This is a genomic window from Mycobacterium sp., from assembly GCF_052144515.1.
Lineage (GTDB): Bacteria > Actinomycetota > Actinomycetes > Mycobacteriales > Mycobacteriaceae > Mycobacterium.
In genome coordinates, this window is the sequence record NZ_JBKQQD010000517.1 from 1 (window position 1) to 40,597 (window position 40,597).

At 65.3% G+C, this 40,597-nt stretch carries 42 protein-coding genes and 3 pseudogenes; 21 read left to right on the top strand and 24 right to left on the bottom strand.

What is annotated here, in order from left to right; translation table 11 throughout:
* A pseudogene (locus ACLP9N_RS34830) lies at positions 1 to 128 on the bottom strand (TetR family transcriptional regulator); the annotation flags it as partial.
* A 44-nt stretch (positions 129 to 172) separates the two neighbouring features.
* On the opposite strand from ACLP9N_RS34830, the gene ACLP9N_RS34835 reads away from it, so the two are divergent.
* Positions 173 to 1,309 (top strand): phosphotransferase family protein, encoded by a 1,137-nt coding sequence (locus ACLP9N_RS34835; RefSeq protein WP_442411660.1) that lies wholly within the window; start codon positions 173 to 175, stop codon positions 1,307 to 1,309.
* Positions 1,309 to 2,424, top strand: a complete 1,116-nt coding sequence (locus ACLP9N_RS34840) for a hypothetical protein (RefSeq protein ID WP_442411661.1) — start codon at positions 1,309 to 1,311, stop codon at positions 2,422 to 2,424. The genes ACLP9N_RS34835 and ACLP9N_RS34840 overlap by 1 nt, the downstream gene beginning before the upstream one ends.
* Here ACLP9N_RS34840 and ACLP9N_RS34845 read toward each other — a convergent pair.
* Positions 2,421 to 3,437, bottom strand: a pseudogene (locus ACLP9N_RS34845) (TIGR03617 family F420-dependent LLM class oxidoreductase); the annotation flags it as partial. The gene ACLP9N_RS34840 and the pseudogene ACLP9N_RS34845 sit on opposite strands and share 4 nt — an antisense overlap.
* Positions 3,438 to 3,481: 44 nt before the next feature.
* Here ACLP9N_RS34845 and ACLP9N_RS34850 point away from each other — a divergent pair.
* The gene (locus ACLP9N_RS34850; RefSeq protein WP_442411662.1) at positions 3,482 to 4,828 is read left to right on the top strand and encodes a flavin monoamine oxidase family protein; all 1,347 of its coding nucleotides are present in this window, start codon (positions 3,482 to 3,484) and stop codon (positions 4,826 to 4,828) included.
* Here the strand turns inward: ACLP9N_RS34850 and ACLP9N_RS34855 are convergent.
* Positions 4,823 to 5,806, bottom strand: a complete 984-nt coding sequence (locus tag ACLP9N_RS34855) for an alpha/beta fold hydrolase (RefSeq protein ID WP_442411663.1) — start codon at positions 5,804 to 5,806, stop codon at positions 4,823 to 4,825. The two genes, ACLP9N_RS34850 and ACLP9N_RS34855, sit on opposite strands and share 6 nt — an antisense overlap.
* Before the next feature lie 169 nt (positions 5,807 to 5,975).
* Between ACLP9N_RS34855 and ACLP9N_RS34860 the strand changes: the two genes are divergently transcribed.
* Positions 5,976 to 7,337, top strand: a complete 1,362-nt coding sequence (locus ACLP9N_RS34860) for a flavin monoamine oxidase family protein (RefSeq protein WP_442411699.1) — start codon at positions 5,976 to 5,978, stop codon at positions 7,335 to 7,337.
* A 3-nt stretch (positions 7,338 to 7,340) separates the two neighbouring features.
* Here the strand turns inward: ACLP9N_RS34860 and ACLP9N_RS34865 are convergent, their stop codons facing one another.
* Positions 7,341 to 8,132, bottom strand: coding sequence for a hypothetical protein (locus ACLP9N_RS34865; RefSeq protein ID WP_442411664.1), 792 nt, complete (start codon positions 8,130 to 8,132; stop codon positions 7,341 to 7,343).
* A gap of 150 nt (positions 8,133 to 8,282) precedes the next feature.
* Between ACLP9N_RS34865 and ACLP9N_RS34870 the strand changes: the two genes are divergently transcribed.
* The gene (locus tag ACLP9N_RS34870; protein WP_442411665.1) at positions 8,283 to 8,711 is read left to right on the top strand and encodes a hypothetical protein; all 429 of its coding nucleotides are present in this window, start codon (positions 8,283 to 8,285) and stop codon (positions 8,709 to 8,711) included.
* 7 nt (positions 8,712 to 8,718) lie between these two features.
* Complete coding sequence (locus ACLP9N_RS34875; RefSeq protein ID WP_442411666.1) at positions 8,719 to 9,420, top strand: TetR/AcrR family transcriptional regulator; 702 nt, start codon at positions 8,719 to 8,721, stop codon at positions 9,418 to 9,420.
* Positions 9,421 to 9,422: 2 nt separating this feature from the next.
* Here ACLP9N_RS34875 and ACLP9N_RS34880 read toward each other — a convergent pair whose 3' ends face one another.
* The 3 genes from ACLP9N_RS34880 to ACLP9N_RS34890 form a co-directional block, all read right to left on the bottom strand.
* Positions 9,423 to 9,866: an SRPBCC family protein gene (locus ACLP9N_RS34880; RefSeq protein ID WP_442411667.1), complete on the bottom strand. Its 444-nt coding sequence runs from the start codon at positions 9,864 to 9,866 to the stop codon at positions 9,423 to 9,425.
* A 65-nt stretch (positions 9,867 to 9,931) separates the two neighbouring features.
* Positions 9,932 to 11,116 carry a glycosyltransferase gene (locus tag ACLP9N_RS34885; RefSeq protein WP_442411668.1) on the bottom strand — a complete coding sequence of 395 codons (1,185 nt, stop codon included), beginning with the start codon at positions 11,114 to 11,116 and terminating at the stop codon, positions 9,932 to 9,934.
* Positions 11,117 to 11,221: 105 nt separating this feature from the next.
* Positions 11,222 to 11,980 carry an STAS domain-containing protein gene (locus tag ACLP9N_RS34890; RefSeq protein WP_442411669.1) on the bottom strand — a complete coding sequence of 253 codons (759 nt, stop codon included), beginning with the start codon at positions 11,978 to 11,980 and terminating at the stop codon, positions 11,222 to 11,224.
* Between the two features lie 450 nt (positions 11,981 to 12,430).
* Between ACLP9N_RS34890 and ACLP9N_RS34895 the strand changes: the two genes are divergently transcribed.
* From ACLP9N_RS34895 to ACLP9N_RS34920, 6 genes and pseudogenes are all read left to right on the top strand, one after another.
* A complete protein-coding gene (locus ACLP9N_RS34895) occupies positions 12,431 to 12,688 on the top strand; it encodes a DUF7218 family protein (RefSeq protein ID WP_442411700.1) in 258 nt (85 codons plus the stop codon).
* A gap of 16 nt (positions 12,689 to 12,704) precedes the next feature.
* A complete protein-coding gene (locus ACLP9N_RS34900; protein ID WP_442411670.1) occupies positions 12,705 to 13,433 on the top strand; it encodes a glycosyltransferase in 729 nt (242 codons plus the stop codon).
* Between the two features lie 83 nt (positions 13,434 to 13,516).
* Positions 13,517 to 14,239: a PIG-L deacetylase family protein gene (locus ACLP9N_RS34905; protein ID WP_442411671.1), complete on the top strand. Its 723-nt coding sequence runs from the start codon at positions 13,517 to 13,519 to the stop codon at positions 14,237 to 14,239.
* Entirely contained in the window at positions 14,236 to 14,862 is a 627-nt protein-coding gene (locus ACLP9N_RS34910) for an SAM-dependent methyltransferase (protein ID WP_442411672.1), read from the top strand. The genes ACLP9N_RS34905 and ACLP9N_RS34910 overlap by 4 nt, the downstream gene beginning before the upstream one ends.
* Positions 14,862 to 15,634 (top strand): annotated as a pseudogene (locus ACLP9N_RS34915) (endonuclease/exonuclease/phosphatase family protein). The gene ACLP9N_RS34910 and the pseudogene ACLP9N_RS34915 overlap by 1 nt, the downstream one beginning before the upstream one ends.
* 184 nt (positions 15,635 to 15,818) lie before the next feature.
* Entirely contained in the window at positions 15,819 to 16,130 is a 312-nt protein-coding gene (locus ACLP9N_RS34920) for a hypothetical protein (protein WP_442411673.1), read from the top strand.
* A 23-nt stretch (positions 16,131 to 16,153) separates the two neighbouring features.
* Here the strand turns inward: ACLP9N_RS34920 and ACLP9N_RS34925 are convergent, their stop codons facing one another.
* A complete protein-coding gene (locus ACLP9N_RS34925) occupies positions 16,154 to 16,477 on the bottom strand; it encodes a DUF3349 domain-containing protein (protein ID WP_442411674.1) in 324 nt (107 codons plus the stop codon).
* 316 nt (positions 16,478 to 16,793) lie between these two features.
* A complete protein-coding gene (locus ACLP9N_RS34930; RefSeq protein WP_442411675.1) occupies positions 16,794 to 17,321 on the bottom strand; it encodes a hemerythrin domain-containing protein in 528 nt (175 codons plus the stop codon).
* Between the two features lie 130 nt (positions 17,322 to 17,451).
* Between ACLP9N_RS34930 and ACLP9N_RS34935 the strand changes: the two genes are divergently transcribed.
* Positions 17,452 to 17,700, top strand: a complete 249-nt coding sequence (locus ACLP9N_RS34935; RefSeq protein ID WP_442411676.1) for a hypothetical protein — start codon at positions 17,452 to 17,454, stop codon at positions 17,698 to 17,700.
* Positions 17,701 to 17,805: 105 nt separating this feature from the next.
* Positions 17,806 to 18,795, top strand: coding sequence for a sensor domain-containing protein (locus ACLP9N_RS34940; protein WP_442411677.1), 990 nt, complete (start codon positions 17,806 to 17,808; stop codon positions 18,793 to 18,795).
* Between the two features lie 14 nt (positions 18,796 to 18,809).
* On the opposite strand, the gene ACLP9N_RS34945 is transcribed toward ACLP9N_RS34940, so the two are convergent.
* The 5 genes from ACLP9N_RS34945 to ACLP9N_RS34965 all read right to left on the bottom strand — a co-directional run bounded on the left by ACLP9N_RS34945 (position 18,810) and on the right by ACLP9N_RS34965 (position 22,100).
* Positions 18,810 to 19,568 (bottom strand): SDR family oxidoreductase, encoded by a 759-nt coding sequence (locus ACLP9N_RS34945; RefSeq protein ID WP_442411701.1) that lies wholly within the window; start codon positions 19,566 to 19,568, stop codon positions 18,810 to 18,812.
* Positions 19,569 to 19,642: 74 nt separating this feature from the next.
* Positions 19,643 to 19,930, bottom strand: coding sequence for a cytochrome C oxidase subunit IV family protein (locus ACLP9N_RS34950; protein ID WP_442411678.1), 288 nt, complete (start codon positions 19,928 to 19,930; stop codon positions 19,643 to 19,645).
* 3 nt (positions 19,931 to 19,933) lie between these two features.
* Positions 19,934 to 20,512 (bottom strand): cytochrome c oxidase subunit 3 family protein, encoded by a 579-nt coding sequence (locus ACLP9N_RS34955; RefSeq protein ID WP_442411679.1) that lies wholly within the window; start codon positions 20,510 to 20,512, stop codon positions 19,934 to 19,936.
* On the bottom strand, positions 20,512 to 21,324 hold the full coding sequence (locus ACLP9N_RS34960) for a hypothetical protein (protein ID WP_442411680.1): 813 nt from the start codon (positions 21,322 to 21,324) through the stop codon (positions 20,512 to 20,514). Before ACLP9N_RS34960 ends, ACLP9N_RS34955 begins: the two co-directional genes overlap by 1 nt.
* On the bottom strand, positions 21,321 to 22,100 hold the full coding sequence (locus ACLP9N_RS34965; protein ID WP_442411681.1) for a hypothetical protein: 780 nt from the start codon (positions 22,098 to 22,100) through the stop codon (positions 21,321 to 21,323). The genes ACLP9N_RS34960 and ACLP9N_RS34965 overlap by 4 nt, the downstream gene beginning before the upstream one ends.
* Positions 22,101 to 22,226: 126 nt before the next feature.
* On the opposite strand from ACLP9N_RS34965, the gene ACLP9N_RS34970 reads away from it, so the two are divergent.
* The 4 genes from ACLP9N_RS34970 to ACLP9N_RS34985 all read left to right on the top strand — a co-directional run bounded on the left by ACLP9N_RS34970 (position 22,227) and on the right by ACLP9N_RS34985 (position 24,639).
* The gene (locus tag ACLP9N_RS34970) at positions 22,227 to 22,823 is read left to right on the top strand and encodes a TetR/AcrR family transcriptional regulator (RefSeq protein ID WP_442411682.1); all 597 of its coding nucleotides are present in this window, start codon (positions 22,227 to 22,229) and stop codon (positions 22,821 to 22,823) included.
* Between the two features lie 339 nt (positions 22,824 to 23,162).
* The gene (locus tag ACLP9N_RS34975) at positions 23,163 to 23,549 is read left to right on the top strand and encodes an acyl-CoA reductase (protein WP_442411683.1); all 387 of its coding nucleotides are present in this window, start codon (positions 23,163 to 23,165) and stop codon (positions 23,547 to 23,549) included.
* Entirely contained in the window at positions 23,546 to 24,298 is a 753-nt protein-coding gene (locus tag ACLP9N_RS34980; protein WP_442411684.1) for a TetR family transcriptional regulator, read from the top strand. The genes ACLP9N_RS34975 and ACLP9N_RS34980 overlap by 4 nt, the downstream gene beginning before the upstream one ends.
* Entirely contained in the window at positions 24,298 to 24,639 is a 342-nt protein-coding gene (locus ACLP9N_RS34985) for a hypothetical protein (RefSeq protein ID WP_442411685.1), read from the top strand. The genes ACLP9N_RS34980 and ACLP9N_RS34985 overlap by 1 nt, the downstream gene beginning before the upstream one ends.
* A 14-nt stretch (positions 24,640 to 24,653) precedes the next feature.
* On the opposite strand, the gene ACLP9N_RS34990 is transcribed toward ACLP9N_RS34985, so the two are convergent.
* The 4 genes from ACLP9N_RS34990 to ACLP9N_RS35005 all read right to left on the bottom strand — a co-directional run bounded on the left by ACLP9N_RS34990 (position 24,654) and on the right by ACLP9N_RS35005 (position 30,251).
* On the bottom strand, positions 24,654 to 25,049 hold the full coding sequence (locus tag ACLP9N_RS34990; RefSeq protein WP_442411686.1) for a tautomerase family protein: 396 nt from the start codon (positions 25,047 to 25,049) through the stop codon (positions 24,654 to 24,656).
* An 18-nt stretch (positions 25,050 to 25,067) separates the two neighbouring features.
* Positions 25,068 to 26,681, bottom strand: a complete 1,614-nt coding sequence (gene mdlC / locus ACLP9N_RS34995) for a benzoylformate decarboxylase (protein WP_442411687.1) — start codon at positions 26,679 to 26,681, stop codon at positions 25,068 to 25,070.
* Between the two features lie 155 nt (positions 26,682 to 26,836).
* Positions 26,837 to 28,984: a glycogen debranching protein GlgX gene (gene glgX / locus ACLP9N_RS35000; protein ID WP_442411688.1), complete on the bottom strand. Its 2,148-nt coding sequence runs from the start codon at positions 28,982 to 28,984 to the stop codon at positions 26,837 to 26,839.
* Between the two features lie 85 nt (positions 28,985 to 29,069).
* Complete coding sequence (locus ACLP9N_RS35005; RefSeq protein WP_442411689.1) at positions 29,070 to 30,251, bottom strand: zinc-dependent alcohol dehydrogenase; 1,182 nt, start codon at positions 30,249 to 30,251, stop codon at positions 29,070 to 29,072.
* 88 nt (positions 30,252 to 30,339) lie between these two features.
* Between ACLP9N_RS35005 and ACLP9N_RS35010 the strand changes: the two genes are divergently transcribed.
* Positions 30,340 to 31,005: an FAD-dependent oxidoreductase gene (locus tag ACLP9N_RS35010; protein ID WP_442411690.1), complete on the top strand. Its 666-nt coding sequence runs from the start codon at positions 30,340 to 30,342 to the stop codon at positions 31,003 to 31,005.
* Positions 31,006 to 31,020: 15 nt separating this feature from the next.
* Here ACLP9N_RS35010 and ACLP9N_RS35015 read toward each other — a convergent pair whose 3' ends face one another.
* Positions 31,021 to 31,398, bottom strand: coding sequence for a MerR family transcriptional regulator (locus ACLP9N_RS35015; RefSeq protein ID WP_442411691.1), 378 nt, complete (start codon positions 31,396 to 31,398; stop codon positions 31,021 to 31,023).
* A gap of 143 nt (positions 31,399 to 31,541) precedes the next feature.
* Between ACLP9N_RS35015 and ACLP9N_RS35020 the strand changes: the two genes are divergently transcribed.
* Positions 31,542 to 31,985: an Hsp20/alpha crystallin family protein gene (locus tag ACLP9N_RS35020; protein ID WP_442411692.1), complete on the top strand. Its 444-nt coding sequence runs from the start codon at positions 31,542 to 31,544 to the stop codon at positions 31,983 to 31,985.
* 262 nt (positions 31,986 to 32,247) lie between these two features.
* Positions 32,248 to 32,946, top strand: a complete 699-nt coding sequence (locus tag ACLP9N_RS35025; RefSeq protein ID WP_442411693.1) for a PAS and ANTAR domain-containing protein — start codon at positions 32,248 to 32,250, stop codon at positions 32,944 to 32,946.
* Between the two features lie 72 nt (positions 32,947 to 33,018).
* Here ACLP9N_RS35025 and ACLP9N_RS35030 read toward each other — a convergent pair whose 3' ends face one another.
* From ACLP9N_RS35030 to ACLP9N_RS35050, 5 genes are all read right to left on the bottom strand, one after another.
* Complete coding sequence (locus tag ACLP9N_RS35030; protein ID WP_442411694.1) at positions 33,019 to 33,243, bottom strand: deoxyribodipyrimidine photolyase; 225 nt, start codon at positions 33,241 to 33,243, stop codon at positions 33,019 to 33,021.
* Positions 33,244 to 33,412: 169 nt separating this feature from the next.
* The gene (locus tag ACLP9N_RS35035; RefSeq protein WP_442411695.1) at positions 33,413 to 34,210 is read right to left on the bottom strand and encodes a PhzF family phenazine biosynthesis protein; all 798 of its coding nucleotides are present in this window, start codon (positions 34,208 to 34,210) and stop codon (positions 33,413 to 33,415) included.
* A gap of 119 nt (positions 34,211 to 34,329) precedes the next feature.
* Positions 34,330 to 36,507 (bottom strand): glutamine synthetase III family protein, encoded by a 2,178-nt coding sequence (locus ACLP9N_RS35040; protein ID WP_442411696.1) that lies wholly within the window; start codon positions 36,505 to 36,507, stop codon positions 34,330 to 34,332.
* Positions 36,508 to 36,757: 250 nt separating this feature from the next.
* Positions 36,758 to 37,072: a DUF732 domain-containing protein gene (locus ACLP9N_RS35045; RefSeq protein ID WP_442411697.1), complete on the bottom strand. Its 315-nt coding sequence runs from the start codon at positions 37,070 to 37,072 to the stop codon at positions 36,758 to 36,760.
* A gap of 348 nt (positions 37,073 to 37,420) precedes the next feature.
* The coding region (locus ACLP9N_RS35050; RefSeq protein ID WP_442411698.1) for a LuxR C-terminal-related transcriptional regulator at positions 37,421 to 40,597 on the bottom strand (3,177 nt) is incomplete at its 5' end.

Below are 40,597 nucleotides of genomic sequence, written 5' to 3' on the forward strand. Positions count from 1 at the left end.
CTGAGGTTCGAATAGCCGATCTCCACAAGCAGTTCCGCGGTCGCCGACAAGATGGCCGAGTCGATCCGCGGATCCCGGGGCCGCCCGGCGCCGGGGGCCTTGTCAAGGGTGGGTGGGTCTGCTTTCATAACGCTACCTACCGTATCGTAATTGCCTCGAGAAGGAGGCACGTGTGGCCGATGAACCAACGCTCGACAACGTCGAGCGACTTCAGCGCTCCAGCCGCGACGTCACCACCTTGCCGGCGGTCATGTCGAAATGGCTGTCAACCCTGCTGCCCGGTGGGGCGCTACCACAGGTAACCGTCGAGAGCGGTGTCGACTCGACCGGCATGTCGTCGGAAACCATCATCTTGACCGCCCGCTGGCAGGAGGGCGGGCGGCCGGTCGAACAAAAACTGGTCGCCCGGGTGGCGCCCACCGCCGAGGACGTGCAGGTCTTCCCGACGTACCGGCTCGACCACCAATTCGAAGTGATACGAAAGGTCGCCGAACTCACCGACGTCCCCGTCCCGCGAGTGCGCTGGATCGAGACCACCGGCGACGTGCTCGGCACACCCTTCTTTGTGATGGATTACGTCGACGGCGTGGTGCCCCCCGACGTCATGCCCTACACCTTCGGCGGCAACTGGTTCGCCGATGCGCCGGTCGAACAACAGCGAAAACTGCAGGATGCCACCGCCGGGGTGCTGGCGAAGCTGCACTCAATTCCGGATGCGGAGAAGACGTTTGACTTCCTCACCGAGGGCCAGACCGGTGACACCGCGCTGCGCAGGCACTTCAATTGGGTGAAGTCCTGGTATGACTTCGCGGTGCCCGACATCGGCCCCTCGCCGCTGATCGAGCGGACTTTCGCGTGGCTGCAAGACAACTGGCCGGCTGAGGTGGACGCGCGCGAGCCGGTGCTGCTCTGGGGCGACGCCCGGGTGGGCAACGTGCTGTACCGCGACTTCGCACCGGTGGCGGTGCTCGACTGGGAGATGGTGACGCTAGGACCACGCGAGCTTGACGTCGCCTGGATGATCTACGCGCACATGGTCTTTCAGGAGCTGACCGGCCTGGCGGGGCTACCGGGACTACCCGAGGTGATGCGTGAGGAGGACGTCCGCGCCACCTACCAACGACTCGCCGGAGCCGAAATCGGCGACCTGCGATGGTTTTACGTCTACTCGGGCGTGATGTGGGCCTGCGTGTTCATGCGTACCGGCGCGCGCCGGGTGCACTTCGGCGAGGTGGAAGAGCCCGACGATGTCGAATCGCTGTTCTACCACGCGGGATTGATGAAACGTCTCATCGGAGAGGACAACTAATGCTCGGACCGCTTGACGAGTTCCCGGTACATCAGCTTCCCCAGCCGATTGCGTGGCCGGGTTCGTCGGACCGCAATTTCTACGACCGCTCCTACTTCAACGCTCACGACCGCACCGGAAACATCTTCGTGATCAGCGGTATCGGCTATTACCCCAACCTCGGCGTCAAGGACGCCTTCGTGCTCATCCGGCGCGCGGACACCCAGAGCGCGGTGCACCTGTCCGACGCCATCGACCAGGACCGGCTGAACCAGAACGTCAACGGCTACCGAATCGAGGTCATCGAGCCCCTGCACAAACTGCGGCTGATCCTCGACGAAACCGAGGGCGTCGCGGCCGATCTCACCTGGGAGGGCCTGTTCGACGTCGTCCAGGAACAGCCCCATGTCCTGCGCTCCGGCAACCGGGTGACGCTTAACGCGCAGCGCTTCGCCCAGCTCGGCAGCTGGAGCGGCCGGATTGCCGTCGACGGCGAAGAGATCGCCGTCGACCCGGCAACCTGGCTCGGCAGCCGCGACCGCTCCTGGGGCATCCGGCCGATCGGCGAGCCCGAACCCGCCGGCCGGCCCGCCGACCCGCCGTTCGAGGGCATGTGGTGGCTCTATGTGCCGATGGCGTTCAAGGACTTCGCCATCGTCCTGATCATCCAGGAGGAGCCCAACGGGTTTCGCTCGCTCAACGACTGCACCCGGGTGTGGCGCGACGGCCGGGTCGAGCAGCTGGGCTGGCCGCGAGTCAAGATCCACTACCGGTCCGGCACCCGCATCTCCACCGGCGCCACGATCGACGCAACCGCCCCCGACGGCACACCGGTGCACTTCGACGTGGAGTCCAAGCTGCCGGTGCCCATCCATGTCGGCGGCGGCTACGGCGGCGATTCGGATTGGCTGCACGGCATGTGGAAGGGCGAGAAGTTTGTCGAACGGCTGACCTATGACATGACCGACCCGGCGGTCATCGGGCGGTCCGGCTTCGGCGTCATCGACCACGTAGGCCGCGCGCTGTGCCGCGACGGCGACGCGGATCCGGTGGAGGGCTGGGGTCTTTACGAGCACGGCGCGCTGGGCCGCCACGATCCGTCGGGGTTCGCCGACTGGCTAACGGTTGCGCCCTAAGCGGTTCGATGCAGCTCGTCGATGATCGCGGCCAGCGTACCTAACCCGATCGGCGCCGCCTGGTACAGGCACACGGTGTCGGAGATGCCGTCTACTCGATCACGGATGTGGGCCGCGATATCCGCCGGGGTACCGCAGGCCGCGATGGTGTGCATCATCTCGTCGTCGATCAGCGCGGCCATCTCCTGCCACCGGCCCTGCTTGGACATCGCATTGAGTTCGGGCTGCAGATCCTCCCAGCCGTGCGCGGCCAGCACCGGCCGGTAGGCCGGGGTCGACCCGTAGAAGGCCAGCAGGCGCCGAGTGCCCGCGTCGGCCTGTTCCCGCTCGGCGTCGGTTTCGCCCGCCGACACGATGATTTCGGGCATGATGGCGAACTCGTCGGCCTGCCGGCCGCTGGCCTGCAGGCCTTCGCGCACCGCGGGCATGGTGTTGTGGTGCAGGAACCGCTTCGAGCCGAACGGCATCACCAGCAGACCGTCGGCGTGTTCGGCGGTGGCCCGGGTCAGCTTCGGCCCCAGGGCCCCGACGTAGATCGGTGGCGGACCGTACGGGTTGGGGCCGGGGTTGAAGGTCGGTGTCATCACCGTGTGTCGGTAGTACTCGCCGCGAAAATTCAGCCGGACGCCGGTATCACCGGAATTCCAGACCTCGAAAATCGCGCGCAGGGCAGCGATCAGCTCGGTCATGCGGGCGACCGGATTGTCGAATTGGGCACCGAACCGCTTCTCGATCTGCACGCGGACCTGAGTGCCCAGGCCGAGGATGAATCGGCCGCCGCTCAGCAGCTGATGATCATTGGCCTGATGCGCCAGGTGTATCGGGTTGCGCGGGAACGCAATCGCCACATTCGTCATCAGACCCAGCCCGCCCACCGTGGCGGCCAGGGTCAGCGGAGCGAAGACGTCGTGCGGTCCTTCGAAGGTGGCAACGCCGCTGGCGCCGGCGTCGCGCAACTCACGCGCACGCTCGGCGGCATCGGTGAGCCCGTAGAGGGCGGTGAAGACTTTAACGCGGTTAGCCTACGTAATCCGCGCAATGCGGTTGACTAGAGGACGTGACAGACCCGTCCTGGATTGTCGACGTCGTGGTGGTCGGCGCGGGCTTCGCCGGGCTGGCCGCGGCCCGCGAGCTGACCCGACAGGGTCACGACGTACTGGTGTTGGAGGGCCGCGACCGCGTGGGTGGGCGATCATTCACCGGCAGCGTCGCGGGCCTGCCCGCGGACATGGGCGGCACTTTCGTCGGCCCGACCCAAGACGCCGTCCTGGCGCTGGCGGCCGAACTCGGCATCCCGACCACCCCGACCTACAACGACGGCAAAAACCTGATCCAGTGGCGCGGCTGGGCGCGCCCCTACCGCGGCAGCATTCCCAGGCTCTCGCTGACCAGCCTGCTCGACGTCGGCCGGTTGCGCTGGCAATTCGAACGCATCGCCCGCAGCGTTCCGGTGGCCGCCCCCTGGGATGCGAAGCACGCGCGAAAGCTCGACGACCTCTCGCTCGGCGGCTGGCTGCGGTCGATACGCGCCACCGCCTCGTCGCGCGACTTGATGGCCATCATGGCCCGGGTGACGTGGGGATGCGAACCCGACGAGGTCTCGATGCTGCACGCCGTCCGTTACGCACGCGCGGCCGGCGGGCTGGACCGGCTGCTCGACGTCGAGAACGGCGCCCAGCAGGACCACTTCCCGGGCGGCACCCAACAGATCGCCGAGGCGGCTGCGGCCGATCTCGGCACGCGTGTCGTGCTCAACTCTCCAGTGCGTCGCATCGACCGCCACGGTGGCGGTGTGACGATCACCTCCGACCGCGGCCAGGCCGAGGCCGGTTTCGTCATCGTCGCAATACCGCCGGCGCACCGCACCTCCATCGAGTTCGTCCCCCCGCTGCCCCCCGAGTACGACCAGCTCGCCAAGCATTGGCCGCAGGGGCGGCTCAGCAAGGCGTACGCGGCCTATTCCACGCCGTTCTGGCGAACCAACGGGTTCTCCGGCCAGACACTTTCCGACAAAGGCCCGGTGTTCATCACCTTCGACGTCAGCCCGCAAGACGACGGGCCGGGCGTCCTGATGGGATTCGTCGATGCCCGCGCCTTCGACTCCCTGCCCGCCGAGCAGCGCCGCCGCGACGCGCTGCGCTGTTTCGCGGCGCTGTTCGGCGACGAGGCGCTCAAACCTCTCGACTATGTGGATCATCGTTGGGGCGCAGAGGAATTCGCGCCGGGTGGTCCGACCGCCGCGGTACCGTCGGGGGCGTGGACACGATACGGGCAGTGGCTACGTGAACCGGTGGGGCCGATCCACTGGGCCGGCACCGAGACCGCAGACGAATGGACCGGCTTTCTCGACGGCGCCGTCAGGTCCGGCCAGCGGGCGGCCGCCGAGATCGCGGCCCTGCTATGAGCTGATCCGCCGCATTCCGGCGCGCACAGCCACCGATTCGGCGAGCACCCGCAGGTGGCGGTTCACCTCCCGGTGCTGTTCGAGCATCGAGCAGTGGCCTCCGGGCAATTCGACAAGGCTCACCACGTTGGGAGCGGTACGCGCGATCTTGCGCGACTGACCGATCGGCGTCAGTCGATCGCGTTCGCTGCCGATGACCAGGGTCGGCACCGTCAAACCGTCCAAGCTGAGGTACCGCTGGCCCAGTGAATCGACGAGCATTTTTGCGCAACCCCCGCGGCCCCGCGGTGACGTCTGTACGAACAGCTCGTGGAGGAGCTTCGCGGCCCTCGGGTCCGCCTCGGCCGCGACCGCCAGCATCGCGACCAAGTAGCGGGCCGGGATCCGGGCCACACCCGGGATCGGAAGCCCGCCGAACATATTGATCAGGCCGCGCCCGGCGATGACACGAGCCGGCGACAACTCCCGCGGAACCGACAACAGTTTCACCTTGCGCAGCAGGTCGCCGGTGGTGGTGTTGATCAGCGCGACGGCGTCGGCGCGCCGGCGGACCTTGTCGCGGTAGTGCTCCGACCAGGCGGCGATGGCGATGCCGCCCATCGAGTGTCCGGCCAGCACCGCGCGCTCGTGCGGGGCCAACGTCGCCTCCAGCACCGCATCGAGGTCGGACGCAAGGTGCTCGAGGCTGTAGCCACCACGGCGCGGCACGTCGCTTCGTCCGTGCCCGCGATGATCGAATGCGATCACCCGGTAGTCGGTGGAAAGGTCAGCGATCTGGTATGCCCAGGACCGGATCGCGCAGACGATGCCGTGCGTCAGCACGATCGGATAGCCGTCGGGCGGCCCGAAGATCTCGGTGTGCAGGGCGGTGCCGTCCGCCGCGCGGACGGTGACGCTGCGGCTCGGCGGTAGCGCGTCAGGCACTCGGTCGAAAGTGTCGACCCGTGTCCCGCCCCGTATCGATGTGCGAGCACTCATCGCCGCTCCCCCCTCGAACGCGGCCCCGTTGCCGCTTCCTGGTTGTGGCGAGTTTAACGCTCGGCCATAGAGGAACGAGCCGAATCGGCCAGACTCACGAGACGAATTTCAGCACGATCGTCCAATAAAAACGGTGAGCGTACGCGACGGATGTGAGACGCTGACAGTTGTGTCCCCGATGTCCCGTCGGGAGTTGCTGGCTGCAACGGCGAGCTTGATCGGCACCGTCGGCAGTGGGCAGGCGGCCGCCTGCGCGCCGGAACGCCGGCCGCCACCGGACACCAAATCAATCCTCGTCGTCGGCGCCGGGATGGCCGGTCTGGCCGCCGCACGCAGCCTCGCCGACGCGGGATGGCCGGTGCGGTTGATCGAAGCCCGCGACCGCATCGGCGGCCGGGTGCATACCAACCGCGACTGGGGCGTGCCGCTGGAAATGGGCGCCTCGTGGATCCAGGGCGCCAGAGACAATCCGCTGACCGACCTGGCCGACCAGGCGCAGGTGCAGACCGTCGCGACCGACTACGACGAGGTGGCAAAGCTGGCCGTGGATCCCCGGCTGCAGCCGCTGGACTATCAGGAGAAAACCTGGCGCAGGTTCGTAGAGCGGGCCCGTGACGGGGTCGACGGCGGCAGCCTGGGCTCCGCCGTCGACGCCGCGGCGACGAGCGGAAAGCTCTCCGGGTCCGAGCGCGCCCAGCTGGCCTACTACGTCAACACCGAGATCGAGGACGAATACGCGGCCGACGCGAGTCAGCTCTCCGCCACGACATTTGACACGGGCAGATACACCGGCGGCCCGCAGGTCATCATCCCCAGCGGCTACGACGCCCTGCCGCGGCTTCTTGCCAATGGCCTTCCGATCGCCCTGAATACCCCGGTGACCGCTGTCACGCGGCGTGCCGGCTCGGTCACCGTTCGGTCCGGCGACACCACGTTCGACGGCCCCGCCGCGATCGTCACCGTTCCGCTGGGGGTGCTGAAATCCGGTGCTGTCACCTTCGATCCGCCACTTCCGGAAGGACACGCGCATGCGGTGAACGCCCTGGGGTTCGGCGTGCTGTCCAAAAGCTTCTTCCGTTTCGACCGGCGAACCTGGCAGCACGAGAACGCCTTCTACCAATTCATCGGCACGCAGCCTGGGATGTGGGCGCAATGGTTCACCATGCCGACCGCCGCCGGCCCGATTGTGTCGGCTTTCAACGCCGGTGACCGTGGCCGGTCCGTGGAGTCGTCCTCCCCCAACGACCTGATCGCCAGCGCGCTGCCGATCGCTCGCCAACTCTTCGGCGACAACACCTCCCCCGTCGAGGTCCGGACATCGAGCTGGACCACCGACCCCTATGCCCGCGGCGCCTACTCATTCCACGCGCCCGGCTCCGGCCTCGACGACCGCCGCCAGTTGCAGGAACCGATCGGCGACCGGCTCTACCTGGCGGGCGAGGCCGTTGGCGTCAACAACCCCGCCACCGTGCACGGCGCAGTGCTCAGCGGGCAATACGCCGCCGCCGGGCTGATGCGCCGATTGGGTTGACGCTCAGTGCTTGCGATCGCGCACTTTGTAGGTCGACGGCCACGACTTTCGAGACTCGTCTCCGGTCAGCGGAGTTCCCATTCCGCCGACCTTGACGTTGTAGGCCTCCTTGCCCGGGCCGACTTCGCGATTGGCGTGTTCCTGGGCCAGGTAGTAGAGCTCGTCGATGGTGGCTTCGTCGTACGCGACGAATGAGGTTTCGCGGGCGACGTCGTCGATGCCGGCGAGCATCCGGTCGGGCACGAACCGCGACGCCAACGCCGCCGCGCCGAACAGCGAGAACGGAATGATCCAGAAAAAGACATAGGACAGCGGCGTCTTGGTGTCGAGCAACGAGGCACTAACACTCCCGTGATCCACAATCGGCGGGATCAGCGACGACACCGTCATGGCGGCGAACACGGCGACCCAGATCCAGGTCAGTACCCTGGCCATCCGCGCGAACAGCCCGGTCTTGACCACGTCGGCGGGCTGTTCCGCGGCGGCGTACTCGCGGGCGAACGGTTTGCCGATCAGCACGCTGACGAGCGCCACCAGGAAGATCCCCGCGTTGCCGATCGCTGGCAGCCACCGCTCCATCGACGGCTCGCTGAGCGCAAATGTCAGCACGGCCAGCACGAAAAGTGCTGTCATGGAACCGGTTTCAAGCGTCCTCCCCGGTTTCCCGGTGCTGCGCTCGATCGCGAACCCGGCGACGGCGACCGCCAGCGCGACCACGACTGCGGCTTTGAAGGGGACGTTACCGACCAGCACCCAATAGACGATCCAGGGTGCGAACCCAAACAGAATGCCCACGAAGGGTCAGTGTATGGGTGGCCGACCTGGCCGCAGCGTGGGCGGTCCGGTGATAGGGCCTGGACCGACGGTCTGCTATACCGACTAATGGTCTTGTATACCAACCATCGGTCGGTATACGCTCGCGTGGATCGCACCACGGAGGTAGCAATGAGCCCGTCAGATCAGTCGCAGATTCGTACCCGCAGGTTCGCCCGCGCGTTCGGACCGTTCTTCACCGTCGTCCCGTCCATCGTGGCTGCGCGCGCCACGACGCAGATGCCCGTTCTGCTGCACGAGTTCGCCGGCGATCCGATGTGGCAGTGGGTGCTTGGGGCCTTCCTTCTGATGTGGGGCAGCGTCATCATTGCGTTTCACCAGTATTGGCGCAGCGCCGCCGCCGTCTTGGTGTCGCTGTTGGGCTGGTTTCTCGCCATTCGCGGGGTGCTGATCCTGGCCATCCCCGACATTTACGACTCGGCCGGAAAAACCTTGGAGCAGAACGACATTCCGGTGGTGCGGGCCATCTTCGTCGGATTGGCGCTGGTAGGTCTGTACCTGACCTACGTGGGGTGGATCGCAAAACCCAAACAGCTGTAACCGCGGGATGCCGCGGGTCATTAAGCATCCCGATATCCGTCGCGCGGAACTTCTGGATCGCGCCTCGGCGCTGTTCGTGCAGCACGGCTATGACAATGTCAGTCTCAACGACCTGATCGCGGATGCCGGGGTCTCCAAAGGCGCTTTCTACCACTGGTTTCCGTCGAAAGATGAGTTGATCACCGCACTGGCCGAGCGCAGCGCCCGCGATCAGTTCGCAGCCATCGAAGAGGCGATCGCACAGTGCTGTGGCACCGCGTTGGATCGACTCAATGCGCTGTTGCGGGCGGGTTTTGACGTCAAGATGCGGATGGGCGCACCGGAGCACCTGGCCGCGATGGTCTCGCTGCTGCGGCCCGAGAATGCCCACCTCTACGGCCGAATCGTCGCAGTGAGCGAGGATCTGGTGCGGCCATTGCTGTCCCGCATGATCTCGGACGGGGTGCGAGAAGGCGTGTTTCGTACCTTCGACGCAGACGGCGTCGCGGACATGATTCTGGGCCTGTCCGCACGCGTCAACGCGAACGTCGTGCAGATAGTCGACGCGCCGGATCAGTTGGCCAGAGATCACGCCATCGACGTTTTGGTCAGCAGGCTCAAGCTGCACGGACTAACCGTCGACCGCACCCTCGGGCTACCCGACGGAAGCGTCAGCGTCCTCGACCGCGCGCAGGTCGAAACCATGGTCGGCGCGTTGCACTGCAACTAAGTTCAGGCAGCGTGGCTCTCCAGTTCCTTCGCGCATGCAGCGAAGAGCGAGAGGAAGCTCGAGCGCAGCAGCCGGTGGGTGACCGCCTCCAGCAGTTTGCCTCCCGCCCAAATCGGATGGGTGTAGTTGGTTAGCCAATCGACGTGCGTGCCGTTGCCCGATGGAGTGAACGTCAGCGTGCCGCCCTCGTGCTTGAAAGACGGGAACGAGCGAACGATGAGGTAGGAGTAGCTGTGCGGCGGGTCGTAGGCCGTAATTTCTTCGCGGAACCACGCGCCAATCCCGGCCACCTCGCGCACCGCGCCGGCGCCAGGCGCCGGCGAACCCTTCGCCCAACCGGCGTTGAAAACCAACGGAGCGGCTGCCAAATTGGCAGCGTCGGTCATCCAGTCGAAAACCTTTTCCACGGGTGCGGCGATCGTCTGCTCTAGGTGAATCTCGACCATTACACCAGGGTAGACGCCAACGCCCTAGGCATTTCAGTGCAAGGGCGCAGAAGCATTTCGAGTTCTCACTGAGTTCCCACCCGTTGCGGTGCAGCCGGCTGCGGATTGGGCGAGTTGAGCTGCCGATAGATGGTCAGCGCTTCGAACGCCATCCGGTCCCAGGTGAAGCGCGACAACGCGCGGCTACGACCCGCCGCACCCATACTTTGCCGAAGAAAGCGGTGCGCGTGAAGGCTTCTGAAGGCGCCGGCAAGTTCGGCGGGGTTGCTCGGCGACACCAGCAGCCCAGTTACGCCGTGCACTACGACGTCATCCAGCACACCGACGGGCAGCGTGACCACTGCCACTCCACTGGCCATGGCCTGTAACACCGTTGTCGCACGCGGTGGCTCGCGCGGCGTGCACGCGACTACGTCGGCAGATCGCAGCAACATTGGCAGCTCGTCGCCGGTGACCGTGCCCATGAAACGGACTCGGTCGGCCACCCCCAGCTCTGTGGCGAGGTGTTTGAGTCCGGCCCGCGCCTCGTCATGGCTGGGGTCGGTCACATCGGTTTCCGCGACAACGACTTCCGCGCCCGGAACCCTGGGCAGCGTCCGAATCATGATATCAAATCCGTTGTACGGCAGTGGATTCGGCGCTAGACAGAGAACACGATGCAGGTCACCATGCGGAAGCGCCGGCCCGACCGGACTGTATCGTTCGACGTCGACGCCCGGCGTCAGAACGGACAACCGCGCGCGCCCGTGACGCAACCTGGCCAGTGCGGCCAGATCGGCAGTGCTCTCACCGGTCACCCAGGCTGCGTTACGGGCCAAGAGCGATTCGATACGTCCGCGTTCGGTGCTGGCGTCCACCCCGTCGGCAGTGCCTGAACGCGACCTCGCCGCCAGTCCCTGGAAGGTCTGGACCGTCGGCAAATGATGCCCCCGTGCGGCCAGTTGAGCGGCCAAGCCGCCCAGCCATCCGCACGCGTGCACAATGTCGGGCTGATCCGATGACCATTTGCGCTCAAGTCTGGCCGCCCAGTCACCGACAAAAGGCAGTAACTCACGGTCGGATCGCGGCGCCTTGGGACCGACGCACGTCGCGACGATCTGATAACCCTGGTCGGTGCTTTTTCCGGCATGAAGCCGATCGCGTCGCCTGACATAGGCCGTGACCTGATGCCCCTGGGCCGCGAGCGCTGCGCAAATCGGCATGCAGTCATCACTGCCTACGTCGTCACCGGCGACAATCGCAATCTTCATGTTGCAGCATCCTTCGAACGATGGCTCGCGCATGCTGCTAGACGCGAAAACTCCGCAGAGCATCACGGATACCCGGTTCGGTAGCGGCTAAACCACGTCGCGCCACTAGAGCGGGTTGTCGCGACCGACTAACGCCCAGACCGTCTTGCCGGTTGACGTCGGAATACTGCCCCATGCATGGCACAGTGCGGAAACGATGGCCAAACCGGACACAAGTCCGGCGCCGTGGTCCGTATCTTCGTGCCGGCCCGCCGGAATTCGGCTGCCGTCCTCCACCGCGACGACAACCGTGTCTTGGTAGCTCTCGACAATCAATATCGGCGCACTGTCGGTGTGAACGAGGACGTTGTCGACGAAGATCGTCGCCACCGTGCTCGCAACTGGAATCAGATCGCCCTGGGCCCAGACGGCGAGCCTGTCGGCGATCGAGGCCCGGGCCAGACCAATACTGACCGCGTCGACGGGAAGCTGGGTCCGCACCCGCCGCCGGCGGCGGTGCAACGACCCGCCAGAGACGGTGTCGAGTGCCGACTCTTCGGTCGGATACACGGGCACATACCGGGCAACGCCGCAGCGGGCGATTGCCAACCGGCGCTGCGGACGTGCGCACACCAGCAGGATCGGCACGTCCGGCCAGGTGCTGACGTACCAGTGGGCGGTGGTTAACACCGACCACGCCGATTCGGAAGGCACGGACAGCTCGTCGACGTCAATGAGCACCGCGCTCGGCTCGTCCAGCGCGGCATCGATGATGGCATCGCGCAGCGAATGATGTGTGGTCTCGTCAAGCAGTCCAGTGACCTTCAGGACCAACACGTCGTCCCGGCGCTGCACATCAACCCCAATGAGCGGTGATTCAGCCACTGGCCTCACCTCGACGGGGATCCGTGCCCGACAGCCGCTCGCGGCCGTCGGGCAGACCCGACAGCAAGACTCCCATGGTGGGCCCGAAAGCCGCTGCCGCTGAGCGTGATAACGCGTTTATCGCAGCCTGCTTCCGCTTTCGGCCGGGCCCTGCGACAAGCAAGTACGCGTGCTTTCCTCCCCTCGCCGATGCACCGATCGAAATCCCGCCGCGCAGGCCGTCGCATCAGTTGGTCGCCTGTATCGCCACACCCTTGCTTACCCGCTAAGCGCCGCGGCAACCGCACATGCGCTGGATAGATGGGTTCGTCGACAAATTCGCCGCCGCTTCAGCCCAACACGCTGCCGGCACCTACGCATCGACTCGGTGCCGCCGTGGCGCGGGTTTGACCGCAGCCAGGCTGGGCATTCTGGCGAACAGGTCTCATCAATCTAATGGAGGTGGCGATCGTGCCGAACTCGTCGATCAAGAACGAAAAGATGTATCAGGATCTGCGCAAGCAGGGTGACTCCAAGGAAAAGGCCGCGCGGATTTCCAACGCGGCCGCCGCGCGGGGTAAGTCCTCAGTCGGCCGCAAGGGGGGGAAGGCCGGCTCCTACGCCGACTGGACCGTGCCGGAACTGAAGAAGCGGGCCAAAGAGCTTGGCATGTCGGGCTATTCCGGGCTGACGAAAGACAAGTTGGTCGCGAAGCTGCGCAACCATTGAGCAGGCGGGCTTAGCCATGTCAACTCCTCCGCTTCGCATCTACGAGCGGGCAGCCGTTGTGATTCCCGCCCGCAATGAACGGGCGAACCTGCCCGCGTGCCTGCGGGCGGTGCTCACCGCCGCACTGTGTGTTCCGATGCCGGTCACCATGGTGGTGGTCCTGGATGCCGGCGACGACGACAGCGCAAAGTTAGCCGGTCAGTACGGGCCCGATGTGCACTTCGTCAGCATCGAGGCCGGCAACGTCGGGACCGCGCGCGCGGTCGGCTTCGGTTACGCCCGCTCGCTATGCGGGGATGACACCGAGTGCTGGTACGCAACCACCGATGCCGACAGCCGAGTAGATCCGGGCTGGCTGGTCCATCAGCTGGGTCTCGACGCCGACATGGTTCTGGGCGTGGTGCGTGTCACCGACTGGCACCACCGTCCCGCCGACGTCGCTGAGCGGTATGTGCAGGCTTACGATGCGGATCCGCTATCTGATGACGGCCGGCACGAACACATCCACGGCGCGAACATGGGCTTCAGCTCCAGGGCTTACTGGCGGGTGGGTGGCTTTCGCGCGCTGTCCTCCGGAGAGGATGTCGATCTGGTCGAGCGGTTCGAGGCCGCCGGCTACCGGATCCACCGGGACGCCGAGTTATCGGTTACCACCTCGGCGCGCATCCGGTCCCGGGCCCCAGAAGGATTCGCCCACCACCTCAATCAACTCGACGACAGGACAGCGGCAGGGGATTGCGCTTGACGGGCCTGCCGCTGCGGCGTTTGCTATGTTCGGAAGGCGCCGCGAACACCGCGCGAACGGGCAACGTCGCGAGGTTCGCGGCCATGCCGCTGTCCGGCGGGGGCACGCCGGCGCGGGAGTGGTTGATACCCGAGACACTGCCGGCACTGGATCTGACCGAGTGCCCAGGTCTGATCGTCGTCGCGCCGCACCCCGACGACGAGACCCTCGGACTGGGCGCGATGGCCGCGCAACTAGCCGCGTCGGGCATCGACGTCGCGGTGGTGTCGGTCAGCGACGGCGGCGCCGCCGAGCCCGGTGCGCCGCCGTCGCAGCGGATTCGCCTGGAATCCCTGCGAAGAAGCGAACTCCTGAGTGCAACAGACGTTTTGGGGATCCGCGCGTCGGTATCCCTGGGCCTCCCCGACGGCCGATTGGCCGACCACGAGGACGAGCTCACCGATCTGCTCGCGGAGATCCTCGACGAGGCCGCGCCCCGGACCTGGTGTGCCGCCACCTGGCGCGGGGACGGGCATCCCGACCACGAGGCCGTCGGACGCGCGGCTGCGGCGGCGTGCGCACGCACCGGCGCCACGCTGCTGGAGTACCCGGTGTGGATGTGGCATTGGGCCAGCCCGACCGACCCGGCGGTGCCATGGCACCGCGCGCACTCGGTGCCCGTGCCCACCTGGGCGCGGGATCGCAAACACCATGCCGCGCAATGCTTTCGCAGCCAGTTCGAGGCAAGCGCGCAAGGCGGCGAGCCGGTGCTGCCGGCGTTCGTCCTGCAGCGGCTACTGGCGGTCGGGGAGTTGGTGTTCAGATGACCACACGATTACCGGATGCCTATTTCGACCGAATGTATGCCGGCGCTGAGGATCCCTGGGAGTTGTCGACGCGATGGTACGAGCAGCGCAAGTATGCGATAACCCTGGCGCTGCTGCCCCACCGTCGGTACCGGCATGCTTTCGAGCCCGGCTGCTCAATCGGGATATTGACCGAGCTGTTGGCGCTGCGCTGCGACCAGGTGACCGCGGTGGACGTCGCGGACGTGGCGGTGCGGACCGCCGATGTGCGGCTGCGTGATACCGGCTCCCGGGGACGAGTCACGCTGGCACGGGCGTCTCTGGACGACGCGTGGCCGCCCGGGCCCTTCGACCTGCTGGTGCTCAGCGAGGTCGCCTACTACCTGGAAGCCGACGCACTGGCCACGATATTGCGCCGCGAATGCCGCGGGCTGCAGCCGGGCGCGACCGTCGTTGCCGCACACTGGCGCCACGCCGTGGCCGACTACCCGCTCACCGGCGACGAGGCCCACGCGGTCATCGCGAAGACGCCCGGGCTGACGGCCCTGGGCTGTTACCGGGACCGCGACGTCGTCATCGAGGTGTTCGACAACGGCGACGGTCAGTCGGTGGCAGCCTGCGAAGAGGTGCCCGGGGCCTGCTGATGCGCGTGGCGACCTTCAACATCCTGCACGGCCGCACCGTCGGCGACGGGGTGGACCCGCGGCGGCTGAGGGACTGCGTGCGCCGGCTTGATTCCGACGTGCTCGCGTTGCAAGAGGTCGACTGCGACCAGCCGCGTTCGGAGCGCGCAGATCTCACCGCGGCGGCGGCTGATGCCATGGGAGCTGTGGAGCACCGGTTTGTGGCCGCGATCTCCGGCACCCCGGGGGCGACCTGGGTGGCCGCCACCGGCCGTGAACAACCCGGCACCGCCGCCTACGGGATCGCGCTGTTGTCGCGCTTTCCGGTCGCCAGTTGGCAGGTGTTGCGATTGCCACGGATCCGAATGCGGTTCCCCATGTATTTGCCTGGGCCCAACAAGGTCATGATGGTCGATGAGGAACCGCGGGCGGCGGTCATCGCGCAGGTACACACCCCGCTGGGGACGCTGACGGTGGCTAACACCCATTTGTCGTTCGTGCCCGGCTGGAATCGACGCCAGCTGCGCCGCCTGGTTCACGACCTGCGCGGCCTCCCGGGTCCACGGCTGCTAGCCGGGGACCTCAACCTCACGCACGCGGCGGTACGCCGCTGGTCGGGCATGCGGCCGCTGGCCAGCGCCGCGACGTTTCCCGCGTCCGCCCCTAACCGCCAGCTCGACCACATCCTCACCGACGACGGTTGCTTACGGGGCGGCACCGTCGAGGCCGAGCTGATGCCATCTCCGACCACCGTCCGCTGCTGGTCGACGTGGAGCGCGTGCAGCGCGTTTGACCCCTGGGTTTAGCGGGTAGATCACGCCCATGCCAGCGAATTCGAGCAGCACGCTTATTCGGCAAGGCGGCGCCGCGATCATCGGAGCGCAACGCCGTGCAGCTGGCCGGGATTCTGAAGTCGGCACATTATCCGCGGTACGAATAACCCTGGTAAGCAACCCTTCTCATAAAGAGTAAAAGGTTTGGAATACCCAAAAAACAACCCCATTGATCATGCACGTACCACCCGTCAGCATGCCGGCGAATCCTTGAAGGACGGCACCAACGCGCCTGGCCTGGGCGCGGTAGCCGTCGGTGTGGTCGCGCTGGTCGCGGGCTTGTTTGCGTTGGCGACCGGGCACGTAGCCGTGGGTCTGGCGGCCGTGATTCTGGCTGCGGTGGCCGGGGCGGCCGGCTTGACCTGGCTGGCACGCGCCCACCGCCGGGTCCGCGATGCGGAACTGCAGTGGGCGGCCAAGTATTCCGAAGAGCCTGCTCCGCCACCGACCAGCTGAACCCTCGGAACGAGTCACATCTCTCAAGAGGGGGGTGGTTGCTCCCGCAGCGGACCGCGGTGATCGCTCGACCGTCCGATCGCGGCAAGTCGGTGCTGGACGCGCGCAATGTCTTCCACCGAGGGCATCTCGTTAGTGACGCGAGTGATTTCCACCCCGATATCGGCTGTGTCGATTGGCCGACGCTGTCGCGCGATGAGTTTGCGGGTGATCGCGATGATTTCGTTGTCGGTTACCCGCCGCCTGAGCAGGGCTAGCAGCGGCACGTAGCCAGTGGCGGGCGTGCCGGCCGGGTAACCGGCTCGCAAAAAAGTGACGATCGCCGACAACCCACCGGTCAGTCTCATCGCGCACCTCGTTAATCCGCCGCGCTTCTCGGTTACGAGCAGCGGTTCTTATCCTGCCATGTATAGCCCCGCGCAGCGGTTCCAAACCACCAGTCGGCGGTTTGCAATTCGCGTACCGCAAACATAATGCGACAGCGATCATCCTCGTTGACCGTCGGCCACCTCTGAGCGGGCGTGTGCCAACACAACAGGTGTCACGCGGGTCCGTCGCGCACCTTCCACCATTTGCGATACCGCGACACCGCGACGCGACCCACCCTCTGCACCAAGGGTTTTCGCATCGGTGCGGGTAGATCGCGCCCCGATATTGCGGGGGCTAGCCCTTGCCGACGATGGCGTCGCGGGCGCGGTCGAGCATCGCCGAGGACGGCACCGCCAGCAGGTTGGCGACCTGGGATTCGACGCCCGGATGCGGTCGGGTGGGCGCGATCGCTTCGGCGACTTTGGCTGCGCGATCCTTGTTTTCGAGCTCGCCACTGCTCAATTGCTGGCCCAGCTTGCTGAACTCGTCGTACTCCTCGTGCTTCGCATGATCGAGTACGGCGTCGCGAAGTTCGGTCAGCTGGCGGGTGAAATCGTCGCTGTCGACGTCGAGTTTCTCCAGCTGCTTGAGAACCGTCTTGGCCTCATGCTCTTCGTGCAATCGCTCGTCGACCACCGCGCCACCGTTGGCGATCTTTCGCTCGGCCCGAGGGTGAACGATCTCTTCCTCGACGGTTTCGTGCACGGCCAGCAGTTGCCGAAGCTGGACGAAGGACTGCTCGCGCGTCTTCCCAGACGCCGACAGCGTCTGTTCGAACAGACCCTTGATCTGTTGGTGCTGGCTGACGAGGAAGTCGACCACATCGGTGGGCGACTTGATGGCGGTCTGTGCCGGCTACCCGTCCGCCCAAGCACCAAAACGTTGTGCGCGGCCGCCCTGCTCGCCGCGTGTAGCGGGTCGCAGGCGGGGTATGCGGCACTAAGGAGAAACCATGAGCGCGACACAAAAGCCCAGCAAAGAAGGGGCCGACGCAGAGCGGGAAGAGCAACACCACGACCTCACCATGAGGTGGGGCACGGCACTGGCGGAACGACTGCAACGTGTGGCCCGGTACAGCTCGCTGGGCCTGCTCAGCCAGGCGGACGAGCGCAGGTTTCAAGCGCTGTGCGAGGAGCTCCACACGTTGTCGGCACTGATCGATCAGTTCGAGCTCACCCAACAGGTCGGCGATAGTGGCTGATAGAACACAGCCGCGAATATCGGGGGCGGTCGTAGGGTTGTTAGAAGCCCGTGGTCGCCCGCATCGAGCGGGTGCCGGGAAGGCCGGGCCGAGGAGGACCCCTCCGTGACCAACCCGTTTAGTTACGATCCTTTGGGCCGAGCACCCATCGGGCCGCCGGCAGAACCGCCGGAGGAGTTTCCAGAACCCGCCGAACCGCCTTCCCCTCCGCGTGTCAACAGCTTCGCGACATTGTCGCTGGTGTACGCGTTCGTGTTCGCCCCCGCCGGTGCGATCCTCGGACATCTTGGCCTCGCACAAATCCGCCGCACCGGCCAACAGGGCCGCCAGCGCGCTCTGGCGGGGTTGACGCTGTCGTATGTGTTCATCGCGCTCGCCGTCGTCGGGTTGGTGGTATGGGCCACCCTGGTCGCCACCGGCTCCAATCAGACCGCGGCACCTGGGAGCGCGCCCACCGCAGCCCCCCCGCCGCCCACGGTGGCGCCGAATGACCTTACCCAGCTGTTGCCCGGCCTCGCTGACGTCAGAAACATCACGGGTGACCACAATTTGGCGGTCGGCCAAACCTGGGACCATGTCGGCCGGCACGACCGAGAAGGAAGCATCGACCGCGCGGAGTGCTGGGGAAGCATCGGGCCCGGCACACCGGACGCCTACAACGTGGAAGCCGTTTTCGGTTATCGCGCGTCAGAGTTTTCCGACAACCGCGACCCGCAGAACCCGCTGCAGGTCATCGCAGGAGTGGCAGCGTTTCGCGACGAGTCCGCGGCCCAAACACAACTGACGAACCTGCTGTCGGGATGGCGCCAATGCGGCGGCTCCGACGTGAAACTGACCCTCCCCTCCGCGCAAGTGCTGACTTTCTCGCTGGGCCTTCCCACCGATGCCGGCAACGGCATCACCACCATGGACGTGGCGACAAAGGGACTGGTGCCGCGGCACTCCGTGCGCGCGATCGCCGCCAAAGCCAACGTCGTCATCGACCTGGACCTGTCCTACGTGGCGTCGAGCGGCTCCACGACCGACCGGCCCCAGCAGGCCTCCCAACAGGCCGGAGCGATCGCCAACTTCATCCTGGGCAAGGTCCCCGGCTGACGGCCGAAGACGGCTTACGTTGCGAACGCTGGGGTGCCAGCTGGCGGGGCAGCTCGGGCAACCACTACCGGCATCGACGTTGCCGCGTTGGTGCCCAGGATCGTGTGAACCACCTCGACCAGGTCCTCCACGGGCATCAAGTTGGGCGACATACAGCCACGCGCGAGCCACATCGGGTAGGCCTGCTTGGCGAGCTCGAGGTCCCAGCCGGCGTTGAATCCCGTTTGCCCGTCACCCTCGCCGCCCGCGCATTCCCCGACGATGAGGCAGGTGAAGCCGATCTCCGGGTGCTCGGCTCGCCACGCCTCCACCAGTCTTTCGAGCGCAGCCTTGCTGACGCCGTAGGCGCCAAGGCCAGGCCAGGGCGGCCCGATCGTGCCCGAGTCGGATGAGAGGTAGACCGCCTTGCCCGCGGAGGCCGTCAAGTGTGGTACCGCCGCCGCCGTCGTGAGCGCCGCGCCCGTGACGTTGGTTTCGAAGACGCGTCGCCACGTTTCGGCATCGGTATCGACCAACCGAACGAGCGGCCCGACGCCAGGTGTGTAGACGAGGTTGTCGATGCCGCCAAGCGCATCGGCGGCTTCGTTGATGGCCGATCGGCACGAGGCCTCGTCGGTGACATCGCACTCGATGGCGACCGTGCCCGGCCCCGCCTCCGCCGCCGCGGCCTCTATACGTTCACGCCGCCGGGCGAGAAGCGCGACACGGCCACCGCGCTGCGCAAGGCCCACACCAATACAACGCCCGAGCCCGCTCGACGCGCCAACTACCACAGTTCTCGACATATCCGTCCTCATCGGTCGACAACGTTGTCGGCGAGAAACATATCCTGTTCATCCGCCGTGCACTACCGGATCGCTGTGCCGATGAAGTAACTACCGAGCAGTGCCGCGGCGATCAGCACGACCCAGGCGTCCGTCAGCCGGCACAGCAGGGCGGGGGCTTGGCGCACTTCCATGAACTCCCGAAAGATGATGCGCACCTTGATGAGTGCGATCACGATCACGCTCGACGTGACCAGCGCGCTGGGTGTAAGCGATCCGCTCAGCGAATGGTCTATCCACAAATAGCTCAGCGTGAACGACGCCAGAACGATCCACACGACCAGCAGCCTCTTGTTGAATGTGGTCTTCACTGTTCACCTCACCACGTACAGCAGCGCAAAGATGAGCACCCACAGGAAGTCGACGGTGTGCCAGTAGGTGGCGCACGTTTCCACGAGCTGTTGAGATCGCCTGGCCGGACTTCGGAGTTGATAGATGACGACACCGAGGACCACGAACCCGATCAGCAGGTGCACGAAGTGGATTCCGGTGAGGAAGAAGTAGTAGGTGAAGAAGTCGGAGCTGTCAAAGCCGTTGCCCAGCTGGATCTGTCGGGCCCACTCGAACACCTTGGAGCACAGGAACACCAGACCGAAGAACGCGGTGAGGTAGGCGTCGCGGAGGGCCGGTTGGTAGGCGCCGGCCCGGGCCGACTGGACGCAGCGCGCCACCGACCACGAGCTGAGCAGCAAAACGAGGGTGTTGAAGACGCCGATGCGCAGGTCCAGCTGCGCCTGGGAGTGCAAAAACGCCTCCGGGCTTTGGGTACGGTAGAACAGGTAGAAGCCGAAATAGGCCGTGAAGACCAACGTTTCGAATAACGCGAACGCCCACATGTCAGGCTGACCGGGCACGAACCTGGCGCGGTCGCTCTTGTCGGCTAGGTCGGCCATCAGGCCGCCGCCTTTTTCCGAGCGAGGTCGGGCAGTGGTCCGGTACCGAAGTCCTCGCGCCGAATCATCTGAAACAGCATGACGATGAAGGTGACTTGGTAGACGCCGAACACGACCATGTCCAGCCACCACGCGATCTGGCCATTCCAGGCCAACACGCCTCGTCGGAAGATCCAGCAGGGTGCCACGACGACCTCGGTGAGCGCGTTGCACAGGTTGAGATAGCCGAACCATTTGGGGAACACCCGATTCTTGTCGAGCAGAATCGCGACCATCCAGATCAGCGAGCCGATCAGGAACACTCCCATGGTTCCGTCGAAGGACAGGAACGCGAAGTCGTAGAGCCAGCCGACCGCTTCGGGGTCTCGCTCCGGTCGCAGCGTCCCGACGATCAGCGCGATACAGAGCAGCAGCATTCCGGGAACCGCACTGAGCGAGTAGATGATCAGATACGAATAGCCAAACGCGCGGCTGACGGACATGCGTCGCATCGAATACGCGATGAGGGCATTGTTGATGGCGATCATGCCACTGATGGCGAAGATGATGCCGAAGCCAAAAGGTATCCCGAGGTGGCGTTCCTGGAACCAATGGACCTGAGTCGCGAGGTCCCAGGTGGGCTGCGGCGGGGGCTGCACTTGCGCCACTATGAAGAACACCGGGAAGAAAAGGTTGTAGAAGACGACGAGTATCCCCCAGGCCAGCCACAACTCGCGCTTGGGGCTATGCCGTAAGTGCCAGGCGATCCGGTGATGCGGCGGGCCCGTGGGCGGCGTGGCCGGGGACGCCGGAGGTGTGATCACCGCACTCATGCGTCGACCAGTTCTTCTCCGCGCCTGCCGTATTCGGCGCGCTCGCGATAAACGGCCTGCCCCAGAACGACGCCCATGACGACGATCCACACGGCTATGGCGATGTTCTTCAGCCAGAACGACAGCACCCCATCCCACGCGAGCGGGCCGGTCAATGCCAGGCCGACGAAAGCCGCAGGCACCAGCGCGAGAGCCACAAGCAGGTTGAAGTGGGCCACCCAACGCTTGAATATCGGGTGCGGCTGATCGTCGAAATAGATTGCCAGGGCAAGGATCACGCTTTGCCCGATCAGAAAGGGGACGAGAATGGTGAAGGTGATCCAGGCGAAATCGTTGAGCAGCTGCGTCAGCTCCGGGTTCCGTTCCGGGCGGAAGGCCGCCAGCAGCCAGCAGATGTTGGCGATGAGAAAAAGCGTGGGCCCGCCGGCCACGCAGCCCAGCATCGCGTAGGAGAAGATCGGCGTCCGATGTGCCATCCTGCGGATCTGCATGACGATCAGGATCAGAATCGGGACGAGGCACACGCCGAACCAGTTGAACAGGATCATGCTGGAGCGGATCGCCGCCAGGTTATTCCGATAGAACGCGGCAACCTGGTCGGCCGGCATCGTGGGCGACATCGGCGACGTGAAGCCCGGGAACAGCAGAAATGCGGCGCCCCAGATGATCGCCGCCGCGGGCAACGACCACAGCAGGATCACCTCGCCATCGGTGCGTCTCAGCGCTCGTCGCTCAGGTCCCGGACCTCCCGCATCGTTCTGGGCGGCGTCGGACAATTTTGACTCCTTCCAGGGCGGCTCCTCTCCAGCACACGGCACACTGGGCTAGACCCCTTGGCTAGATTGCCGAAACTAGCCGCTCGGCTAGCCATAGGTCAATAGCCGTTCGTCTAGTCTCATTGTGTGGAATCAGCACGACAGCCGGTTACCGACGGCGAGCTGAGGGTCGTCCAGCACAGCGCCGCCCGGACGCGCGTGCTCGACGCCGCGCTGGCCCTGTTCGCCGAGCACGGCGTCAGCGGTACGTCGCTGCAGATGATCGCCGACGCGGTCGGCATCACCAAAGCCGCTGTCTACCACCAATTTCGGACCAAGGAGCAGATCGTGCTCGCGGTCACCGAGCGCGAACTCGGTCGGCTGGGACCGGCACTCGAAGAAGCAGAGGCGCACGGCGACGGACCGCAAGCCCGCGATGCGCTGCTGGTGCACGTCATCGACATGGCCGTCCGCGACCGCCGCCTGGTACGGACGTTGCAGTTCGATCCCGTCGTGGTGCGGCTGCTGGCCGAACACGAACCATTCCAGCGGTTCATGGAACGGCTCTATCGGGTGCTGTTGGGCGAAGGCGAGGACGGCGCGCTGGAGGGCGCGATGTTGTCGGGGGCGATCAGCAGCGGGGTGATGCACCCACTGGTCGGCGATTTCGATGACGACACCCTGCGCTCCAAGCTGACCGATATGTGCCGCCGCTTACTCGGCATGCCCGTCAAGACCGGCTGACTCCTCGAGATTGCAGTTGGATGCATGATTGCATTTGACTGCATTTTGGTGTTGCCGTCCGACGATGAGCGCGCCAACAACGCAGTCGGTCACGCAGTTCATGGACGACCCGATCAACTTTTTCGGGCAGTCCTATACGCAGATGCACAGCATCTCGCGCGCTGAACTCGAGGAGCTGCAGCGCCACGCGATGGGCATCCGCTTCCAGCAGCATCGCCAGAGCATCGAAATGGTGCGCAAGTTGGTGGCCGACCGGCTCGGCGTCACAGAGCTCAACGGGTTCAATCATGTTGTCCCGCTGATGTTCTCGCACACGGCGTTCAAGTCGAAGCCTACCGGGTGTTCGGCGGCGAGCGGCGCGAAGGCGCGATCGTGGTGTCGCAGTTCGACGAACCCGTCGACTACGCGGCGATGCTATCGGGCCGGGTGGCCAACATCGTGCCCGTCGACCACATCGGCCAGGTCACCCGCGCGGTGAACGCCTACACCCAGACCATCGGCATCTACCCGGAATCGCTCAAACGTCAACTGCGCGATACCCTTCCGCTGTTCGGGGCGCAACGGCTGACCAGCCTCGGCTACGCGTGCAGTGTCGCCATCGCCATGCCCCAGGACGCCATCGAGCCCATCCGCCGGATGTGCAAGTGGATCGTCGACGAGGAATGCGATCCCGAAGCCGTCATTCCGCTGTGGCGCCTGGGTCAGCAGGTTGGGATCCCGCAGTGAACCGGGCCGAGCGGCGCAAGAACGAGCTGCGCGAACGCATCCTGGCCGCGGCATTCGAACTGTTTCTGAGTCAAGGTGTTTCAGCCACCAGGATCGACGAGATCTGCGAGCGAGCCGACATCGCCAGCCGCACGTTCTTCAACCACTTCCCCACCCGGCAGGACATGGTCCGCGCGGTGGCCGAAAGCCGGCTGGTCAACCTGCACGACGTGGTCTTCGCCAGAAGCGATGAGCCGATACCGCAGCGCCTCGTCGGCGTATTCGACGACATCGCAATGACGTTGGTCGATTCCGGCGAGACCTACCGCGAGATGATCGGTGAGATGATGGCCGCGGCCGACTACGGCGCCCAACGCGGCTCACCCTTCCACGAAACGTTCGTCGAACTCGTCAAGGACGGGCTCGCCCGTGGTGAGATCCACACCCGTCACGACCCGCAGATCGTCGCGGACATCGTCGTCGGCGCCCTGTCCGGTGCGATCGTCAACTGGCGTGTCGACACCACCTACTCGCTGGTGACCAATCTGCACAATCTGGGTTTGGCGCTGGCTGGCCTGTTGGTCGGACGGATGAGCGTGTTTGGTTTTGCCACCACCGGCGACGACGTGATCGATGGGGTTGACCTGACCGGCAAGACCGCGGCCGTGACCGGCGCTTCCAGCGGACTCGGATTGCAGACCGTGGCAACACTGGCATTTGCCGGCGCACGTTCCTGGCCTACGGGCAGGCCAAATCGGCGAACATCTTGATGACAATCGAGCTGCACCGGCGCTTCGGGGCGGATGGCATTACCGCGCTGGCCGTCCATCCGGGCACCTGCGCAACCAATCTCGCCCGCTACATGGACCGCACAACCCTCAAGAAATTGTTCGCAATGAGCACCGAAACCTTCGCGCCCGAGAACATGAAGACCGTGGCCCAAGCCGCCGCCACCACCATATGGGCCGCCACCGATCCGTCCCTGGCCGAACACGGCGGGGCTTACCTGGCCGACTGCCAGATCGGCGAGGCCGACGCGGCGGCTACCGATCCCGCCACCGCGCGACGGCTGTGGGTGTTATCGCAGCAGTGGGTGGACTCGACGAGGTAAGCAATGCCCGTCAGTCAGCTGCCGGCGATCCAGGCCGCTTCCTCGCCAGGCTCGGGTAGCACACGCCCGCCTTCGACGGCAAAACTGGCCGGGCTGGTTTCAAAGACGACCAGAACCCGCTCGGAGGGGACGCCAGTCACACGGGTTACCGCAGCAGCGATTTCGGTGGCAAGGCGCGTGGTTTCGGCTTTGGGGCGACCCTCCCGTATCCAGCCACTGACGAGAATCGGACTGGCCTGTACGCCGTCGGTGTAGACGCTGTCGGCGCGCAATTCGTGAAAGACCACATTGACGTAGGTACTCGGCACGTGATTGATCTCCGAGTGCATGGTCGCAATCTCCCCCGCCAGCGCCTTTTTGGTGTCGGCGGACAACGTTGATTCATTCGTCGTGCAGGTGTAGACAGGCACGTTGACTCCTTGAGAGGCTCAGCCCAGATGCGCAGCCTGCGGTTTGGTCGGCACCACGATGACGGTGGGCCCGTCGGCCTGCAGTGCGGCGGTGAATTCGTGGGCTAAGTTCTCGGTGCTGTCCACATTGACTGCGCGGCAACCGAATCCAGTGGCGATGGAGGCGATGTCCAGGCCCGGCAGGTCCAGTCCGGGCACCCCAGGCGTCTTCTCCAATTTCGCGAACGACTTCAGGACGGAGTATTCACCATTGCGCATCACCACGTACACGATCGGTAGGCGGTGTTGGGCGGCAGTCCAAATCGCCTGCACCGAGTACTGAAAGGACCCGTCGCCGATGGTCGCGATAACGCTGCGCTTGACCCCCCGCGCGCGGTCTCCCAGAGCGACGCCGACTGCGGCGGGCACACCCCATCCGATGCCACCACTGGCCGTGGCGAAGAATCCGCCCGGACGGGCGGTGGGAAGCCATCGTAGCTGTTGGGCAATCGTCGAGGTCGATTCCGTCACCACCGGCGAATCGGCGGGTTTGACGGTGCTCAACGTCGACCACACCGCCTCGGTCGTCAGCGGCGCAGATGGCTCGGCGTCGACGGCGCTGGGACGGACCGGCGCTGGCGGGACCGGCCGGTCGCTGCGCTCTTCGATCAGGCCGACGATCTGCTCTAGCGCCAGCAAGGCATCACCGAGCAAGCTGTCGCCTACCGGCGCGGCTCCGGCCAACCCCGGATCCGAGGTGATCTGCAGCAACTCGGTGCCTTCGGGTAGGTATTCGCCGGCAACATACGGGTAGTAGCGGAAGACCTGTGCGCCGACCACGACCACCAGGTCGTGTCCGCGCAGGACGTCGGTGACGCCGGCGATGGTCATCGGCAGCTGCCCCTGATACAGACGGTGATCCTCCGGGAATGACGCCCGGTCGGGCAGCGGGCCGTTGTAGACGGGCGCACCGACCTTTTCCGCAAAGGCCACTCCGGCGTCCCAGGCGCCGCTGCGATCGACTTCAGGGCCGAAGACGAGCAGGGGGCGTTGCGAACGGTTGATCCGTTCGGCGAATCCGCGCAACCGTTGGGCATCGGGGCTGACCCGGTGGCTGACCGTTCGCACCACCGCCGGGCCCAGCGCGGGCTTCTCCCAGTCGTCGAGTGGGATCGACAAGAACACCGGCCCCGCGGGCGGTTGCAGCGCTACCGCGTAGGCGCGCATGAACGCCGCCGGCACGTCCTCGGCGCGAGCCGGCTGGTAGGCCCACTTCACCCATGGCAACGGGAGAACTGTCTCGTCTTTGTTGGTCAAATATGGTTCGCACAGCACCATTTCGCGGGTCTGCTGGCCGGCCGTGACGATCAGCGGAATGTTGCCCTTGTAGGCCGCCACCAGGCTGCCCATCGCGTTTCCCATCCCCGCAGCGGTGTGCACATTGACCAGGGCGGGCTTTCCGGTGGACTGCGCGAACCCGTCGGCCATGGCCAGCACCGACGCCTCCTGCAACCCGAGAACATAAGTGAAGTCGTCGGGGAAATTCTTCAAGAATGTCTGTTCAGTGGAGCCGGGGTTACCGAACACCGTCGTCAACTCAAGCTTGCGGAGCAGGTCGTAGGTCACTTCGTGGACGGTTCTCGCGTCTGTCATCGTCCTGCCGGTCCTTCCGTGGTCGGGCTTTCGCTGCGCGCAGCGCCGCGCTCAGATATCAGCCTCGTCAGAACCGATGACGTTGTCGATGTGCTGCGTACCAGCCGTGGCCGCCGGTCGCTGTGAGCGATCACAAGATCGCGTCCGGTTACGCCTCAGATTATTGATGCCGCCTGCAGCACCACAGCGCTGTAGGCCTCGACGGTGAGCTTGGCCGCAGCGGGCAGTTCCCCGGAGGGCGTCTCGTCGGTCCCGGTGTCCACCACAATGCGCCACTCGGCGCCGAATTCAGCTGGCGGCAAGGTGAATTCGATAGACTCATAGTGGGCGTTGAAGCACAGCACGAACGAGTCATCGAGCACCCGCTGACCCCGCGCATCAAGGCCCGCAATGCCGTGGCCGTTGAGGAATACCGCGACGGACTTCGCGAAACCCGCGCCCCAGTCCTCGTCGGTCATCTCGGCGCAGTCGGGCGCAAACCAGGAGATGTCGGGCAGGCCGTCCTGGCCGCGGCGGCGGACCGGCTTGCCGCTGAAGAAGCGGCGCCTGCGGAACACCGGATGGTTCGCCCTCAGCGCCGACACCACGCGGGTGAACTCCAGCAGGCCGTCGTCAGGCTTGGACCAGTCGATCCAGGTGAGTTCGTTGTCCTGGCAGTAGCCGTTGTTGTTGCCATCCTGGGTGCGGCCGAGCTCGTCGCCGTGGCAAATCATCGGCACGCCCTGCGACAGCAGCAGCGTGGTAATGAAATTGCGCTGCTGGCGGGCGCGTAACTCGTTGACGCCCGCATCGTCGGTCGGCCCCTCGACACCGCAGTTCCACGAGCGGTTGTGCGACTCGCCGTCGTTATTGTCTTCGCCGTTGGCCTCGTTGTGCTTCTCGTTGTACGACACCAGGTCTCGCAGCGTGAAGCCGTCGTGGGCGGTGACGAAGTTGATCGAGGCCACCGGCCTGCGCGCGGTGTGCTCGTAGAGGTCGGCCGACCCGGACAACCGGTAGGCAAACTCGTCCAGCGTGGCGGGCTCACCGCGCCAGAAGTCACGGACGGTGTCGCGGTACTTGCCGTTCCACTCCGTCCACTGCGGCGGGAAATTGCCCACCTGGTAGCCACCCGGCCCGACATCCCACGGCTCGGCGATCAGCTTGACCTGGCTGACCGTCGGATCCTGTTGCACGAGCTCGAAAAACGTCGCCAGCCGGTCGACATCGTAGAACTCGCGGGCCAGCGTCGCGGCCAGGTCGAAACGGAAGCCGTCGACGTGCATCTCGGTCACCCAGTAGCGCAAAGAGTCCATGATCAGCTGCAGCGAGTGCGGATGCCCGACGTTGAGGCTGTTACCCGTGCCGGTGTAGTCCATGTAATAGCGCTTGTCATCATCGACCAGCCGGTAGTAGGCGGCGTTGTCGATACCGCGCATCGACAACGTCGGGCCCATGTGATTGCCCTCCGCCGTGTGGTTGTAGACGACATCGAGGATGACCTCGATGCCGGCCTCGTGCAGGGACCGCACCATCGCCTTGAACTCCTGCACCTGTCCCCCAGGGGTCGTGGCGCTGGAGTACTTGAAGTCGGGCGCGAGGAATCCAATCGTGTTATAGCCCCAGTAATTCGACAGGCCTTTGTCGACGAGCGTGGAGTCGTTGGCGAAGTGATGTACCGGCATTAGCTCGATCGCGGTGACGCCGATGCTCTTGAGGTGGTCAATGATCACCGGGTGTGCCACTGCGGCGTAGGTGCCGCGCATCTGTTCGGGGATGTCGGGGTGAGCCTGCGTCAGGCCTTTGACGTGCGCCTCGTAAATGACGGTGTCGGCGTACTGGTGGTCCGGTGGACGGTCATTGCCCCAGTCGAAGTAGGGGTTGATCACCACCGACTTGGGCATGCTGGGCGCGGAGTCGTCGTCGTTGCGGCTGTCCGGGTCGCCGAAGTCATAGCTGAACAGGGACTGGTTCCACTCGAACGTGCCGTCGATGGCTTTCGAGTACGGGTCCACCAGCAGCTTGTTCGGGTTGCATCGCTGTCCCTCCTGCGGGTCGTACGGACCATGGACGCGGTAGCCGTAGCGCTGGCCGGGTTCGATGGCCGGTATGTAAGCGTGCCAGACGAAGCCGTCGACCTCGGGCAACGGAATGCGGCTCTCATTGCCGTCGGCATCGAACAGGCACAACTCGACGAGTTCGGCGACTTCGCTGAACACGGCGAAATTGGTTCCCGCACCGTCATACGTCGCGCCGAGCGGGTACGCCCTGCCCGGCCACACTTCTCCGGTGGGCGTGGGGGCGGGGGCTTGTGCGGTGGTCATGGCGCAGTTGATACCCGGCAATGATGCTGGTCAAACCGCTACGCGAAAACCCCCGGCGGACATAGCTTTTCCGCCGGGCGCCGGCTCACGGCTTTAACATGACCTTAACGGCCCCGTCCTGTTTTTTCTGGAAGATCTCGTATGCATGCGCAGCCTGCTCCAGTGGCAGCACGTGGCTGGCGAAGTCGTCGACGCCCAACGGATCGTCGTCGGTCAGCAGCGGCATGATGTCGTCGACCCACTTCTTCACGTTGGCCTGCCCCATTCGCAGCGTCACTTGCTTGTCGAAGAGGGTGAGCATCGGGAGGGGATCGGCCATCCCGCCGTAGACACCGATCAGTGAGATGGTTCCGCCGCGCCGCACGATGTCGATGGCGGAATACAGCGCACTGAGTCGGTCCACCCCGGCGGTTTGCATCAGCCGCTTGGCAACCCCGTCCGGTAAGAAGGTGGTGGCTTGCTGCGTCAGCCGAGCGACCGGTGAGCCGTGCGCCTCCATGCCGACCGCGTCGATCACCGAGTCGGCACCCCGACCGTCGGTCAGGTCCCGAATCGCGTCACCGAGGGCGGAGTCGAGCCGGCCCACATCGATGGTGTGGATGCCGCGCCCTGCCGCGCGGGCCAGCCGTTCGGGCACCAAGTCGACAGCGATGACCCGGTAGCCGAGATGATCGGCGATGCGTGCGGCCATGTCCCCGATGGGACCCAGGCCCAGCACCGCCACCGTGCCACCATCCGGGATGCCGGCGTAGGCTACCGCCTGCCAGGCGGTCGGCAACACGTCCGACAGATAGACGAATCGCGAATCGGGTGGTCCCACAGGGACTTTGATGTGAGTGAACTGGGCTTGCGGGACGCGCAGCAGTTCGGCTTGGCCGCCGGGGATTTCGCCGTAGAGCTCCGAATAACCGAACAACGCGGCACCCATGCCTTGGTCACGCACCTGGGTAGTTTCACATTGCGTATAGAGCTGCTTGCCGCACATATAACAGCTGCCGCAAGAGATCTGAAACGGGATGACGACCCGGTCTCCGACCTTCAGGTCTCCCGTTTGGGGGCCGACTTCTCGGACGATTCCCATGGGTTCATGGCCGAGGATGTCCCCGGGCTTCATGAAGGCCCCCAGAACTTCATAGAGGTGCAGGTCGGATCCGCAGATGTTCGTCGAAGTGACTTCGATGATGGCGTCGGTGGGCCGTTGGATCTTCGGGTCGGGCACCGACTCCACACGCACGTCGCGCTTGCCATGCCACGTGACAGCTTTCATGCACAGCTGGCTACCCGTGTCGGGCCCGTCGAAACTCTGGGCAACGTGTTGGCAGATTGAGCCCACCCCATGCGGGTAACCCACGGTAGTGACCCAAAACGGAGTGATCATCGTGGGCAGCGGGCCGGCCGGCGTGGCCGCGGCAGAGTCATTCCGCGAACACAACATTGACACGCCGGTGCGGATTTTCAGCCACGTCGGCGGGGCGGCGGTGGAGGAAATCACCGACGCCGGCGTCCGGCTGGACAGCGGCGTCACCATCGACTGCGACCTTGTGCTCGCCGCCACCGGAGTAGAGCCGCAGCGCCGCATCGCCGCCGAGGCTGGTCTGCAGATTCGGGATTCGCGCATCGTCGTCGGCTCCGACATGGCCACCGCGGCGCGTGCCGTGTATGCCGCGGGTGACGTCGCGCTGGCGCGCCACGAAGTCGCCGGACGCCCCCTGGCCATCGAACCCTGGCAGGACGCGACCGATCAGGGCGCGATCGCCGGGGCCTGCGCGGCGGGCCAGCGCACGAAATGGGATGGCGTACCAGGGTTTTGGACGTCCATCGGCGACGCTAGGGTGAAGTACCACGCCTGGGGAGATGGCTACGAACGCAGCAGAATGCTCAATCATGCCGACGGATTCACCGTGTGGTACGAGTCCGAGGGTGCCGCGGTGGGCGTCCTCACCTACAACGCCGACGGCGATTACGACCTTGGCGAGCGGTTGATCGCCGAGCACCGGCCCGCCCCGGTGCCCATGCGCTGACTTCGCGGCGCAACGCTACGTAGCGTCCTGTTCATTGTCAGCGTTGTCCTTGGCTCCTGCCGCTGCGGATTTTCGCAACGTCCGGTTAGTGGAACGCAAGTCGATGTTGGCCGTCGATAGTGCGGCGTTGTCGTCTTCGAGCTCGAGGATGCGGGCGATGCCGGCCAGGTTGATCCCGGCGTCGACCAGCGCACTAATGCGTCGTAACCGGGCCAAGTCATCGGCGCTGTACCGCCGGGTTCCGCCCTCACTGCGGGCGGGTGTGAGCAGGCCATAACGCTCGTAGAGGCGCAGCGACTGCACCGCGACGCCAGACAGTTCGGCCGCGATGGAGATGCCGTACACACCATGATCGGGCGCCGGCGCACCGGTGGGACCAGGACGATCGACCATCGGGCAGTCTCCTCACGTTCTGCTACAGAAAACCTGTCTATCACACTTGCGTAGAACTTTCGATAGTGCTATACCAAATCTATGTTTATTGCAACAGGTAATAGAGGACCGTCGATAGCAGATTGGAGTAAGGAGTGACCGCCATGTTGATGCGTACCGACCCGTTCCGCGAGCTGGACCGTTTCGCCAACCAGGTGCTGGGCACGGCAGCGCGCCCGGCCGTAATGCCGATGGATGCCTGGCGTGAAGGCGAAGAATTCTTCGTCGAGTTCGACCTTCCCGGCATCAACGCCGACTCGCTGGACATCGACATCGAGCGCAACGTGGTGACGGTGCGCGCAGAGCGTCCGGGCGTCGACCCCAACCGGGAGATGCTCGCTACCGAGCGGCCGCGCGGAGTGTTCAGCCGACAGCTGGTGCTCGGCGAAAACCTGGACACCGAAAAGATCGACGCTTCGTACAACGAAGGTGTCCTACGGTTGCGCATCCCGGTCGCCGAAAGGGCTAAGCCGCGCAAGATTTCCATTGATCGCGGACACAAGGCGATCAACGACGATGTTGCAAACCGGGACATCATCAACGCCTGATCAGCTCGGGTGGGGCGGCGACCGCCGGCATGCCTGGTTGCGGCCGCCGCGCCCCCCGGGCGCGACGCGCCATCGAGCGATGTGATGTGGGGCGAGGGCCGAGCCTGGGACACCAGCGCTTCGCGCGCGATATCGTGAGCTGTTCTCGGCGTTCAGAAGCAGCGCCTGTAGTCGTCGACCCCACTCCGCTCTGTGCCTGACGGTGCGTTCGTCAACGTGGTCGATCGGTGCAGTCATCTGACGCGAGGAGGCAAGTTTTGCGATGAACTGGGATCTCAACGGCCAGTCAGCCAATCTCGAACAAGCCTTGGCCGGCGGTGCCCCACAACGGGTGGGCTGGTTCCGCTTCTACTTCGACGACCAGCGGTGGGAATGGTCCGAACAAGTTCAGCGGATGCACGGCTATGAGCCCGGTAGCGTCACCCCCACCACCGAACTGGTGCTGTCACATAAACACCCTGATGATCGCGGTCAGGTTGCCGCCACCGTCCACGACATCCTCAACACCCACAATCCGTTCAGCACCCGCCACCGGATCGTCGACATCAGCGGAAATGTGCACAACGTCATCGTGGCCGGTGACCGGCTTTACGACGGCCAGGGCACAGTGATCGGAACACACGGGTTCTATGTCGACATCTCTCGGCTGCACGACGCCGAGCACGAGGACCGCGCCACGGCGAAGCTGGCCGAGATCGCCGAAAACCGTGCCGCCATCGAACAGGCCAAGGGCATGTTGATGCTGATCTACGGCATCGACGAGGACGACGCATTCAACCTGCTCAAGTGGTTGTCCCAGGAAGCCAACGTCAAGCTGCGCCTGCTTGCCGAGCAGATCTCCGAGGATTTCCGCAGCAGCGGCACGGCATTCATCCCGCAATCGGAGTTCGACCAGCTATTGCTGAGCGCACGCTCGCGGGTTGGCCGCTCCGACGGGTCGGCCCTCGCGCGACACGCGTAACGGACAACTGCTTTGCTGACGGACCCTGATGCGAAGAGCACTTGGCCGATGTCAGCAGTTATACGCAGAGTGTTACTTCTTGCTCGGAATTACGATAACGACGATCAGTGTGAGGATAGAGAAGAACAGGCCGAGAATTCCCCATCCGAGCGGATTACGGCCCTTCATCGCAGCAATGACACCGCAGACGATCGCGGCGATCACGCTGCCAATAGCGACGAAGATCCCCTTAATTCCCCTCAGAATTAGCCCCGCCGCAAGCGGGTCGGAACTCGCCAATATCACCGAGTGCAACATGTCAGGTCCTTTCTTGAGGGGAAAAGCCTCTAAGTGATACCCGCCCGGAAACGAATTAAACCGCACACCGTCGAACGCGCGCGCCTATGCCCTAGGGCAAACGTGATAACCGAATCAATTCCCGTATCACGACCGCAACCGTGTTTGCTGTGACCGTCGCCGATTGAGCTCATATGCCGATGGCCAGGTTGCCCCGGGTGACGGTGACCGCTTGCCCGGTCAGACTGACCCCGTCATCGCGGAGACGTAGGTCGACGCGACCACCGCGAGCCGATACCTGCAAGCCGGTTAGAGCAGTCTTGCCCAATTTCTTCGACCAGTAGGCACCCGGGCTGCAGTGGGCCGACGCGGTGACAGGGTCCTCGGCGATTCCGGCAGCGGGCGCGAAGAAGCGGGACGCGAAATCACTGTCGGCACCGCCGACCGCAGTGACGATCACACCGCGCGCGTCCAGCATGGCCAGCGCCCTCAGGTCCGGGGTCAACCTCCGCACGGTTTCGGTCGACTCCAATTCCACAAGCAAGTCGAGGCGTCCACGCGATACCGCCAGTGGCGTAACACCTAATGCCGCCGACAGGGCGGGCGGCACGGGTACCGGTTGAGGATCATCGAGGGGGAGGTCCAACGTGATTCGTCGATCCGGCTCCCGGTGTGCGCTGAGGATGCCCGCGGATGTGTTGAAGACGAGGGTCTCCGCGGGGCCGCCGCTTTCCCACAGGACGTGTGCTGCCGCCAACGTTCCGCTGCCGCACAGCGCGAGTTCTGCCTTTGGACTGAACCACCGTAAGTCGATGCGCTGCGGGCCATGACGCACGAATGCGCTGGCGGGCAGATTAAGCTCGGCTGCCAGCCGCTGCAACCACTGAGTCGCAGGCCAATCTGCGTCGAGTAGACAGACCGCATTGGGATTGCCGGCGAACGGCCGGTCGGTGAAACAGTCGACGGTGAAGACGAACACGTCGCTCATTCAAACGATCATGCTCGGATCGGCACCGATTCGCTCAGCACCGACCAAGATCGTCGGGCGTGGGGCCGCGAATCACCAAGTTCCGCCTCGGCGGAGGACCCCACGCCCGACGACGTCTTTCACAGGATGTAGAGCATCTCCTGGTAGGTGGGCAGCGGCCACAAGTCATCGGCCACAATGCTTTCCAGCGTGTCAGCGGCGGCGCGTACCGCTGCCATCGCCGGCAGCAGCGCCTCCTGGGCGTGCTTGGCCTCGACGAGCGCCGTCTCCGCCGAGTGGTCGGACAGAGCCGACTTCAACTCCGCCAGCCCCGCTTGCAAGTCGGCGACCGGGGTCGAAACCGCTTCCAGCGCAGCCGTGCTCGCCTCAACGCCAGCTTTCTTCAGTGCGGCGACGTTCTGGGCCAGTTCCGTCTGGTAGCGGATCGCGGCCGGCAGGATGACCGTCGTCCCGAGCTCGAGCGCAAGCTTGGCCTCGACCCCGACGGTCAGCGCATACTGCTCGAGACGGACTTCGTAGCGGCTGTGCAGCTCGCGCTCGTTGAACACGCCGTATTTCTCGAAGAGTTCGACCGACTCGGGCTTGATCAGCTCCGGGATCGCGTCCAGTGTCGTCTTGAGGTTCAGCAAGCCGCGCTGCGCCGCCTCGATCTGCCACTTCTCCGAATACCCGTCGCCGTTGTACACGACCGCACCGTGCTCCGTAATGATATCGGTGAGCAGCTGCTGCACGGCGTGGTCGAAGTCCCCACCATCCCCGACGGCCTTTTCGAGGATCGTGGCCATGTAGTCGAGCGAGTCCGCCATGATCGTGTTGAGGACGATCAACGGCACGGCGACCGTCTGCCCGGAGCCGGGCGCCCGGAACTCGAACCGGTTACCGGTGAACGCGAACGGGCTGGTGCGGTTGCGGTCACCCGGATCGGTCGGCAGCGGCGGCAGCGTGTCGACACCGATGATCATGGTGCCCTTGCCCTTCGACGACGTGGCCGCGCCCTTGGCGATCTGCTCGAACACGTCGGCGAGCTGTTCCCCGAGGAAGATCGAGATGATCGCAGGCGGTGCCTCGTTGGCGCCCAAGCGGTGGTCGTTGGTGGCCGACGCCACCGAGACACGCAGCAGCCCGGAGAACTTGTGCACGGCGCGGATCACCGCGGCGCAGAACACCAGGAACTGCGCGTTCTCGTGCGGTGTGTCACCCGGGACCAGCAGCGAGCCGAGCTCGGAGTTGCCCATCGAGAAGTTGACGTGCTTGCCGGATCCGTTGACGCCGGCGAACGGCTTCTCGTGGAACAAGCATTCCATACCGTGCTTCTTGGCGATCGTCTTGAAGACCGTCATCAGCAGCTGCTGGTGGTCGGAGGCGATGTTGGCCCGCTCGAACATCGGCGCAATCTCGAACTGGCCGGGGGCCACCTCGTTGTGCCGGGTCTTGGCGGGAATGCCGAGCTTGAACAGCTCCCGCTCGGTGTCCATCATGAAGCCCAAAACACGCTCGGGCACGGCACCGAAGTAGTGGTCGTCGAACTCCTGGCCCTTGGGCGGGTTGGCGCCGAACAAGGTACGACCGGCGTTGACTAGGTCCGGGCGCGCCAGGAAGAAGTGCCGATCGACCAGGAAGTACTCCTGCTCCGGGCCGCAGAACGAGACGACGTGGTTCAGGTCCTTGTGGCCGAACAACTTCAGGATGCGCTCGGCGTGCACGCCCATGGCCTGCTGGCTGCGCAGCAACGGCGTCTTGTAGTCGAGCGCCTCACCGGTCATGGAGACGAACACCGTCGGGATGCACAGCGTGTTGCCGTTCGGGTTTTCCAGGATGTAGGCCGGGCTGGTGACGTCCCAGCCGGTGTAGCCGCGCGCCTCGAAGGTGCTGCGCAGCCCGCCGGAGGGGAAGCTGGAGGCGTCGGGCTCACCCTGGATCAACGTCTTGCCTGCGAATTCGGCGAGGGTGGCCCCATCGCCGACGGGCTCGAGGAAGCTGTCGTGCTTCTCGGCCGTCAGACCGGTCATCGGGTAGAAGACGTGGGCGTAGTGGGTGGCGCCCTTCACCAGCGCCCAGTCCTTCATGGCTACCGCGACCGTGTCGGCGACCGCGGGGTCGAGCTTGACGCCCTTATCGATCGTCGCCACCACGGACTTGTATACCGACTTGGGCAGCCGTGTCTGCATCTCGGCCTTGGTGAAGACGTTGGCGCCGAAGACCTCGCCTGGTTCTTCACCGGGCACGAAGCTGATGGCTGGGGGGACATATGCCTCTACGTTGTTGATCGCCTGCAGGCGGACCGCATTTCCACTCAATTGAGTTCCTATCAGCGAGGGGGTCCGCGGCTTGGCTCCACGGACGGTAGACCGCCTCACCTTAGGAAGCTTCGATGGCAAATTTGTTACGCCAGCGTCAACGGTGAAATGCAATGGTTGCGAACGTGAGACGCCTACCTCGGCGTCGGGATAGCAGTTAGCTGCGCGCAGCGAGCGGCTAAGGGTGTCCCCGGGACTCCGTCTTCGCCGATCAACACGCCGCCCTTGCCGCCAGTTCCAGGGTCGCCGTTTAGCGGTGCCAGGGGCACAGGTCGCGGACGGCGATTCGGACGACCTGCGCCGCCCCGTCTGGACCCAGCCCCGGGTTCGCCGCGGAGAACTGGTTCACCATGTTCTGTCGGCTGAGGCCAGCGTCCATCAGGCCACAGATATCCAGGCCCTGGTCCAGCGCCACCTGCTTACCGCCGCTGTCCCCGAGGCCGGCCGCACTGATATCTGCCAGGAACGCACGCCGACCGCACCCCGGACCCGGCCCCGGTGCTTGCCCTTGGGGGCATCCCGGTGCCGGAGCGGCGTTCGCAGCAGGGTCGGACCCCAAAGCCATGGCCGCCAGGACGGTGATGCCAATTACCCCGACCCTCCGCGCGCCACCGTTAGCCCACCTTGACGCGGCCGCACTATCGAGAACTACGCGGGACAGAGTTGACATTTGCCACCCCACTCGGCTGGTCGTGGTCCGTCGGGATTAAAACCGCACATGACCTCTCCTTTTGGTCAAATCGCAGGTGTCGCGACCCGCGTTGCTAAGCAGTTTTGTTCAGCGTGGTTTTTATAGTGATGGTGCGAACTTGGGGGAGGCTGTGTTTCGGTTGGGCGTTTCCTATCATTTCCACGCACTTCACCGTTTGGACATCTCACCGATGGCCTTGTGCCGGCGACCGACGATCCGGATTTAACTGTGGCGGGCCGCTTCTTGGACAAGCTGCACCCGGCTGGTGAGGCCCAGCTTGCTGTAGACGTGGGTGAGGTGGGTTTGCACGGTGCGCGGTGAGACGAAAAGCCTTGTGGCGATGTCGTTGTTGGCCAATCCTTCGCTAACGAGCCGCACGACGTCGCGCTCGGTGGGGGTGATTGAGGCCCAGCCGCTGGTGGGTCGTTTGCGTTCGCCGCGGCCACGCCGCGCGTAGGCGATCGCCTCCTCGGTCGACAGGGCGGCGCCCTCGGCCCACGCGGAGTCAAAGTCCTTCTCACCCAGCGCATCTCGCAGCGCCGCCGCCGAGGCTTCGTAGCTGGCGTCATAGATTTTGAAGCGGACCTCGCCGATGCGTTGCCGGATGGCGAGGGCGGCACCGAACAGGCGGGTCGCTTCGCGGGCACTGCCGGCGTCACCGGCCAGCACGGCGAGGCACTCGAGGATGTCCGCAATGCTTGTGCGCGCCTGCATTTCGGCGGCTCGTGCGAGCGCGTCCTGGGCGTCGCGTTCGGCCTGCTCCGGCTCGCCCTGCGCGATCGCGACCTGGGCGCGCGTGGTTAGCGCCCAGGTCGTCCAGAAGCCGGTCGCGGTCGACACGGCCTCGTCAGCCCAACGGCGGGCGGCAGCGAGATCCCGGTCTGCTAGCGCGGCCTCGGCGTTCCAGATGCGTTGCGCTGTCTCTGCGCCACCACTGACCGCAATCGTATGCTGGGCGGTGGCCTCGCGCGCCTCGTGCGCCGCCACGAAATCCCCGGCGGCCAGGGCCGCAATTCCCAACGCCCTCTGCCCCACTACCGCGAACCTCCCACCGAGCTCCGCGCCTCCCTCAAGGATCGCCTCGGCGGCCGCCCGGGCCGCGGCCGCCTCACCCTGGCGTGCGAGTGCCTGGCTCTGGCCGCCGAGGGCGAACACCCTCGAGATCTCGTCGTGGGCCGCCTCGGCCTCGGCCGCCACCTCGCCCAATTGTGTTGTGGCTCCGGCTAAATCGCCGCTTACCATCTGCGCTATCCCGAGGTAAAAGCGACACATACGCGAGTTGAACCCATCGCCGATCGCATCGGCGAGGTCTCGCCCCTCCTCACAGGCTGCGCGCATCCCGAGCGGGTCAACGATGTGGGCGCCCTGCGCCCGCAGCGTGAGGATCTGGCTCAGCCGCCACCGATCGTCCACGGCACGGGCCAGGCCGATCGCCTCGGCGACGCATGCCTGGGCCACCTCGGTGTGATAGCCGAGGCTGGCGGTCAACCCATAGGCGGTCAATGTCCGGGCCAGCAGGACTGGGTCATCGACGTCTCGCGCGATCGCCACGGCCTGTTCGGCCTGATCTATGCTCTCGGCACCCCGATACGCATCGAGAACGGCTCTGTCGGCGAGCGCCCGCGCGCGCACCGCGGCTGCCACCCCGGGGGCCTGCGCATAGTTTTCGGAGACATCGGCGAGGGTGGCGTCGAACCAGGCCAGCCCTTCCCGGATGCGGCCCCGTCCGAGCCACAGTGGCTGCAGCGAGGACGCCAGCGCCAACGCCGACTCGACATCGGAGTTTTCCCGGCTCCACCCGAAGGCGGCGCGCAGATTGTCGATCTCGGCTTCAGCCTGCTCGAGTCGCTGCTCGTAATCACTGCTCGCCGGCGCGTCGAGCAGCGCGGCCATCGACGTGTAGTGGTCGCGGTGGCGAGCGCGTACGACGTCGGCCTCGCCGGATTCGCCGAGCTTTTCCAGCGCGTACTGGCGGACCGTCTCCAACAGCCGGTAGCGGGTTCGGCCCCCGCGGTCGTCGGCCACCACCAACGACTTGTCCACCAGCAGCGTGAGAACATCGACGGTCTGATATCGCTCCACGTCACCGCTACCGGCAGCCGCTCGGGCGGCATCGAGGTCAAAGCCACCAAGAAACACCGACAGCCGGCGAAACATTACCCGCTCGGGTTCGGTCAACAGTGCATGCGACCAGTCCACCGAGGCCCGCAGCGTCTGCTGGCGGCGCACCGCGGTGCGCGCGCCGCCGGTCAACAACCGGAATCGGTCATGCAAGCTATCGAGGATCTCGGCCAGTGACAACGCCCGCACCCGCGCGGCGGCCAGCTCGATCGCCAGCGGCACCCCATCCAGTCGCCGACAGATCTCGCCCACCGTCGCGGCATTTTCGGCGCTAACCGCGAAGTCAGGGCGGGCATGGCGGGCCCGGTCGCTGAACAACTCGATGGCTTCTCCGTCGAGCGACAATGACGGCACCCGCCAGCTCACCTCACCGGCCACCCCGATCGGCTCACGACTCGTCGCCAGCAGCGTCAACCTCGAAGACGCGGCCAGCAGGTCATTGATCAGCGCTGCGCTCGCGTCGAGCAGATGCTCACAGTTGTCCAACACCATCAGCATCTGACGGGCGGCCAGAAATCGAATGAGCGTGTCGATCGTGGAGCGGCCGGGTTGATCGGGCAGCCCCAGCGCGCGGGCCACCGCAGTCGGTACCACGTCGGGATCGGTGATCGGCGCCAGATCCACATACCACACCCCGTCGGGAAACTCGCCGGCCAACTCGGCGGCGATCTGCACGGCCAGCCGGGTTTTGCCCACACCGCCCGCGCCGGTCAACGTCACCAGCCGGTGCTCGGCGAGCTGCTGCCGCAGCTGGGTCGACTCTGCCTTGCGGCCAACGAAACTGGTCAGCTGCCCCGGAAGATTGGTTGCCGCAACGGCTTTCGGCGTGCGCAGTGGGGGGAACTCGTTTACCAGGTCGGGGTGGCATAGCTGCGCCACCCGCTCCGGGCGGGGCAGATCACGTAACGCATGGGTGCCCAGATCGGTCACCCACACGCCCTCGGGTAGTCGGTCGACGACGAGCGCTTCGGTGACAGCCGACAGGACGGTTTGGCCACCGTGTGCCAGATCGCGCAGCCGCGCTGTCCGGTTGATCGTCGGACCGGCGTAGTTGCCCTCATCGCGCAACTGGATTTCACCGGTGTGCACCCCGATCCGCAACCGGATCGGGGCCAGCGGCGCTCGCTGCAACTCCAGGGCCGCCGCTAGCGCATCAGAGGCGCGGGCGAACGCCGCCACAAAACCGTCGCCCTCGCCCTGCTCGCCCGGGCGCACACCGTCATGGGCGGCGAGGACATCGCACACGATCTGGTTCAGCCGCGCGATTGCGGCGGTCAT

What these genes read in the sequence shown, in the direction of transcription:
- ACLP9N_RS35020 (WP_442411692.1), top strand. Translation starts at nt 31,542, where the DNA reads ATGTTGATGCGTACCGACCCGTTCCGCGAGCTGGACCGTTTCGCCAAC.
- ACLP9N_RS34900 (WP_442411670.1), top strand. Translation starts at nt 12,705, where the DNA reads ATGTCAACTCCTCCGCTTCGCATCTACGAGCGGGCAGCCGTTGTGATT.
- ACLP9N_RS34910 (WP_442411672.1), top strand. Translation starts at nt 14,236, where the DNA reads ATGACCACACGATTACCGGATGCCTATTTCGACCGAATGTATGCCGGC.
- ACLP9N_RS34880 (WP_442411667.1), bottom strand. Translation starts at nt 9,866, where the DNA reads ATGGTCGAGATTCACCTAGAGCAGACGATCGCCGCACCCGTGGAAAAG.
- ACLP9N_RS35035 (WP_442411695.1), bottom strand. Translation starts at nt 34,210, where the DNA reads ATGAGCGACGTGTTCGTCTTCACCGTCGACTGTTTCACCGACCGGCCG.
- ACLP9N_RS34925 (WP_442411674.1), bottom strand. Translation starts at nt 16,477, where the DNA reads ATGAGACTGACCGGTGGGTTGTCGGCGATCGTCACTTTTTTGCGAGCC.
- ACLP9N_RS35005 (WP_442411689.1), bottom strand. Translation starts at nt 30,251, where the DNA reads ATGAAAGCTGTCACGTGGCATGGCAAGCGCGACGTGCGTGTGGAGTCG.
- ACLP9N_RS35015 (WP_442411691.1), bottom strand. Translation starts at nt 31,398, where the DNA reads ATGGTCGATCGTCCTGGTCCCACCGGTGCGCCGGCGCCCGATCATGGT.
- ACLP9N_RS34960 (WP_442411680.1), bottom strand. Translation starts at nt 21,324, where the DNA reads ATGAGTGCGGTGATCACACCTCCGGCGTCCCCGGCCACGCCGCCCACG.
- ACLP9N_RS34955 (WP_442411679.1), bottom strand. Translation starts at nt 20,512, where the DNA reads ATGGCCGACCTAGCCGACAAGAGCGACCGCGCCAGGTTCGTGCCCGGT.
- ACLP9N_RS35025 (WP_442411693.1), top strand. Translation starts at nt 32,248, where the DNA reads ATGAACTGGGATCTCAACGGCCAGTCAGCCAATCTCGAACAAGCCTTG.
- ACLP9N_RS35045 (WP_442411697.1), bottom strand. Translation starts at nt 37,072, where the DNA reads ATGGCTTTGGGGTCCGACCCTGCTGCGAACGCCGCTCCGGCACCGGGA.
- ACLP9N_RS34885 (WP_442411668.1), bottom strand. Translation starts at nt 11,116, where the DNA reads ATGAAGATTGCGATTGTCGCCGGTGACGACGTAGGCAGTGATGACTGC.
- ACLP9N_RS35030 (WP_442411694.1), bottom strand. Translation starts at nt 33,243, where the DNA reads ATGTTGCACTCGGTGATATTGGCGAGTTCCGACCCGCTTGCGGCGGGG.
- ACLP9N_RS34905 (WP_442411671.1), top strand. Translation starts at nt 13,517, where the DNA reads ATGCCGCTGTCCGGCGGGGGCACGCCGGCGCGGGAGTGGTTGATACCC.
- glgX (WP_442411688.1), bottom strand. Translation starts at nt 28,984, where the DNA reads ATGACCACCGCACAAGCCCCCGCCCCCACGCCCACCGGAGAAGTGTGG.
- ACLP9N_RS34855 (WP_442411663.1), bottom strand. Translation starts at nt 5,806, where the DNA reads ATGAGTGCTCGCACATCGATACGGGGCGGGACACGGGTCGACACTTTC.
- ACLP9N_RS34875 (WP_442411666.1), top strand. Translation starts at nt 8,719, where the DNA reads ATGCCGCGGGTCATTAAGCATCCCGATATCCGTCGCGCGGAACTTCTG.
- ACLP9N_RS34840 (WP_442411661.1), top strand. Translation starts at nt 1,309, where the DNA reads ATGCTCGGACCGCTTGACGAGTTCCCGGTACATCAGCTTCCCCAGCCG.
- ACLP9N_RS34935 (WP_442411676.1), top strand. Translation starts at nt 17,452, where the DNA reads ATGAGCGCGACACAAAAGCCCAGCAAAGAAGGGGCCGACGCAGAGCGG.
- ACLP9N_RS34870 (WP_442411665.1), top strand. Translation starts at nt 8,283, where the DNA reads ATGAGCCCGTCAGATCAGTCGCAGATTCGTACCCGCAGGTTCGCCCGC.
- ACLP9N_RS34985 (WP_442411685.1), top strand. Translation starts at nt 24,298, where the DNA reads ATGACAATCGAGCTGCACCGGCGCTTCGGGGCGGATGGCATTACCGCG.
- mdlC (WP_442411687.1), bottom strand. Translation starts at nt 26,681, where the DNA reads ATGACAGACGCGAGAACCGTCCACGAAGTGACCTACGACCTGCTCCGC.